Source organism: Antarctobacter jejuensis (assembly GCF_052266595.1).
GTDB classification, from domain to species: Bacteria; Pseudomonadota; Alphaproteobacteria; order Rhodobacterales; family Rhodobacteraceae; genus Antarctobacter; species Antarctobacter jejuensis.
The window spans coordinates 1-56,772 of record NZ_JBQQXJ010000010.1 but is presented as its reverse complement, the minus strand read 5'-3'; the positions used below and the strand labels follow the sequence as shown (position 1 = coordinate 56,772).

Here is a 56,772-nt window from a genome sequence, read left to right as displayed (position 1 = left end):
GAATACATGGAGACGGTTCACAAATCCAACGCCATCCGACGTGCGGCTGCGGATGCGGCGCGCTTCACCGGTGACGGCAACAGCTAAGCAACCAGCGGCTTTCGGACCGAAAGCGACAACTGCCACGTCGATTTCACGACAGAAAAAGGCGCTCTCCCTTGGTCCCATGACCCAAGATAAAGGAGAGCGCCATGGTTGCTGCCAGTGATCTGATCAACCTTGACCGTTATCCCATTGACGGGCCGGGGCGTGAGGCGCTTCTTGCGCAGGTGCGTACGGATCTGGCCCGGGACGGATGCGCGGTTCTCAAGGGGTTTCTGACACCTCTGGGCGTGCAGGCCGTTGCCGCCGAAGCGGATGCCGTGTCGGACAAGGGGCATCGCAGCTTTTCCCGCACCAACGCCTATTTCACGCAAGACGACCCTAGCCTGCCGGATACGGATCCAAGACGGCAATTCTATGAACGGTCCAACGCCTTTATTCCCGCTGACAATTTCGCGCGTGATGGGGCCCTGCGACAAATCCACGATTTCCCCGCTTTCGATCCCTTTATCCGCGACTGCCTGCAACAGGACCGGTTTTTCCGCTACGCCGATCCGCTGGCGGATGTGATCGTGAACATGGCAGTCGAGGGCAATGGATTCCCCTGGCATTTCGACACCAACAATTTCACCGTCACTCTTGCGATCCAGAATGCCGAGGGAGGCGGTTCCTTTGAATATGCGCCGATGATTCGATCCTCGGAGGACGAGCATTTCGCGGATGTCGCCGACGTGCTGAATGGGAATTCGGACAAGGTGGTCAGCCTGACACTGGAGCCCGGTGACCTGCAGTTGTTCAAGGGCCGCCACAGTCTGCACCGCGTGACGCCCCTGACCGGGCCGACACCGCGCTATGTTGCGATCTTTTCTTATGTCGAGGAGCCGGACATGGTCGGATCGCCGGAACGCACGCGGCAACTGTATGGGCGGGTCCTGCCCATCCATCTGGAGCGCGCCGGCCTGCGCGCGGATGCCTTGATCGACTAGTGTCAGCCGCCAGAGGATCGGATCCGCTCGATCATGGCACGCAAACCGTTGGAGCGCTGTGCCGACAGATGTTCGTGCAGGCCCAACCGGCCAAGCTCGGCCCGGGCGTCGACCTTGGCCACCTCGGACATCGGCAGCCCGTCATAAAGCCGATGCAACAGCGCAATCAGCCCCTTGACGATGAGCGCATCACTTTCACCCTGGAAATGGAAGACGCCATTTTCGGGGGCGATGTGCAGCCAGACCTGACTGGCGCAGCCTTCGACCTTTGTTGCGGGCACCTTCAGGGCATCCGGCAGTGGCGCCATCGCCTTGCCCATCTCGATCACCATGCGATAGCGGTCTTCCCAGTCCTCAAGGAACTCGAAATCTTCGACCACTTCTTCGAATGCTGCCTGCGCCATGGGACCCTCCGTTTTGCGGCAGACCTAGGCAGCTAAGGCGCAAAGGTCCAGAGCAAGAGCGCTTTTCAACCGCCGCGATCTGCGATAACCCTCTGGAAACTCCGGCAAGGGGCGTGGATCATGTTCAAACCGATTTCGGTTCTACTTCTTTCGGCATTCGTGCTGTCCAGCTGTGGCTCTGTGGCTGAAAGCCGCCTGAACCCGCTGAACTGGTTTGGCCGCAGCGAGTCGCGCCCCGTTCAGGTTGCCGAAGATGGGACAAACCCGCTGATTCCCTCACGGCGCTCCTCAATCTTTCGGGCCGAACAGGGGGCCGATTATCTCGGCTGGCCTTTGGGAGAGATCTCTGACCTCGTCGTGGAGCGGCGTCCCGGTGGCGCGATCATCAGGGCCACAGCCGTGGCCGATTATCAGGGCGCCTATGATCTGAAACTGGTGAAGGTTCCCGAGGAAAGCACCGGCGGTATGCTGACCTACGCCTTCAAGGGCGTACAGCCGCAACGGGCCCGGGGAACGGTGGCGTCGCGCACACATACCGCCGCCGTCTGGCTGACAGACAACCAGTTGCTGGGCATTCGGACCGTTCAGGTCAGGGGAGCACGCAACGTGCGCAGCGTCCGGCGCTGAAGCGTCAGAGCTCGATCACCGCGACATTCTTGCCCTTGGCCGCCAGTGCGATCTGACCGTCGCATAGTCTCAGCGCATCCTCGCCAAAAACCTCACGACGCCAGCCGTTGAGCGCGGGCACGTTCCTCTGACCCGCGGCAATCGCATCCAGATCCGCCGCCGGGGCGATCAATTTGGACGCCACGCCCGAGCTTTCGGTCTTGGCCTTCAGCAGCACGCGCAGCAGATCGGCCAGCGCGGGGTTCACCTGCAGTTTGTCGCGGTCGTTGTCGACCTTAGGCAGGTCATCCTTGTCACATTCCAGCCCGGCCTTCACCGCCGCCAGAATACCTTCGGCAATCGCCCCCTTGCGCGCCTCGCGCAGCACCAGCCGTGAACGTCCGAGATCGTTCATGTTCTGCGGCTTGGTCGAGGCAAGCTCGACCAGTGCATCGTCCTTGAACACACGGTTGCGCGGGATGTTACGCTCTTGCGCATAGTTTTCCCGGAAGGCGGCCAGTTCGCGCACGATGGCGAGGAATCGGGGCGAATTCGACCGCGTCTTTACCCGCATCCACGCGTTTTCCGGATGGGTTACATAAGTGTCCGGCGCGCTCAACGTGGCGAGTTCCTCTGCCACCCAACGGGCGCGCCCGGTCTGTTCCAGCTTGCGGGCAAGGAATTCGTAGATCTGCCGGAGGTGGGTCACATCCGCCAGTGCATAGGTCTTTTGCGCGTCGGTCAGCGGACGGCGCGACCAGTCGGTAAAGCGCGAGCTTTTGTCCAGCGATTGCTTGGCGATCTTCTTGACCAGCGTCTCATAGCCCACCTGCTCACCAAAGCCGCAGACCATGGCGGCCACCTGCGTGTCAAAGAGCGGTGACGGGATCACGCCGTGATCGATGTGGAATATCTCAAGATCCTGGCGCGCGGCGTGGAACACCTTGACCACGTTTTCGTTGCGGAACAGGTCCATCAGCGGATCCAGCGACAGCCCCTCGACCAGCGGATCGACGATCACCGCATCCGCATCATCCTTGCCCGGCATCGCCAGTTGGACAAGGCAGAGTTTCGAATAATAGGTGCGTTCGCGAAGGAATTCGGTATCGACGGTGACATAAGGCTGCTCTGCGGCGCGTTCGCAAAACTCGCGCAGGGCCTCGGTCGTTGTAAGTGTCTGCATAAGCCGTTGTTCTTCTGTTCTTTTGTTCATCGCTTCCGGCGCTGGGCCGCACTCTAGCGCAATTGCGGACCGAATGGAAATGGCCTGCCTCAGCCCAGCAAAACCGGGGTTCGGTCGCCGGATGCAAAGCGCCGCAGCACCTGCGGATACAGTTGATGTTCCATCTTCAAGACGCGCGCCGCAAGGCTTTCGGGCGTGTCGTCAGGCAGGATCGGCACCCGCGCCTGCCCGAGGATCGGGCCATCGTCCAGTTCCGGCGTCACCTCGTGCACCGTACAGCCCGCTTCTGTGTCGCCAGCCTCCAGCGCGCGGGCGTGGGTGTGCAGGCCGCGGTATTTCGGCAGCAGAGAGGGGTGAATGTTCAGCATCCGCCCTTCCCACGGGGTCACGAAACCAGCGGTCAGCACGCGCATGAAACCGGCCAGACACAGGATGTCCGGGGCATAGGGCGCAAGCGCCTCTTGCAGCGCCTCTTCGAATCCGGCGCGGTCGCCTTTGAACGGGCGATGATCCACCACCGCCGTCGGGACCCCAAATTCCGCCGCCTTCTTCAGGCCACCGGCGTCGGCGTTGTTCGACAGGACGAGGCAAGGCCGCGCCGGGTGTTCGGCGCCGGCCATATCCTCGACCAGACGCACCATGTTCGACCCGCCGCCGGAAATGAAGATGGCGACCTTCTTCAACCCAGCGATCCGCGATAGGTAACGCCCGCGCCTTGTGTGACCGTGCCAAGGCGATAAACGGTTTCCCCGGCCTCTGTCAGGTGGTTGCTGATGGCAAATTCGCTTTCGGCATCTACCGCCAGCACCATGCCCACACCGCAGTTGAAGGTCTTGAGCATTTCGGCCTCGGCGATATCGCCGATGCTGCGCATCCATTTGAACAGGTCCGGCAGGTCCCAGGCATCAAGGTCGATCTCCGCCCCCAGCCCTTCGGGCAGGACGCGCGGCAGGTTTTCTGTCAGGCCGCCACCAGTGATATGGGCCGCCGCATGCAGCCCGCCGGTTTCCAGCGCTTCCAGCACCGGTTTCACATAAAGGCGCGTCGGCGCCAGCAGCGCCTCACCCAGCGTTTTCCCGCCCCAGGGACAGGGCGCGTCCCAGCCAAGCCCGGACAGGTCCACCAGACGCCGGACAAGGCTGTAGCCGTTGGAATGCACCCCGTCCGAGGCCAGCCCCAGCAGGATGTCGCCTTCGGTCACCTCGGCGGGCAGAGCCCCTCCGCGTTCCATCGCACCCACGGCGAATCCCGCAAGGTCGAAATCGCCCGCCGGATACATGCCGGGCATCTCGGCGGTTTCGCCGCCGATCAGCGCGCAACCGGAGCGCACGCAGCCTTCGGCGATGCCTTCGACAACGCGCGCGGCAATGTCGGTTTCCAGCTTGCCGGTGGCGAAATAGTCCAAGAAGAACAGCGGCTCCGCCCCCTGACACACAAGGTCATTGACGCACATGGCCACAAGGTCGATGCCGACCCCGTCCACATGGCCGGTGTCGATGGCGATGCGCAGCTTCGTCCCTACGCCATCGGTGGCCGCGACCAGAACCGGGTCATTGTAGCCCGCCGCCTTGAGATCAAACAGCGCGCCGAACCCGCCCAGCCCGCTCATCACGCCAGAGCGATTGGTGCGCTTTGCCGCAGGCTTGATCCGTTCCACCAATGCGTTGCCCGCATCGATATCCACCCCTGCCTGGGCATAGGTCAGCCCGTTCTTGCCATCGCTCATTGGGATCTCCTTCGGGCCCGCGCCCCCGTTTGCGCCCGCGATTACCCCATCCCGCGCGCCCCTGCAACGTGTGCGCTTGACGCGGAAAGCGAAGCTGGTACGTAGAGCGACACGGTGGGCCTGTAGCTCAACTGGTTAGAGCAGGGCGCTCATAACGCCTTGGTTGCGGGTTCAAGTCCTGCCGGGCCTACCAATCCCCATCAACGCGCCTTGAACAATCCACCCAGAACGCCGCGCACGATGCGGCGGCCCGTGGTGCCGGTAAGTTCCTTGATCACCATATCGCCCATGGCGCGACCGAAACTCTTGCCCTTGCGCACCGGTTTCGAGGTCGAGCGGCTGACCCGCGAACCGGAATAGCGCCGCGCCGCGCGGTACTCCCGTGCCTCGGCCTCCAGCGCCTCTTCGGCGCGTTCGGCCTCTTCGGCGGCCTTTGCGGCCTCAGCGGCACGGGCGCGCAGGATTTCATGAGCGGATTTGCGATCCACGCTCTGGTCATATTTTTCGCCAAGATCCGAGGCCGTCATGACACCGCGCCGTTCCGTTTTCGTGATCGGCCCCAGTTGCGAGGACGGCGGACGGATCAGCGTGCGCTGCGCCACACCCGGCACGCCCTTTTTTTCCAGAAAGGAGGTCACCGCCTCCCCTACCCCGACCGTGCGGATCGCCTCTTCGATGTCGAAGGTCGGGTTTTCGCGATAGGTCTCGGACGCCAGTTTCAGCGCCTTGCGGTCGCGCGCGGTAAAGGCGCGCAGCGCGTGCTGCACGCGGTTGCCCAATTGGCCCAGAATATCCTCCGGGATGTCATCGGGGGACTGGGTGATGAAATAGACCCCGACCCCCTTGGAGCGAATCAGCCGCGCCACCTGTTCGACTTTCTCGATCAGCGCGCGCGGGGCGTCGTCGAACAGCAGGTGTGCCTCGTCGAAGAAGAAGATCAGCTTGGGTTTTTCCGGATCTCCGACCTCTGGCAGATCCTCGAAAAGCTGTGACAGCAGCCACAACAGGAAGGTCGCATAGAGCCGGGGACTGCCCATCAGCTTGTCCGCCGCCAGAATGTTGACCTGCCCGCGGCCGTCTTCCGTGACCCGGATCAGGTCCTGCAGGTCCAGCGCCGGTTCCCCGAAAAAGCTTTCACCGCCCTCGTTTTCCAGCACCAGAAGACGCCGCTGAATCGCCCCGACGGAGGCGATGGAGATATTGCCGTAGCGCAGTGACAGGTCCTTGCGGTTCTCCCCCATCCAGACCAGCATCGCGCGCAGGTCTTCGAGGTCGAGCAGAGGCAGGCCTTCCTCATCGCTGAGGCGGAAGGCGATGTTCAGGATACCTTCCTGCGCCTCGGTCAGTTCTAGCAGACGGGACAGCAGCAAGGGGCCCATCTCGGCCACGGTGGCGCGCACGGGATGGCCCTGATCGCCCAACAGGTCCCAGAAACAGACCGGAAAGCTGGCATAACCGAAATCGTCGAAGCCGATCCGCGCGCAGCGTTCCATGAATGCGCCGTGCAGCTTGTGATCATCACTACCGGCCTGCGCCAAACCCGACAGATCACCTTTGACATCGGCCATGAAGACCGGGACACCGGCGGCGGAAAAGCCCTCGGCGAGGATCTGCAGGGTCACGGTTTTGCCGGTCCCGGTGGCGCCCGCGATCAGCCCGTGGCGGTTGGCATAGCCCAGATCAAGATGCTGCTTTTCGGCATAGCCATCGCCCGCACCGCCAACGAAAATCCCTGAGTTCATGTTTCATCCTCTCCTGTCACCGCCCGAACATACATCCTTAACCATTTGATGCCAGTATGCTTCTGGTTCGGGGCGACATGTCCTCTCCTGTCCCGGACAGACTTCCTCCCTGTCAGACTGGCCGCGCCCACGGGCGCGGCTTTTTTGTTTTTGGGCGATCCAAATGTATAGGGCAAAAAAGTTGATGAAATCCCTGTTGACCGGAGGCCCGGCTTCTCGTAGCGTCGCGATCAATGACAAAGTCGGCCGGTCCGACAGGGAGTGAAATGAAAAGGGGCCCACGGGCCCCTTTTCTTTGTTTTCAGATGCTTTGACCCCGCGGAACCTGCAGCAATTCGCCTATGGCGCACGCGGTGGTGACAATTTCTTCCCTGACAGTCCCTCCGCCCCATGTTAAGCGAAGCCAAAGCAACGACTGGATTCAGAGGCTCCAATGAAGAAACCGATTATCCTTCTGTCCTTGATCGCCGCACTGGCCGGCGGAACGGCCTTTGCACAGGACGCCGAACAGCCGGAACTGCCCTCGCCGCCCGAAGGCACGCTTGATCTGGGCGAGCCGGTCGCCGGAGCCGATCCTCGCGCGCCCTATGTCAAGGAAGTCCACACCGACTGGACCGTTCGCTGCCTTGAGGTCAGCGAAGGCAATGAAATCTGCCAGATGTACCAGCTCCTCAAGGACGAAAACGGTGCAAGCGTCGCCGAGGTCAATATCTTCCGTCTGCAAGGCGGCGGACAGGCCGTGGCCGGTGGGGCCTTTACCGTTCCGCTGGAAACGCTTCTGACGCAAAAGCTGACCATCGCGATCGATGGCCGTGAGGCCAAACGGTATGACTACACCTTCTGCACCGTGCAGGGCTGCATCGCCCGCATCGGCTTTACCGCAGAGGACATCACCCGTCTGAAAGCGGGCAATGAGGCGGTCGTGACCCTGGTACCGGTTGTGGCCCCGGATCAGCGCGTATCGGTTTCGATGTCGCTGTCGGGCTTTACCGCGGCCTATGAACAGACCTCGGAACTGCAGCCCTGATCGGACCTGCATCCTGAATGACAAGGCGGCGCGCCCACCGGGGCACGCCGCCTTTTTCTTTGCTTAATGAAAATGGATGGCGTCAGTGCGCCTCTGCCTCTTCGCCGCCAAAGAGACGTGCCCAGATCGGCGCGACAAGCTTTGTCCCGACCGGAATCAGAATCAGGCCGATGACAAAGCCGATCACGAAATCGATGCCGGCGGTCACCCCCCATTCGATCAGTGCGTCGCCCTGCCCGATGGAATGCGCGATGTCATGCACGGTCTGATAAGGCGTCTTCCATCCCATTTCCTTCAACGAACTGGTGATGATGTGGCCACCGACCCAGAGCATCGCCGCCGTGCCGATGATGGCCAGCGCCTTTAGCAGCCAGGGCATGAACTTCACGATGAAGCGGCCGATACCCCGCGTGATGGCCAGACGCCCGACGCGGCTGAGCCAAAGGCCGACGTCATCCATTTTCACGATGATCGCCACAGCGCCGTAGACGACGAAGGTGATCAGAACGGCGACCACCGCCAGTGTCGCCGCCTGCATCCAGAAGTTCGGCGCATCAATCGCGGACAGCGAGATCACCATGATCTCTGCGGACAGGATGAAATCGGTCTTGATCGCGCCCTTGATCTTGGCTTCCTCCAGATGCGTGGGATCGCCCACATCGTGACTGCCATCCGGGCCGCCGGAATGCTCGTCATGCGGCATCAGCACATGCACGATTTTCTCGGCCCCTTCGAAACAGAGGTAACATCCCCCAAGGATCAGCAGCGGCCAGACCAGCCAAGGCGCAAAGGCCGCCATCAGCAGCGCCGCCGGCATGAGGAAGACCAGCTTGTTGATCAGAGACCCGCGCGAAATTCGCCAGATGATCGGCAGTTCGCGGGCGGGTTCGAACCCCTGAATGTACTTGGGCGTCACCGCGGCGTCGTCGATCAGAACGCCCGCGGTCTTGGACCCGGCTTTCATCGCCGCAGCACCGATGTCATCGACGGAGGCCGCCGCAACCTTTGCGATCGCCGAAACGTCGTCCAGAAGTGCCAGAAGACCACTCATGCCAGATACCCTCTATCGCGTTCATGGCAACCTAGGGTCACGGGTTTGGGCGATCAAGCTTGACTTGGCGCCGGGCGCGCCCTGTTGCCGCCAAGCCCCCATACCCCGCCGTGCCGCCCGGGGCTCGTAGCCCCCGCACGGGATCGGCCGCCTGTACCGCTCCGCCAAGGTAGAGTGCAGCGATCAGAACGCACCGCAGAATGCAGGAGAGATTCGGCCGGAAGGTCGTGATATGGCGCTTCCGCATCTTGCCTGACAGACGTTACCGCAAACGGTGGCAGAGCGTTAGCGCCACCAAGTCACAGATGGTCACGTTTAACGCTAACACACTGTTCTAAAATGCTTATCGGACTTTGCAGTCGCAGCATACCTCCGTATACGAAACGCCAACAGGTGTTTTCAGGAGATCAAGATGACTGTCACGATCGGGATCAACGGGTTTGGCCGCATCGGCCGCTGTACGCTGGCACATATCGCGGAATCCGCGCGCAACGACGTTCAGGTCGTCAAGATCAATGCCCCGGGACCGATCGATACCCATGCGCACCTCTTGCGGTACGACAGCGTGCATGGGCGTTTCCCCGGTGAGGTCAAGGTCCGCGACAATGCCATCGACCTGGGCCGCGGCCCGATCGATGTCATGTCCTCCTACGAATTGACTGATCTGGACTGGGGCGGTTGCGACGTGGTTCTGGAATGCACCGGACAGTTCAACGACGGCAACAAGGCCAACGCACACATGGCGCGCGGCGCGAAATCGGTGCTGATCTCGGCCCCCGCCAAGAACGTGCAGAAAACCATCGTCTACGGCGTGAACCACCGCGATCTGGTCAAGGGTGACACGATGATCTCGAACGGGTCCTGCACCACCAACTGCCTTGCCCCGCTGGCCAAGGTGCTGGATGAGGCCATCGGCATCGACAGCGGCATCATGACCACGATCCACAGCTATACCGGCGACCAGCCGACGATGGACCGGCGCCACAAGGATCTGTACCGTGCCCGCGCCGCCGCCATGGCGATGATCCCCACGTCGACCGGGGCCGCCAAGGCGCTGGGGGAAGTGCTGCCGAACCTCAAGGGCAAGCTGGACGGCTCCGCCGTGCGTGTGCCGACGCCGAATGTCTCTGCCGTCGACCTGACCTTCTACGCCAAGAAGGACGTGACCGTCGCCGATGTGAACGAGGTTGTGGCCGAAGCGGCAGGCGGACGCATGGGCGCCGTCCTGTCCTTCGATCCGGAGCCCAAGGTCTCGATCGACTTCAACCACACCACGCATTCCTCGATCTTTGCGCCGGACCAGACCAAGGTCGTCGGCAGCCGGTTGGTGCGGGTCATGGCGTGGTATGACAATGAATGGGGCTTTTCGGCGCGCATGGCCGACGTGGCCGGCGCGATGGGCCGACTGCTGCATTGAGCCTGTCCACGCGTGGACACGACGACGCCTCTGTAAGATCAAGGACTTACAGAGGCGTTTTTACGTCTGCTTAAGGTTTCGCCGTCTGCGACACCCGCATTTCAGCGGTCATGCATCCCCTTGCCCTGCAAAATCCGGGGGGCATGTTTTTCGATCCGGTTGACACGTGTCCCGGACTGTTTCGCCCCGGAAAAGAACAACGTGTAGCCGCGCCTGCGCCCGGGGGTCAGCGCCTCCCAAGCCACCCGGAACGGCTCATCCCTGTCCAGCCTGTCGGCCAGTTCATCCGGGAGATCCAGATCGTCCTTGGCGAAATCCACCTTGGCGCCGGATTTCTCGACCGCGATGGCGCGGGCGACGTAATCGCGGATCTGCTCGGATCGCGCCTGCACCTCTTGCGCAGTCTGAAAGCTGAAATATTTCGAGGCGCGCGAATTCTCTCCGGTCAGGATCAGCGCGCCTTCGGGATCGGGGATCAGCGTTCCCTTGAAGAACGCAAGGCGACAACCGTCGGAATAGCCACCGATGATCGCCACGTTCGATCCTTCAAAGCCATAACAGGCGGCGCCCCATTTCAAGGCCTCGGTCAGCGCCGTCTGTGCCAGTACCGTGCGCAGGGCCCGTTTCTCCGGGCCCCATTTCGGATCGGCAAAAAAGCTGTCCAGATCCTGCGCGCGCGGCATCAGAGATAGTCGGCGCGCGCCAGACCGTATTTGGCCATTTTTTCGTTCAGGGTTCGGCGCGGCAGGCAAAGCTCATCCATCACCGCCGAGATAGACCCCTTGTGACGGCGCATGGTGTTGTCGATCAGCATCCGTTCGAACGCCTCGACGTATTCCTTGAGAGGTTTGCCTTCGGTGGTCATGACCGGCTGCATGTCGTCGTGATCGTTCATCAGGAGCGAGGCAATGGTCCCCTGCCCCCGCCTCGATTGCAGCACGGCGCGTTCCGCGAGGTTGATCAGCTGACGTACGTTGCCGGGCCACGGGGCCTGCAACAGTTGCGCCGCCTCCTGCGCCGAGACCTTGGGCGCATCACAGCCGTATTCCTCGGCATAGCTTTCGCTGAGGCGGGTGAACAGCGTCAGGATATCCTCGCCGCGCGACCGCAGCGGCGGCACCGTGATCTTTAGCGCCGCAAGGCGGTAATAGAGATCCGGCCGCAGCGCCTGTTCGCAGGTGCGGCCCTCTTCCTGCAGGTTGGAAATGGCCACGATCCGGGTTTCCGGCGGGTTGCCCTGATCGTTGATCGCGTTAAGCAGACGGGCCTGCGCGGCATCGGACAGAACCTCAATGTCTTCCAGAACCAGCGTGCCCCCCCGTGCCTCTTCCATTGCAGGCAGGCGGGTGTCTTCTGGCAGCATCGGCCCGAACAGGCGGCGCGTCAGCGCGTCCTCATCCATCGCGCCACAGCTGACCAGCGTGAATTTCTTGCCCGCCCGGGTGCCGACGGCATGCATGGCATGCGCCACCAGCGTCTTGCCGGTGCCGGTCTCCCCTTCGATCAACACATGGCCGTCCGCCTGACCCAGATCGAGGATATCCTCGCGCAGACGTTCCATCGAGGGAGAGGCACCGATCAGCTTGGACATGATCTGGCTGCCGTCCGCCAGTTCCCGGCGCAGCGCACGAGTGTCCAGCGTCAGGCGGCGTGCATTGGTCGCTTTCTTGGCCAGTTCGGACATGCGGTCCGGGTTGAACGGCTTTTCAAGGAAATCGAAAGCCCCGATGCGCATGGCCTCGACCGCGATCGGCACGTCGCCGTGGCCGGTGATCATGATGACCGGCAGTGCGCTGTCCGCCCCCATCAGCTTCTTGAGAAACTGGATCCCGTCCATGCCGGGCATCTTGATGTCGGAAATGACGATGCCCGGGTAATCGGCATTGAGCGCGCCAAGCGCTTCTTCGGCGCTGGCAAAGGTTTCGGTATCGTAGCCGGACAGGGCCAGCCATTGGCTGATGGACTGGCGCATGTCCTGTTCGTCATCCACGATGGCGATTTTCATTGCATTGGCCATGGGCAGTTTACTCCGCTGCTTCTGTGGATTCGTTGAGGACGGGCAATTGCATCTCAAAGACGGCACCGCCGTCTTCTCCGTTGCGGGCGGTCAGACGACCACCCAATTCAGAGACAATCCCCGAGGAGATGGCAAGGCCGAGGCCGACACCATCGCCCGGTTGTTTCGTCGTGTAGAAGGGCTCAAAGAGCGCATCGAGGTCCTCGATCCCGGTTCCGTTGTCGCGCACGGTCAGCGTGGCGGTTTCGCCCGCAGCAAGGATGATTTCCACCTGCGGGTCGTCAACGGATTTGGTGGCGTCCAGCGCGTTGCGCAAGAGGTTGACCAGAACCTGTTCAATCCGCATGCGGTCGCCCATGACGCGCACGGGGCCTTCTGGCAGGATCTTGGTGATCTTCACGCGGCGCGATTTCAGCTGCGGTTCCATCATCGACAGCGAAGAGGCCAGCGCCTCTGCCATGTCCACGGGGCTGAGTTCATCCTGCCCCTTGCGGGCAAACCCCTTCAGCTGCCGGGTGATGGCGCCCATACGTTCAATCAGGTCGTCGATGCGGTGAAAGGCGCTCAGCGCCTCATCCGGGCGGTTGCGGCGCAACAGCAGGCGTGCGCCCGCGAGATAGGTCTTCATCGCGGCCAACGGCTGATTGAGTTCGTGACTGACGGCGGCGGACATTTCGCCCAAGGCGGCAAGCTTGGACGATTGCGCCAGCGACTGTTCCGCCACGGCAAGGTTCTTTTGTACCCGTTCCCGTTCCGCGATTTCGCGGCTGAGCCGGGCGTTCAGCGCGCGCAGTTCGGTGGCGTCACGTTGGAACAGCGCCATGCGGATCGCGGTCTTCCGTGACAGCGCGTAAAAGACCAGCGCCGCGAGAATGGCGAATCCCATGATCTCCAACGCCAGAACAGCATTCACCCGTTCGCGCACGCTGGAATAGGTGGTGAAGGTAATCAACGTCCATCCACGGAAGGGAATCCGCCCGTCGATCCGCATGACCGCCTCGCCGCGCAAGTAGGCGTCGGCCTGCGTCGCTGTCCAGTCGGCGGTGGCCCGGATGGCACGTTCGATGGCACCGTCGGCGGGCTGACGTTGCAGCGCCTCTTCGGGTGTCAACCCGCGCCAGCGCGGTTCTGTGGACAGGATGATGACGCCTTCGGCATTGGTGACCATCAGCGCATCGGTGATGCCCACCCAGGCGCGCTCGAACCGGGCCAGATCGACCTCGACCACGATGACACCCACCGTGCCGCCGCCGCTTTCCATCCGCCGGGCATAGGTGAACCCGTAATTGCCCGTCTCCAGCGGCTGCGCCGTGAAGACAGTGGTGTTGGAGCGCAGGGCCTCTACGAAATAGGCGGCCTCACGGTGCAGTTCGCCCAGCCGGTTGCGGTCACTGGCGGCCACGGTGCGCCCGTCGATGTCCAGCAGGATCAGAGAGGCGACGCCGATCTCATCCACGAAAGAAATCAGACGTTGCGAGCTTTGGCTGTAGTCCTGCGAGTTCAGAGCCGCAATCAGCGCCGGGTCCCGTGCCAGCAGTTGCGGAACGATGGCGTTGCGGCGCAGTTCGGAAATCAGGTTGCCCGAATACAGCGCCAGACGCAGTTCGGCGCGGTTGCGCGTGGTTTCGGTAAAGCGCTCCGTCAGCAGCCAGTTGGTTACCCAGACCGTCGCCACCGCCGCCAGCAGCAGCAGCACAAGCGCAAGCCTTGCCCGCCCCGAAAAGGGGCCGGTGCGCCGGTTGCCGGGTCTGGTAGGTTGCGTGGCCATGCCGCCCAGAGTACGCGCGGCGCGGCTTCGCCTCAAGTCAGGCTGTGGTCAGGCTATTGGCAAGTTGCGCAAAAAGGCGCGCACCGTCTTCGTTTCCATGCGCGGCTTCGCTCGCACGCTCCGGGTGCGGCATCATGCCCAGCACGCGGCGGTTGGCCGAAAGAATGCCCGCGATGTCCCGCGCGGACCCATTGGGATTGTCCGTATAGCGAAAGGCCACGCGGTCTTCCTGCTCCAGCATGTCCAGCGTCGCATCATCGGCAAAGTAGTTGCCGTCGTGGTGCGCGATGGGCAGCGCGATTTCCGTGCCCCGGCCATACCCTTCGGTGTAGACGCTGTCGCCCTCGGCGCGCAGGCCGATGGTACGGCAGATGTATTTCAGACCGGCATTGCGCAGCAGAGCCCCGGGCAGCAGGCCGGTTTCGGTCAGCACCTGGAACCCGTTGCAGATCCCCAGAACATAGCCGCCGCGATCTGCATGCGCCTTGACCGCGCCGACGATGGGAGCATTGGCCGCAATCGCACCGCACCGCAGGTAATCGCCAAAGGAAAAGCCGCCGGGAACGCCGACAATGTCCACGCCCTCGGGCAGCGCCGTGTCCTTGTGCCAGACCATCTGCACCTGCAAACCCGCCGCCTCGAAGGCGCGGGCCATGTCACGGTCACAGTTGGAGCCGGGGAAGACGATGACGGCGGCTTTCATGGGCATATCCTCAGAGACTGATTGCAGGTCGGCGAAAACGCGACACTGGAGTTTTAGCAAGGGACCGCGACGGAAAACAGGCGGTCCGCTAGACGAGGGACATGATGTCCCCGGTCGTTACAACACTTCGATGCGGTAGCTTTCGATCACGGTGTTGGCGAGCAGCTTTTCGCACATCTCGCCGATGGCCGCCTCGGTGGTGCCGTCTGCCAGTTCCAGTTCGATCACCTTGCCCTGACGAACCGAGCCGACGCCCTCGAACCCCAGCGCGCCAAGTGCATGACGCACCGCTTCGCCCTGCGGATCCAGAACCCCGTCCTTGAGCATCACATGCACACGCGCTTTCATGGCTGTCCCCTTGTCAAATCCTGCCGCGCAGGAACCGCATCGCGGACAAAAATGCAAGCGCAAAGAAAAACCGCGCGGGTTGCCCCGCGCGGTTCGTTGTCCTGTCGGTCGAGGGGCCAGGCGGCCCCGCACCTTATTCCTTGTTGCCGCGGCGGATGACGTTGCCGGCGTCGGCTTCGATCCGGAAGGTGCCTGCGGTGTTCCCGGTCAGGTCGTTGTTTTCGTAGGTGCCGCCGCCGCCTTCGCGGACACGGATCGCCTCGTAGATGTTGTCCGAGATGGTGTTGGCGCGGACAATCGGGTTCGAAGCACCCTTGACCGAAACCCCGTAGAAGCCGTTGCGGAAAATCTGGTTGCCCTCGATCACACCACGGCCACCGTCATGGACGTAGATGCCGGACTGCAGGCCGTCACGCAGGGTGTTGTTGATCACCTGCGGGTTGGCGTTGGTCTTGATCTCGATCCCGGCGTAGGCGTTGCCGTAGATCTCGTTGGCCTCGATCGTCACGGTCGAACCGTCCGAGGCCATGATCCCGCCCTGCTGGCCATCGCGAACCACGTTACCGACAACCACGGCGTCATCTGCGGCCTTGGCTTCGATCCCGGAAAGCGCGTTGTTGAAGATCTCGTTGTTCTCGAACAGACCCTTACCGCCTTCGTTGATGAAGATGCCCGAACCACCGCCATCACGCATGATGTTGTCGATGACATGGGGATCGGCGCCTTCCTTGACCTCGAGCCCGGCCAGCGAGTGACCATAGATCTCGTTGGCCTCGATCAGAGCCTGACCACCCTCGAACATGAAGATACCACCCTGTGCACCGTCACGGATCACGTTCCGGCGGATGATCGCATCCTCGTTGTCGCGGATCGCCAGCACGGCGAGGCCCTTGGAGCTGAGAACGCTGTCCTCGATGGTCACCGAACCGGCAGCGATGTGCACATTGAAGTACTTGCCACCATCCTGCAGGATCGTCATCCGGGCAATCCGGCCCGAGTCCGCAGTCCAGCGGATCGCATTGTCGTCCGCCACCTTGAGCACGATATTCTCCACCGGGCCCACACCGACGATTTCCAGTGGCTTCGAGATATCCAGACCGCGAGTATAGGTGCCCGGGTAGACCTCGATGCGGGTATCGGGATCGGCCGATGCCACGGCGTCCGCCAGATCGCGGTAGTCGCCGCCGCCGCCGGACTTGACCGACACGACCTTGACGTTGGTCGACGGCTTGGGCGTGACAGCGGTCTGGCCCGGGCCTTCGATGTTGCCGATGCGGATCACGTTGCCGGCGTCGGGTTCGATGCGGAAGGTGCCCGCGGTGTTGCCCGACAGATCGTTGCGCTCATAGGTGCCGCCGCCGCCTTCGCGGACGCGGATGGCCTCGTAGATATTGGCAAAGATCTTGTTGTCCCGGACGATCGGGTTCGATGCCCCCTTGACCGAGATCCCGTAGAAACCGTTGCGGAAGATCTCGTTGTTCTCGATCACGCCGCGGCCGCCGTCATGCACGTAGATGCCGGACTGCTGACCGTCGCGCAGGGTGTTGTTGTACACCTGCGGGTTGGCCCCCGACTTGATCTCGATGCTGGCGTAGGCGTTGCCGTAGATCTCGTTCTTTTCGATGCGCACCGTGGCCGCGTCAGAGGTCATGATACCGCCCTGCTGACCGTCACGGATGGTGTTGCCGATGATCAGCGGGTTGTCGGCCGCCTTGGCCTCGATACCGGACAGGGCATTGCCGAAGATGGTGTTGCCTTCGTACCGGCCCTTGCCGCCTTCGTTGATGAAGATGCCGGATCCGCCGCCGTCACGCAGGGTGTTGCCCTTGACGATGGGATCGGCGCCTTCCTTGACTTCCAGCGCGGCAAGCGTGTTGCCGAAGAAGGTGTTGTTCTCGATCAGCGCCTTGCCGGCCTCGAACATGAAGATACCGCCCTGCGCGCCGTCACGGATCGTGCTGCGGCGGATGGTGGCCCCGTCGTTGTTGCGGATGGCAAGAACGGCCAGCCCCTTGGAGGTCAGTTCGCTGTCTTCGATGATGACAGAACCCGCCGCGATATGGACGTTGAAGAATTTGCCGCCGTCCTGGGCGATGGTCATGTTGGCGATGCGGCCCGACTCGGCGGTCCAGCGGATCGCGTTGTCCTCGGCCACCTTCAGCACGATATCGCGCTTGTTGCCGACGCCGACGATCTCCAGCGGCTTCGCTACATCAAAGCCACGGGTGTAGGTGCCCGGGTAGACCTCGATGCGGGTGCCCGGCTCTGCAGCCGAAACAGCCGACGCCAGATCCGAGTAGTCACCGCCCGAGGGACGCACGGTCAGGACCGGCCCGCCGGTTTCCTTGGGCTTGTTGGTGGTCACGGTCTGCGGCGGGACCGAGCATTCACGTTCGAGAATGCGCGCCGCCATGGACGCAAAGGTGTGATCGCCGCATTCGGCCTGGTAGGCCTCGTAGCCCGCGCAACCGATGATCTTGGCCTCGGCCCAGAGTGCCGAACAGGCGTTGGCCTGCGGCGTCGGGGTCGGGGTGGGTGTCGGCGTCGGGGTGGGCGTCGGTGTCGGGGTCGGCCCGACAGATGCCTTCAAGACGCGGCTTTGCGGCAGGATCCGGGTCATCGGGATCGCCATGTTGAAACCGGTGCGGCTGTCGCCCGCGTGGTGCAGACCGACAACGCCGTTGTCGCTGAGGCGGATAACCGGCGAGCCGGAGTTGCCGCCCAGAGTGTCACAGCTGTGCATCAGCTTGCCCTCGGACGAGATCGCCGGGATCGCGGCGGCACAGCCTTCGCGACTGATGTGCATCGCTTGCCCCTGCGGGTGTCCGATGATCCAGAGGAATTCGCTGTCCTGTGGGTCCGCCTCGACAAGCTTCATCTTGCCGTACTTGGTCGACGGGTTCCCGAAGACGCGCAGAACCGTGTAGTCCAGCTCGCGGCTGGTCTCGATGATCTGCGGGCTGACGGTGTAGCGGTCCACCCCTTCAGAGCTGCCTTCGGTGATGAATCCGGCCACGAATTGTGCCGCCTGAACGCCACTGTCCTTGCCGGTCGGATCGCCGTCCATGCCCGGAATGCAGTGGTGATTGGTCAGGATGTGCGTGTCATCGACGATGAAGGCGGTGCAATACCCGGACTTTCCGTTGGAAAACAGCATGTCCAGACGGCCGATGGGCCGGCCGAGCTTTACGATCGGGCTGTTCGCACCATACTTGATGATCGGTTCGTTCTGGTAGTCACCGAAGGCCTGTTCAAAGACCAGGCCGTTGTGGCCGCCCGATGCTGCCTGACGTGGCTGAATGACGATTTTGCCGAAGTCCGACGGATCGAATTCGGCGGGACCGCTTTGAGCAACGAGCTGGCCTCCGGTGACCGCTCCTGCGCAAAGCGCGATTGCAGAGATAAGTTGACGCATGACAATGTCCCCGTTGGCAAGAATATGCTTAAGAACGTACAGTGATCGCCCGCATGCCGCCAAGTAAAGAATTCCTTGCCTTTGCCCGGTCACAGACGCAAAAACCGAGGGTTTTTTGCCACGTCGCCATTGTTTCCAAAAGAAAAACCAGATTTACGCGCAAGCTGACCAGCAGCGCGTGGCGCTGCCGGTTCACGGTTTCGGCATTGGAAATATTACCGGTGGTTCCGCCCTATTGGGACCCCTGCCCCAACAGACGGTTCAGCGCGGATCGGGTTGTCGGCCCGAATGCCCCGTCTACGTCGCGCGAGGTCAGCAAACCGCGCTGCACGAGGTTCAGTTGGATTTCCCGGATGGTGGCGTTCGGCAGCTTTCCCAACTGGGTGATGGTATGAGCATAACCGTCGGCGACGGACTCGACCAGCAGTTCACCGGCGCGGGCGTGATCGGCGCGCGTGCCCCGGCCAAGGCTGAAGTAGACGCCCAGTGAGAACTTGCCCTGCGGAAAGCCTTTTGCCGCCGTTTCTTCAAAGATGGCGAAGGCGCGGTCGTCGTCCTTGCGCACCCCGCGCCCGGAGTTGAAAGCGACCCCCAAATGGTATTGCGCGGGGACAAAGCCCAGGGCGGCCAAATCGCGGAATGTTGCCGTAGCGGTCTGGCGATCCCCCAGCTCGTACTGGGCACGGGCCAGCGCATAGCGCACCGCCGGTTCATCGCTTTGCTTGACTGCTTCGCTGCACAGGTTGAAGGCGGTCCGCTCGTCAAAGTCCAGTGTCGGCACCCCGGCGATGCCTTCGACGCTGAATTGCGGCGCGCCAACCTCCAGACAGCGCAGGACCGTTGCGGTCCGCTGGGGCGTGGCGTTTTCCATCAGCAGGGACGCCTTTTGCGCGGCATCCGCCAGTTGGGTTTCCGCCGAGGTGTAGCGGGCATTGATCTGACGCAGCCAGTCGTTCGAGGTGGTCAGCGCGCGGGCGACCCGGGCGGCGGCGTCGTTGACATCCTCCTCACGGCGGGCGCTGCGCAGTTGGGCCACCGCCTTGTCGACCTCATCGCCGAAATCCTTCATCCCGGCAGCCCGCGTGCGGATACGACGCGCCTCACCGGCTAGGCCACGGGCCACGCTCTGCCAGTGATCCGCCGCCTGATCGCTGCCGGGGGCGCTGGACTGCTGTTCGCGCGCCCCATTGGCATAGGCCTTGGCGATGATCTGTTCATAAGCAGTCAGCAAACGCTGGGCGCTGACCGCATTGGTTTCGATCTGGACGCGCGCCTCGGCGGCCTGTGCCAGCGCCTCTTCGATCCGCACCTCCAGTGTCGGCGTGTCCGGCCCGGCGCCGCCTGCAGCCCCCTGCAGGATCAGCGCGGCCTGCACGGTGGTATCTGGATAGACCATGTCCATCAGCTTGCGCCGGGCGGCAATGGCGGTCAGCCAGTCGCGCGCGCCCTTGGCGGCTGTATCGACATCCTCCATCGCAACGGCCAGTTCGGCCTCGGTCTGGGCCCGGTCGATGGCCCCGCGCGCGCTATCGATCTGGCTGAGGAAACGCGGCATCGAGCCCACGCGGCTCTTGATCCAGTCACCGTCGCGGCGGGTGTCCCGCAGCGTCTCTTCCCACAGGGCAACGATCTCTGCGGCCCCCGGATCGCGCAAGGTCTCGGCGGCCGACTTCTCACGCTCCATCTGGGAGAGGATATTGGTCACGATCTGCTGGTGAACGCGGGCGGCATCCAGATCCAGCTCAACATTGCGGCGGCGGCGGTCCGTGCTTTCCTGCGCCTCGGCGATCGCCGCTGTCAGATCGGTCTTGGGTGTCTCCGTGCCCGGCGCCTTGCCGGGATCCTTGTCGACGCCGGCCTGCGTGCAGGACCGCTCTGCCAGCCCCCGCGCAAGCGCGGCAAGAGGGTGATCACCGCATTGCTGAACAAAGGTCTGGTAGCCGAGGCAGCCATGCTCCTGCGCCGCGCCCCATAGAACCTCGCAAGCGCCTTGCGGACCTTGCGAACCGACTGGCCCGGCGGGAACAGCGGCCTTCAAGACTTTGGAATTCTTCAGAATCCGCGTCATAGGGATGGCAAAGTTGAAACCGGTCCGATTGTCGCCAGCATGGTGCAGCGCCACGACCATCCGGTCAGAGATCCGGAACACCGGAGAGCCTGAGTTGCCGCCAAGTGTATCGCAGGTGTGCACCACCTTGCCTTCGGTCGACACCGGCGGATCACCGGCGGCGCAGCCCTCGCGGCTGATATGCTGGGACTGGCCCTGCGGATGGCCGATGATCCAGAGGAATTCCGAAGGTTCGGGATCGGCATCGGCCAGCATGACCTCGCCATAACGCGCGGACGGATCGCCAAAGACGCGCAAGACGGAATAATCCAGCGCGGCATTGCTTTCGACCGGTTCCAGTGCGACCTGAAACTTTTCGGCGTCGGCCGGGTTGGCCGGATCGATGTAACCTGCCACGAATTGCGCAGCCTGCGCCCCCACGCCGCCCACGCCCGGGATGCAATGATGGTTGGTCACAAGGTGCTGGGTGTCGACGATGAAGGCCGTGCAATAGCCGGTCTTACCGTTTTTGTAGAGCACGTCCAGACGCCCGACCGGATGGCCCAGACGGCGCGCGATGCTCTTTTCCCCGTAGGTGATCACCGGTTCGTTCTGGTAGTCGCCAAAGGCCTGTTCCAGCACGATCCCCGTGCCCGCAGACTGACGCGCCGCCACGACGATCTTGCCGAAATCCGCCGGATCGAACTCGACCGGTTGCGCCGCTAGCGGCGTGGCGACCAACAGGCCAAGGGAAAAAACACTAAAGAAACGGCGCATGGCGGGCCTCGCGGGCATAATCGGTTGGCAAAGCCTACGCCCTGCCAGGCCTTTCCGCCAAGTCCGGAATCTCTGCCCCGGGGAGGACGTTACGCCCCTTTTCGCCCTATGGCACGCGACACGCGCGCCCAAGGCCGTGGACGGGACACCGCCTGTTTGGTGCCCCTGCCCGCCAAAGCAGCCGTCAGTTGATAAGCTTTGGCTTTGTCAAATGGGTCGCCTGCTTCGGCATCACGCCCAGACGGCGCGCAACCTCTGTATAGGCATCGGCAAGGTTGCCCAGATCGTGACGGAACACGTCCTTGTCCAGCTTCTGACCGGTTTCGATATCCCACAAGCGGCAGCTGTCGGGCGAGATTTCGTCGGCGACGATCAGGCGCTGGTAGTCGCCGTCATAGACACGGCCCACCTCGATCTTGAAGTCGACCAGACGAATGCCCACGCCGTACATCAGGCCGGACAGATAGTCATTCACCCGCAGCGCCAGCGCCACGATGTCATCCATGTCCTGCTGCGAGGCCCAGCCAAAGGCGGCGATATGCTCTTCGGTGACCAGCGGATCGCCCAGCTTGTCGTCCTTGTAGCAATATTCCACGATCGGGCGCGGCAATGCGGTGCCTTCCTCGATGCCCAGACGTTTGGACATGGAACCGGCGGCAAAGTTGCGCACGATGATTTCCAGCGGCACGATCTCGCAGGCGCGGACCAGCTGCTCGCGCATGTTCAGGCGCTTGATGAAATGGGTCGGCACGCCGATGCCGTTCAGACCGGTCATGAAGAATTCGCTCAGGCGGTTGTTCAGCACGCCCTTGCCTTCGATCACGTCCTTCTTTTCGGCGTTGAAGGCGGTCGCGTCATCCTTGAAATACTGCACGATGGTGCCCGGTTCGGGGCCTTCGTAGAGGATCTTGGCCTTGCCTTCGTAGATTTTTTTGCGCCGTGCCATTCCGGACCTTTCCAAACGGGAAAACCGCGCCCGAAGCGCGGTGTCGCGTTCTCATACGGTACAGACGGGGCTACCGCAAGGGTAGCCACCCTCCCGGCCGGACACGGGTGACAAAACAACCGGCGCCACCCGCATTCCGTGTCACAACCTGTGTCAAACCCCGGCCAAACCGCAAAACTCCCTGCTTTCAATGCCGCAGGCGGCGCGTGCAGCCTTGCGTAACGGGCTTTGCGTCGGCATATCGGTCTGGAACCACACTTCCCGAGGGAGCGAGACCCATGACCACCTTCGATGACCGCGAAAACGCGTTCGAAAACAAATACGCCCATGACGAAGAAATGAAGTTCAAGGCCGAAGCCCGCGCCAACAAGTTGCTGGGCCTCTGGGCTGCAGAGCTGATGGGCAAGACCGGCTCTGACGCCGATGCCTATGCCGTCGAGGTGATCAAGGCCGACTTCGAAGAAGCGGGCCACGAGGACGTTGTGCGCAAAGTCGCGGGCGATCTGGGCGACAAGGCGACCGCGGATGAGATCCGCTCCAAGCGCGCCGGGCTGCTGATCCTCGCCAAAGATCAGATCATGAAAGAAGTCTGAGGACTGCTTTCGACGTTTGAGAAATGGCCGGCCCGGTGAGGCTGGCCATTTTTTTTGAACCACGGTCATGCTTGGAAGGAAATCCGACGTGAAACGCCTGTTTGGATTGTTTGGAAGACGGATTTCGTCCCCTCATGCCACGTTTTCGTCCCCTCATGTAAAAATGCCCGGCAACCATGAGGAAAACCTTGCGGCCCATCCGCAAGTCGATGTCTCTGAACTCCACATGGCCGAAGGGTTGAACGTGCCCGTCTGGGTCGATGTGGATCCGGCGGCCCCTTCATCCGTGACCTATGTTGACATCCTGTGGGAGGTGGAGCCCACGGGCGAATACCTCTACCACCTCGCCGGAAATTTCCCGAAGAACGATAAAGGCCTGCTGCGTTTCGCCTCTGCCACCCTCAGCGCAGAGGTGCATGTAAGTTTCGAGACAGATTCGATCGCGGTCGCCCGGCAGGATGAGCCCCACTATGCGGCCCAAGCCCAGGCCGCAGCCCGTGACGATCAAGACATTTCCGGCATGACGGTTCGAGACGCCGAAGACCTTCTGACCCAAGGCAACGGGTTTGCCCTGCTCCGCGATGCGCCGGGCTTCAGCCATATCGTTGGGCGCGCCTTTACCTTGCCGCGAGACGACGTCCAGAGGCAATCAATCGTCCTGACAACCTGCCTGATAACACGGATCGGACAGCGCGACCGAATGACGAAGATCAAAACGGCCTCCTCGGACCCGGATCAGCCCGTTGCGCCGATGCTCACCTATCATCGCGGCCTGATTGCCCGGTTCGCAGACATCGCCAGCCATCCCCTGACAGGCGCGATCCGCATGTGATCCGACCCTGCCGGTCCGCGCGGTTTCGCGCGTCTGGACAATCTTGCAGCACTCTGCACAGATGCCCGGCAGAAGGAACGACCCCCATGCATGATACCCTGCGCGGCTGCCTCTGGATGACAGGCGCCATAGCCTCCTTTACCGTCATGGCCATCGCCGGCCGCGCTGTCAGCCTTGATCTCGATACCTTCGAGATCATGCTGTACCGCTCTTTGATCGGGATCGTGATCGTTCTGGCGGTGGCCGGTGGCGCGGGAACGCTGGGTCATATCACTCGCCGCCGCATGGGCACTCACGCGCTGCGCAACGTCTTTCATTTCGCCGGTCAGAACCTGTGGTTCTACTCCATCACCGCGATCCCGCTGGCGCAGGTCTTTGCGCTGGAGTTCACGTCGCCCTTCTGGGTCATGCTGCTGAGTGCGCTGATCCTGTCGGAACGGCTGACGCCCAACCGGGTCGGCGCGGCGATCCTTGGCTTCATCGGTATCCTGATCGTCACCCGCCCGTCGCCGGAAACGGTCCATATCGGCCAGCTGACCGCTGCTCTCGCCGCCATCGGCTTCGCCGGATCCGCCGTTTTCACCCGCCTGCTGACGCGCACCGAAAAGATCACCTGCATCCTGTTCTGGCTGACCGTGATGCAGGCCGTCTTTGGCCTGATCTGCGCGGGGATCGACGGGGACATTGCCATTCCGGCCATGGACAGTCTCCCCTGGGTTGTGCTGATCGCCTGCGCGGGACTGGTCGCGCATTTCTGTCTGACCACCGCCCTGTCGCTGGCCCCCGCCACTGTCGTCATGCCGATCGACTTTGCGCGCCTGCCTGTCATCGCGCTTGTGGGTATGGTCCTGTACGCGGAAAAGGTCGATCCGCTGGTGATCCTTGGCGCTCTGGTGATCTTTGGTGCGAATTACGCCAATATCTGGTTCGAAACCCGCCGTCGCACCTGAAGACCGCACAACCTATGCGAAGGCATGTTACATAAACGTGACGCAACGTACCGGTACGTTAGAGTGACGCCCCGTCACAAATTGACGGTTACCCGACATGTTTTCTAACGTTCCCGGCAGGAGACTTCCCGTTCAGGGACGAGGGATAAAAACATGAAAAAACTTCTTGCCGGGGCCAGCCTGCTGGCCCTCACATCGGTGAACGCGCAGGCTGGTGGCATTGACCGTTCGGGCCAATCGATCGGCGTCATCTTCGAACAGGGCAGCTATGCCGAACTCAGCTTCGGTACGGTTTCGCCGGATGTTTCAGGTGTGCAGGTTGTGACCTTTCCGGCCGCGCTGGGTGGTTCTGTCGCGGGCAGCCGCTCGGGCAACATGACCAACAGCTACATTCAGGCCGGCGCGGCGATCAAACACGACTACGGCGACAAGCTGTCGGTCGCGCTGATCTTTGACCAGCCCTATGGCGCCGATGTCGAATATGACGCGGGCACCGGCTACTTTGCCGCGGGCGCCTTTGCCAAACTGCAGTCCGAGGCCATCACCGGCGTCGCGCGCTACAAGTTCAACGAAAACTTCAGTGTGCACGGCGGTGTTCGTTACCAGCGCCTGAAGGCTGAGGCCCTGATCCCTTACATCACCTTGCCGGCGGGTCCGCTGGCCGGAACGGCCTACAGTGTCAACGGCGAGCGCGACGATGGTTGGGGCTACCTTCTGGGGGTCGCCTATGAACGCCCCGAGATCGCGATGCGCGTGGCGCTGACCTACAATTCGTCGATCCGACATAGCCTCGACACCACCGAAAGCTCGGCCATCGGCCTCGCCAACACGTCGGCCACGACCATCGACACGCCGCAGTCGGTGAACCTCGAATTCCAGACCGGCATCGCCAAGGATACACTGGTGTTCGGCTCGGTGCGTTGGGTGAACTGGAGCGATTTCGAAATGCGGCCCGCTGATTACGACTCGCTGACCGGCACTCTGGCGGGCGGCGCAGGCGTGGCGCTGGTGTCTTATGAGGATGATACCATCAGCTACAACCTCGGCGTCGGCCGTCGCTTCAACGAAAGCTGGGCCGGATCCGTGTCGGTCGGGTATGAGCCCGCGAACAACAATTTCGCCTCCAACCTCGGTCCCACCGATGGCAATTGGAGCGTTGGCCTGGGCGCGTCCTACACCTATGAAAACTATGAGATTTCCGGTGGCGTCCGGTACATCCAGATCGGTGAGGCCGAAACCCGGGTCGGGCCGTTTGCGCCCGCCACCTCGTTCGAGGACAACCATGCAATTGGTGTAGGCTTCAAGGTCGCAGTCAACTTCTGACGGCTTGGCCTGTCCTACTTATCTACCCCACAGGCGCCCTCGCAGATCTCTGCGGGGGCGTTTCTACGTCAAATGAACGCTAAACGGACGATTCCGACCTCCGGTGGTTATCTTGGGATGCAATACCGTTCGCGTGGACTCGCAGCGCAGCGCCTCCACGGCGGTGCAAAACGCTGAAACGGAGGCGTATTCAACTCCGAAGACACGCAAACAGTCATGCAAATCTGACGGGAAGTCGAAATTGTCCTCAGACAGACCCTTTGCCTTGGCCGTCAACCCGTCCTCATCCAGATGCGGCATTTCAGATTTGGTATCTTTGTGATCGAGGATCGCCACGAACCCCACTGCGCGGGGCAGATCCGTAACACGGCCGCCTTTTCTTTTTCGCGTCTTCACTCCGAAAAACCGCATTTTCCGGGTCGCGTCCCGGACCGGCTTGGCGCTAAGGCTGGGACATGACACAGACCTCAATTTCACCGCGCGCATGGGCCGAACTGATCCTGCTCGGCCTCATCTGGGGCGGTTCCTTTCTGGCCATCCGCACCGCGCTGGATGAGATTGGCCCGCTGACCTCGGTCCTGTTCCGGACCGGCATCGCGGCGCTGGTGCTCTGGCCCATCGTGCTGCTGCGCGGGACCGCCATTCCCCGGACGGTGCGCATCTGGGGGGCACTGCTGGGCATGGGCCTGCTGAACAACGTCATCCCCTTCACGCTGATGGCCTGGGGACAGTTGCACATCCCCAGCGGCTTGACCTCGATCCTGAACGCCACCACCGCGATCTTTGGCGTGCTGGTGGCGGCGGCGGTCTTTGCAGACGAACGTCTGACACGGCGCAAGGCGCTGGGTGTGGCGCTGGGGTTTGCGGGGGTGGTGACGGCCATCGGTCCTGCCGCGCTTCTCAGCCTTGACATCACATCCACCGCACAACTAGCTGTCATTGCAGGAACTTTTTCATACGCTTGCGCCGGTGCATGGGCGCGCAAGACGCTCCGCGGGCTGCCCCCGATCACCGCTGCCGCCGGGATGCTGACCACATCGACCCTTGTGATGCTGCCGCTGACGCTGATCACGGAAGGCGTGCCGACGCTGGCCCTGCAACCGGCCACATGGGCAGGCATCCTGTATTACGCGCTGATCGCCACCGCCTGCGCTTACCTGTTGTATTACCGCGTGCTGGCCATGGCGGGTGCCGGCAATCTGATGCTGGTCACGCTGATCATCCCGCCCGTGGCCATCGTGCTGGGCGCATGGGTCCGGGCCGAGGATCTACACGCAGGCGCCTTTGCCGGGTTGTGCCTGTTGGCGGTTGGACTCGTGGTTCTGGATGGCCGTCTGGCACGCGCGCTGAAAGCCCCGAAACGCAGCGGGGTTTGACGCGCCCCGCCGTCGCGCGTAAGCCATCGCAAACCTACAGGAAACAGGTGTGTGATGCTCTACCCCTCTGCCCAGGCCTGGCGCGACGCGCCACAGAAACGCGTGGTGCTTTTTGCCATGTCCGGGCTGGGCAAGACCCATGTTTCGAACCTCCTGCGTGAGGGCGGCGATTGGTTCCATTACTCGATCGATTACCGCATCGGCACCCGTTACATGGGCGAATACATTGCCGACAACGCCAAGCGTCACGCCATGCAGGTTCCCTTTCTGCGCGATCTCCTGCTGAGCGATTCGATCTACATCGGCTCCAATATCTCGTTCAACAATCTCACGCCGGTCTCCACCTACCTCGGCAAGCCGGGCAATCCGGAAATTGGCGGGTTGCCGATGCAGGAATACCGCCGCCGCCAGACGCAGTTCGAACGCGCTGAACGGCAGGCGCTGTTGGATACCGAGTATTTCATCACCCGCGCGCAGGACCTGTACGGGTATCCGCATTTCATCTGCGATACAGGCGGCAGCATCTGTGAATGGGTAAATCCGAACGACCGGCAGGACCCGATCCTGACGGCCCTGTCCGGACAGGCGCTGATGGTCTGGATCCGCGGGTCCGAAGCCCACACAGCCGAATTGATCCGCCGCTTTGACCGCGCGCCAAAACCGATGGCCTATCGCGCGGACTTCCTGGCCGACGCCTGGGCGCGCTACCTGTCCGAGACCGGCAAATCAGAGGCGCAGGTCGATCCCGACGCCTTCATCCGCTGGACCTATGCGCAGGCTTTGGCGCACCGCCAGCCGATCTACGAGGAGATGGCGCAGAACTGGGGCGTAACCGTCGACGCCTCCGACATGGCGCAGGTACAAAGCGAGGCCGATTTCACCGACCTGATCGCAGGTGCCCTGCCCGCCTGACCTACTGCAAGCACGTGCCTTTCAGTGTTCCCTCTGTTTGCCACGTGATCACCCGCCGCCTGCTGAATGAAAGCGTGCCAACGCGCTCATCCGGGTCACCGTTTATGTGCCTGGATTTGCCCCTCCTGGTCCGTCGCAGGATGCAGATCAGGCAACTCACCGGACACCCGACCTTGCTCCCATCCGGTCATTCGCCTATCTGATTGCTTCGCCGAAACAGGAAGCCTGTCATGCCCATCAAACTGCCCTCCGACCTTCCCGCCTTCGACGTGCTCACGCGCGAAGGTGTCATGGTCATGGCCGAGGAACATGCGGCGCGGCAGGACATCCGACCGTTGCGCATCGGCCTGCTCAACCTGATGCCGAAAAAGATCCAGACCGAGAACCAGTTCGCCCGGTTGATCGGCGCGACACCGCTGCAGATCGAGCTTTCGCTGATCCGGATGACCGAGCACCAGACCAAGAACACCGCCGCCGAGCACATGGAAACCTTCTATCGCCCCTTTGCCGAAGTGGCGGAGACGGGCGAAAAATTCGACGGCCTGATCATTACCGGCGCGCCCATCGAACACCTGCCCTTCGAAGAGGTGACCTATTGGGATGAACTCACCCAGGTCTTCGACTGGACGCAAAGCAACGTGCATTCCACATTTGGCGTCTGCTGGGGCGGCATGGCGATGATCCACCATTTTCACGGCGTGCAGAAACACATGCTGGCGGCCAAGGCCTTTGGCGCGGTCCGGCACAGCAACCTTGCACCCGCCTCGCCTTACCTGCGGGGGTTCTCGGACGACATGGTGATCCCGGTCTCTCGCTGGACAGAGCTGGAACGGGATGAAATCAAGGACGCTGGCCTGAATATCCTGATCGATTCCGCTGAAACCGGCCCCTGTCTGGTCGAGGATCCGGAGCACCGGGCGCTCTATATCTTCAACCATCTGGAATACGACAGCGGCACCCTCAAGGAGGAGTACGACCGCGACATCGAGGCCGGAAAGCCCATCAATGTCCCGGCCAACTACTACCCAGACGACAATCCTGCACTGTCGCCGCAGAACCGCTGGCGCAGCCATGCGCACCTTCTCTACGGTAATTGGATCAACCAGATCTACCAGTCGACGCCCTTTGACCTATCCTTGATCGGAGAGGCCCGTCCCGAGGGCTGACCTAAGGTGGGGTAATCGGTCTTGCGACTACTTGGCGTCGTCCTTCTTCTGCTTCTTCTCAGCGGCTGCGCCGTCACCCAGATCAGGGCCGACCGGGCGGAGCGCCGCGCCGAAGAGCTCTGGCCACCGGTGGGGCGTTTTGTCGAGGTCGACGGCGTCCGCGTGCATTACGTTCAGAAAGGCGCGGGCCCGGACGTGGTCCTGCTGCACGGGGCCAGCGGCAACCTGCGCGATTTCACCTTTCAGTTGGTCGATCTTCTGGCCCGCGACTACCGCGTGACCGCATTTGACCGGCCCGGCCTTGGCTATACCGCGCGGCAGGACCGCTTTGCCGGTCCGTTCAACAGCCGTGCCGAAACCCCGCAGGATCAGGCCGCCGTGCTGGCGGCAGCTGCCGCGGAACTGGGTATCCGCCGGCCCGTGGTGGTCGGCCATTCCTTTGGCGGCGCGGTTGCCATGGCTTGGGGGCTGGATCAGGACGCCGCCGCGGTTGTGTCACTCGGCGGGGCAATCATGCCCTGGCCCGGCGCGCTCGACAGCCAGTACCAGGTGCTGGGCGACCCGCTGGGCGGTGCGGTGGTGCCGCAGTTCGTCACCGCCTATTTCACCGAAGACCGCGCGCGCAAGGCCGTGGCGGGCATCTTTGCCCCGCAGGCCGTTCCCGAAGGTTATCTGGATCACATCGGCCCCGGCCTCAGCCTGAGACGAGAGACGATCCGCGCCAATGGTCGACAGGTCGCCGCCCTGCGCCCGGCGCTGGTACGGATGTCGAAACGCTATCCAAACCTGCGGATCCCCGTCGAGCTGGTCCATGGCACCGCCGACACCACGGTCGGCTATGACATTCACACCGTTGCCGGCGCCAGGCTGCTGCCCGATGCCCGGGTCACGCCGCTGGAAGGTGTTGGCCACATGCCGCAGCACGCCCGACCCGGCGCGGTGGTCGAGGCGGTGCGCCGCGCCGCCGTCCGTGCCGGGCTAAGACCCTGACGCCGCGAACCATTTGCGTTAATTGCCTTAACATCCCATAGTGCCGCTCACTTCGATGCGACGAGGCCCCCATGCTCCCATTCGACGGCGCAATCAGCCGCTTCTATGAAACCGAGGCTCCGAAATCCGTGCGCGAGGCGATCACCCGCGCCGAAAAGGATGACGTGCTCGACACCGGCTATCCCTATTCCGAAGAGATGAAGCGCAAGGCCTACGAAAAGGACATGGAGCGCCTGCAGATCGAATTGGTTAAGATGCAGGCCTGGGCCAAAGAGACGGGCGAACGCATCGCCATGGTCTTCGAAGGCCGCGACGCCGCCGGCAAGGGCGGCACGATCAAGCGTTTTCGCATGAACCTGAACCCGCGTGGCGCCCGTGTCGTGGCGCTGGGGAAACCGTCCGACCGGGAAGCGACGCAATGGTATTTCCAACGCTATATCGACCACTTGCCCGCGGCCGGTGAGATCGTCTTTTTCGACCGGTCGTGGTACAACCGGGGCGTGGTCGAGCACGTCTTTGACTTCTGCGACAACGCGCAGCGCGAACATTTCTTCAACCAGGTGCCCGATTTTGAAAAGATGCTGGTGAACGAGGGCATTCACGTCTTCAAGTTCTGGCTGAACGTGGGCCGTGCCGAACAGTTGCGCCGCTTTCTCAAACGCGAAAACGACCCGCTGAAACAGTGGAAACTCAGCTGGATCGACGTTGAGGGGCTGGCCAAGTGGGATGAATATTCCGTGGCGATTCAGGAAACCCTGAACCGCTCGCACACTGCTGCTGCGCCCTGGACGGTCATCCGCTCTGACGACAAGAAGCGCGCCCGTCTTGCCGCGATCCGCCATGTGCTGACCCATCTGGACTACGCCCGCAAGAACGCCAAGGCCATCGGGTCATTGGACCCCCGCATCCTTGGCGGTCCCGAGATCTGGGGCGGCTGATTGACCGGCAAATGGCCAAGAAACGTGGATATCATCACGGCAACCTGCGCCAGGCACTGGTCGAAGCGGCCTTGCAACTGATCGAGGCCAAAGGCCCTACCGGCTTTACCCTTTCAGAGGCCGCCAAGCAGGCTGGCGTGACACCCGCGGCGGTCTACCGCCATTTCGCGGGTCGCGAAGACCTGATCGCCGAGGCTGCGCGCCAAGGCTATGAGATCTTCGCCGATGTCATGCAATACGCCTATGACAAGGGTCAGCCCTCGGCGCTGGCCGCTTTCGAAGCTACCGGCCGCGCCTACCTTGCCTTTGCCCGTCGGTATCCCGGCCATTACATCGCCATGTTCGAATCCGGCATCTCGGTGAACCATTCGCCAGAACTGGCCGCCGTGTCCGCACGGGCGCGTGGAGTGCTGGAAAAGGCCGCGGAGGAACTGTCACAACACATCCCGCCGGAGAAACGACCGCCCCCGGCGATGTTCTCGGCCCATATCTGGGCGCTGTCTCACGGGGTCGTCGAACTCTTTGCCCGCAACTCACCGGGCACCCAGGCGCCCTTTCCGCCCGAAGATCTGCTGGAAACCGGCATCGGGGTATATCTGCGCGGCCTCGGATTGCTGCCTGCCGACAAATGACGAGGGTCGAACGGGGGCGCTGCCCTCGTCTCCCTGCGGTCGACTCCCCCGAGGGTATTTGGAAGCCCAAAGAAACGGCGGGCGCGCGCCCTTGGCATCGGTGCGGTGCCGGTCCGGGCGCGGGTGAATGTCAATTGCCGCGCGACCTCGGGGCATCTTTGGTTTAAAAACGCCTTGGGCGAGTCGATGCTTGGGTCGCGGTTCGGCATATGCGGCCGGACATGGCTCCGGTTTCACGCCAGCAGGTCCCGCCGGGAGATCCAGATGACCAAAACCTTTTTCCTCGGCCTCGGCGGCCAGAAATGCGGCTCGACCTGGATCCAGGCGTATCTCGCCCGGCAGGAGGGATCGGATTTCGGGCGTTTGGGCGAATACCAAGTTTGGGAACATCACCTTGGAGGCGTTTTCGAACGGTATCGCGCGCCGGAACCGTCCTTTCTGGGCAAACTGCGTTCCCGTGTCAAAACCGCCCTCGGCGCACCAGAACCCGCACGCCATCTTCGCTGGCGCCTGCAGCAGGATGAGGCGGCCTATTTCGATTATTTCGCCCAGCTTCTCGACGGACCGGGGATCACCCGCACTGGGGACATCACGCCTTCTTATGCCGCCCTCCCGGCTGACATGTTGGCGCGCATCAAGTCCGGCCTTGAAGTCCATGGAATCACTTTGAAACTTATATTCTCTGTGCGCGATCCGGTGGATCGCATTCGCTCACAAATGCGCATGGAGATGGAAAAGGGGCGCCTGCCTGTCAGTGCCGAAAACGAGGCCCCGTTGCGCGCCTTCTACGCCACGGCAGAGGCCGAGGCCCGCACGCGGTATGATACCACTCTGGATGCCATCGAAGCGATCTTTGCGCCCGAGGACTGTTTCATCACCTGTTTCGAAACCCTGTTCACCGCGCACGGGATCACCGATCTGTCGCGCTTTGCCGGGGTTCCCGTCGATCCGCAGGCCGGGATGCGGGCGGTCAACAGCCGCGGCAAGGGATCCGGTGTCTCTGACGAATTGACCGCCGAAATCGCCCGCCACTACGCACCGGTCTATGAGGCCGTCGCCCGCCGCTTGCCACAGATCGCCGAAGTCTGGCCATCGGCCGAACATGTGTTCACAACCGCTTGAATACTTTGGCAGCGCTCTTCATGAATTCCATTTCGGTGCTGCTTGCCCTTTTCGATGGTGTCTAAACGCTTCAAAGGGCCGCGCACCTGCCGCGCGGGCACTGGAATGCTGCGTTAACACGTGGCAGTGTCCGAACATCACCGACGGACGCCCGTTCCAACTATCTGCCACCGCCAAGCACTTGGGTAAACATGATCATAAGCTATCGCCACCGCTACATTTTCCTGCACTGCCGCAAGACTGCAGGAAGTTCGATCTGCGTGTCGCTGGCGCGCGATCTCGGACCCGAGGACCTGCAACTCTCGGCACTGTCAGAAACTCAGGCTGCCGGCATCCCGCTGACAAAGCGGGTGCTCCACGACGCAGCCGCGCAGGGCCGCGCGAACCGGCGCCTGAGTTCTTCGATCACTCTGCTGGGCTTGCGTGGCCGCAAAGCCCGCGACCACGCCATCAAGAAGCTCGTGCTCCAGAAGTATCGCTCGGCCTGGAACGAACCGCAACCTCAGCACGCCTATGCCGAAACCATCGCCCGAGCCTTCCCCGAGGAATGGAAGACCTTCCGCAAGTTCTGCGTGGTGCGCAATCCTTGGACCAAGACGGTCTCTGACTACTTCTGGCGGATCAAGAACCTCTCCGATCCTCCCAGCTTTGCCGAGTTCGTCAGCGCCATCGAACGCGGCGACCCGATGGGGGATATCGTCCGGGTCCGCTACCACGACAATTGGCCGCTCTACACGCTCGACAACAAGATCATCGCCGATGAGGTGGTTCGGTTTGAAAACCTCGTGCCCGGTTTGACAGAGGCCTGCGCCCGCCTTGACATCCCCTTCGACGGCTGGCTGCCCCGCGCCAAGGGAAACCACCGGCCAAAAACCGGTGCCAAGGCCGATCCGCTCAGCTTCTACACGCCCGAATTGCGCGACACGGTGGGCCAGCTCTACGAGAAGGAAATCAACGCCTTCGGCTACAGCTTTGGCACTACCAACGCATGAGCCCCAGAGCGACCAACTGCTCTGGCCCCGTGTAGCGCACGCTGCGATCGTCGAGAAATCCGTTCTTTTGCTCGGCCATGGCTTGCAGCAAGGCGGCATAGCCATGGTACTTGCGCCCGCCATGAGCGTGGGCCCCCACTCGGATCGCGCGCTGGGTTTTCCGGGCCGACTGCGCGGTAAAGACGAAATGCGCCACCGTCATCAACACATCCGATGAGGGCGGTAAACTTCCATTGTGGCTACCGACCTGATAGCTGCCGCCACCGCGCCGGATCAAAGGTGTCTTGTGCCGTGGCGAGGTCTGACTGCGCTGTGCGCGTTTGACCCCGGCAGGCATCCAGAGCCTGTGCCAACCGCGCCGGACCAGCGGTGGCGTAATGCCATAACGCTCAAACAACGTCGCCGTCTTGGATTGGCCGCAGAATTTCGGACGTACCTTCCCCGGCACCAGTTCCACCAGCTTTTCGGCTTGAAAATAAGGATAGGCCTCTACCAATCCACCAAAACTCTGCGGTAAATCCCCGGTCAACCCAGAGGCATCCGCCGGAAAGAACTCTACCACCGATGCCACGGCCGAAGGCGCCCCCTCATCCTCCAGCCGCGCGACCACCTCCTTGATCGATCCGACACCCGGCGGCAGGATCAGGAACTCATCCGCATCGACATACCCAACAAAAGCGCCGTCGAAGAACAGGTGCGGCAAGGCGATCTTCATATAAGTGCCGGCACGTTCTTCACGCTCCGCCCCATCCGGATCGCGGTACTGCAGCGGCGCGCCAAAGGACAGATCGGACTGCATGACCACCACATCGGGCTGATCGCACAGATAGTCGAACGACCCGTCGTCCGACGCATCGTCCCAGATCAGGAACTGCTCGAACCCGATCGCGCGATGATGGGCCAGCCACGCCGGCAGGAACCCCATCTCGTTCTTCATCGTGGAAAACAAGGTCATCCTGCCCGGATCGACCTGCCCCGCCACAACCCGCGCAAGTCGACCTGCATCTTCAATCCCGACCGTTTCCACCAGCGAAGCACCCCTGTTTCTTTGGTTTTCCAAATACCTTGGGGGGCTTGCCTCAGGCAAGCTTGGGGGTGAACCCCCACCCAAAAAAGAAGGGGCCCCGAGGGGCCCCTGCAATCTGCAAATTCGAAGTGATCAGCGCTTCGAGAACTGGAAGGAACGGCGCGCCTTGCGCTTACCGAACTTCTTACGTTCAACGACACGGCTGTCACGGGTCAGGAAACCGGCCGCTTTGAGCGCGCCGCGCAGCGACGGGTCATACAGCTGCAGTGCCTTCGAAATGCCGTGCTTGACCGCACCGGCCTGACCGGTCAGGCCGCCGCCCTTGACGGTGGCGTAGACGTCGAATTCACCTTCGACACCGGCCACCTGCATCGGCTGGCGCAGGATCAGCTGCAGAACCGGACGGGCAAAATACTTGTCCTGGTCCTTGCCGTTGACGGTGACCTTGCCAGAGCCCGGCTTGATCCAGACGCGGGCAACCGCGTCCTTCCGCTTGCCGGTGGCATAGGAACGGCCCAGGTCGTCACGCACCGGCTCACGCGGTGCTTCTTCGACAACGACAGCCTCTTCGACGCCTGCGGCGGCGCCCAGCTCTTCGAGCGAGTTGATCTGATCAGCCATTATTTCGACACCCGGGTGTTCTTGGAGTTCTTCGATTTCACGTCCAGAACCTCGGGGTTCTGGGCCTCGTGCGGGTGCTCGGCGCCTGCGTAGATACGCAGGTTGGTCAGCACCTGACGCGACAGGCGGTTGCCCGGCAGCATGCGCTTGACGGCCTGGAAGACAACGCGCTCGGGGTGTGCGCCCTCGAGGATCTGTGCCTTGGTGCGCGACTTGATCCCGCCCGGGTGGCCAGTGTGCCAGTAGAAGTTTTCTTCGCGCTTCTTGCCGGTCAGCTGGATCTTGTCCGCATTGACGATGATGACATTGTCACCCATGTCCATGTGAGGCGTGAAGGAAGGCTTGTGCTTGCCGCGCAGCCGCATGGCGACAATCGAGGCAAGACGGCCCAGAACGATGCCTTCGGCGTCGATCACGATCCATTTCTTGTCGATGTCTGCCGGAGTTGCAGAGTAGGTTTTCATGTTTTCGGTCCGTTTCGAGAGAGAAAGCCGAGGCAAAGCCCCGGCCCTGAATTCGATTGCGGGGTTATACATCGGCGCACGCGCAGGTCAAGAGCCCAACACTCCAATTAAATACACAAATTCAGCCACTTACAATTACGGTATTCAATTACCCCACAAAATACCCTTGCGCCTGCTCGGTGCAGGCGGATTTCTTCGGACCAAGCCTCGGTCCCACAGGCGTTCCACACCAGATCGCACTCTGACAGAGAGAAATGCGATTGCATTCGGTGCACCCGGATCGCGCCGGTCTCGGTTGGCCCACGCCCGAATTGCCCCCTGCGCCCCCGCCCCTTTATCCGCGCGAGGCAGAAGGTCGTGACGGCCTACTCAACGATCTCGCGTGTCAGGATTGGCGCGGCGCCGCCGAATTGAAAGCGTTCACCGGCCGCCCGTGTTTCCCACAGTCTCGGCAGGTTAACAATCAGCCCCATGTCCCTCCATGTCGGTTCTCGACCTTGGGATCGCAGAGGCCTTCAGGCCATGATCGACCGCCAACCTGCGCGCCCTCTGTGTAGCCATTCCTCCCGGACACTCGAAAAGAATTTCGCAGTTGCAGAAAAAATCCTTGAACGACTCAGGCTCCGCTCTTAGGTCAGCCCCACTTTCGGATCCGATCCCAACCCGGACGCCCAGCCACAGGCTGGGCTTATCTGTCTTCGGGGGGCGCTAAGGAACCGACTGGAACGCACTGCTGGATTGAAGGAGGCACGTCATGAAGGACGTCAACCTCTTCCAACTGGGGTACGGTCTGGAGACAGGCGCCCACGAGGAAGACACCACCCGGGGTCTGACCCCCGCCAATGATTCCGTATCGCCGCGCGATGTTTTCGACGAAAACCGCGACGATCACTTCATCCGCCGCGACGGCAGCGTCTTCGCGGGCACCCACCTGATCATCGAGGTCGTGGACGGCGAAGGCCTCGACGACGAGGCGCGCATCCAACAGGCGTTTCGCGACTGCGTGGACACCTGCGGCGCGACCCTGCTGCACATCCACACGCACAAGTTCAGCCCCCAGGGCGTCAGCGGCGTGGCTGTGCTGGCCGAAAGCCATATCTCGGTCCACACATGGCCGGAAATCGGCTATGGTGCCTTCGACGTGTTCATGTGCGGCGACGCGCAACCGTGGAAGGCCGTCGATGTGCTGGGCCGTGCCTTTGCGACCTCCGACGTGCGCGTCAAGGAGCTGAAGCGCGGCGAAGGCGTGGTGGCCGAGGCCGGCGTCGCGGCTTGAGCCGGTCGCGCCCTGCACGACAAGGGCGGTAACTTGCCGCCCTTTTTCATGTCCAGAGTCGAGAGACCCGTCGCGCCGCTTGCCCCGCGCGGCGACCACCATTGGAGATCCGCATGACCGATCATCCCGAATGGATGCGAGAGCAGTTGCACCCGCACTATGCCCAGAGCTTCACCGTCGACAAGCTGCTCTATGACAGCGAGACCGAGCACCAGCGTCTGCGCGTTTTCGAAAACGACACCTTTGGCCGGATCCTGACGCTGGACGATGTGATCCAGACCACCGAGGGCGACAACTTCATCTACCACGAGATGCTGACCCATGTGCCGATCCTTGCCCATGGCGCCGCTCGGCGCGTGTGCATCGTCGGCGGCGGCGATGGCGGTATGGCGCGCGAAGTGTTGAAACACACCTCTGTCGACCATGTCACCATGGTCGAAATCGACGCCGGCGTCTTGGAATTTTCCAAAGAATACCTGCCAATGCTGTCGCAGGGGGCCTTTGACGATCCGCGCCTCGATCTGGTGATCGCCGATGGCGCCGAGTTCATGAAGACCACCCAAGGCGGCTATGACGTCATTATCGTCGACAGCACGGATCCCATCGGACCGGGTGAGGTGCTGTTTTCCGACACCTTCTACGGACATGCCAAACGCGCGCTGACCCCCGGTGGCATCCTTGTCACGCAAAACGGCGTGCCCTTCATGCAAGGCGAGGAACTGACCAACACCATGCGCGCGTTCAAGGCGCTGTTTGCGGATGCCACCTGTTACATGGCCACCGTCCCGACCTATGCAGGCGGGCCAATGGCCTTTGGCTGGGGCACCGACGGAGAGGCGCGTCAGACCCCGCTGGAGGTGCTGCAAGATCGGTTCCGTGCGGCGAACCTTTCGCCTGACTATTATACGCCAGAGGTTCACCAAGCCGCCTTTGCCCTGCCGGGCTACGTCTTGAAGCGGATGCCCTGAGAGGGGGCTCTGCCCCCGTCGCTGCGCGACTCCCCCGGCGGTATTTGAAAAGAGAAGAAACACGATGGGCTTGCGTTTCTTCTCTTTGAAAATACGCAATTGACCCCGGTGCCGCCACGCAACGTAACGGCTTTCCGAGATAGCATTGCAACTCCTATTGTCCGGTAGAAGACCTAAGGAGTCCCGACTTGTCCGAAACCGTACGCGTCACCCACGATGGCCCCGTCGCCGAGGTCACCCTCAACCGGCCCGAAAAACACAACGCGGTCGATCTTTCGGTCTTTGAAGGGCTTGCGCGGATCGGCGAAGAACTGAAGGCGTCTCCGGGTCTGCGTGCGGTGATCCTGCGCGGCGAAGGGCCGAATTTCTGCTCCGGCATAGATACGGCGCTCTTCACCGCCAACCCGAACCCCAAGGCGCTGATCGACAAGATCCTTGACCTGGCCGAGGGCGAAACCGCGAACATGTTCCAAAAGCCCTCCACCGTCTGGCAGGAACTGGAGGTGCCGGTGATCGCCGCGCTGTCAGGCGTCACCTACGGGGCCGGTTTGCAGATCGCGCTGGGGGCGGACATGCGTTTGGCGTCGCCCGATGTGCGCATGTCGGTGATGGAAATCACCTGGGGTCTGATCCCGGACATGGGGATCAGCACCACCCTGCCCCGCCTGATGCGCGCCGATCAGGCCAAGGAGTTGATCCTGACCGGTCGCGTGGTCGAGGCCGAGGAAGCCGCACGGCTGGGACTTGTCACCCGTCTTTGCGATGATCCCTTGGCCGAGGTGCGGGCCATGGCCCAGACCATCGCCGCCAAGAATCCCGACGCCATCCGGCGCGACAAGAGTCTGGTCGACCAAAGTTGGCAGATGGAGCGCGCCGCCGCGCTGCGGCTGGAGGCCGAACTGCAAGCGCAGGTCATCGGTCAGCCCAACCAGATCGAGGCCGTTATGGCGCGCATTCAGAAGCGCGCGCCAAACTTTCGTTAGGGTTTTGGCGGGATCGAATACGTCAGCGAGGCATGGGCCAGCGGCTTTGTCTCGCCCTCGCTGAACAACAGCACGTCCATCACCGCCAGCGACCGCCCCAGTTTCAGCACCCGCGTTTCCGCCAGCACATCGACGCCGGCCTGCGGCTTGCGCATGAAGTCGATGGAACAATGGGTCGTCACGGTCAGCGCCTCGCGCCCGATGCGCGCCAGCACCGCGACATAGGCCGACACATCCGCGAGGCTGAACATCGCCGGGCCGGACACCGTCCCCCCGGGTCGCAGGTGCCGGTCATCGTTCATCAGGCGCATGACCAGCAGGTCTTCGGTCAGGCTGTCGATTGCGAACATGCCTTCGACCTGCGGAAAGACCTCGCCGAGAAAGGCTTCGATCTCCGCCGCGTTCAGTTTCAGATCCACCGGCTTTCCTCCCGTATTTTCCGCAGCTAAGCTGCCCCAAACACGGAGGACAAGATGGAAATCCTGGAACGTCGCGACACTGGCGGGATTGCCTTTCTGCACATGAACGCGCCCGAACGGCTGAATGCGCTGTCGGACGAGATGCTGGCCGCGCTGCAAGCGCAGATCGAAGCGCTGCGCGAAGATCGCGAAACCCGGGTTGTGGTGATCTCCGGCGCGGGCAAGGCCTTTTGCGCGGGCCACGACCTGAAGCAGATCCAGGCCGGACGGCAGGCCGAAGATGGCGGCAAATCCTATTTCGCGGATCTTTTTTCGCGCTGTGCCAGCGTCATGACTGGCCTCACCCGCCTGCCCCAGCCCGTTATCGCACAGGTGCACGGCATCGCCACAGCTGCCGGGTGCCAGATGGTCGCCTCTTGCGATCTGGCGGTTGCGGCCGAGGGCACCCGGTTCGGCGTCAACGGTGTCAATATCGGCTTGTTCTGTTCGACGCCCATGGTCGCCCTATCGCGCAATATCCCCCGCAAGAAGGCCTTCGAGATGCTGACAACCGGGCGTTTCCTATCGGCGCAAGAGGCCGAGGCCGTGGGATTGGTCAACACGGTGGTCCCGCCCGAGGATCTGGCCGCCGCGACGCGGGATCTGGCCGACACCCTGTCGACCAAGCTGACCGCGGCGGTTAAGATCGGCAAGAGCGCCTTTTACGATCAGATCAGCATGGGGCTGGACGAGGCCTATGCCTTTACCGGCGATGTGATGGTCGAGAACATGCTGTGGCGTGACACCGATGAGGGCATCTCTGCCTTTCTGGAAAAACGCCCTCCCGATTGGCAGCAAACCTAAGCCTTACCCGCAGGTTTGCACCGAGCCCCGCGACTGCGGTAGGATTATCGTGGGCTGAACAATTGATCAGGGGGCCTTGGCAGCGCGCTTGCCATGCCCTAGATGCGCGCCATGACAGAGAATTTGCATATCGTCGGCGGCGGCATGGCCGGGTCCGAAGCGGCCTGGCAGGCCGCCAACATGGGTGTTCAGGTGGTCCTGCACGAGATGCGACCGAAGGTGAAGACCTTTGCGCATCAGACTGGAAACCTTGGGGAAATGGTCTGCTCCAACTCGTTCCGGTCGGATGATTCCGAACAGAACGCCGTTGGCTTGCTTCATTGGGAGATGTTGCAGGCGGGTGGGTTGATCATGTCCACCGCCTATGAAAAGCGCCTGCCTGCCGGTGGCGCGCTGGCGGTAGATCGCGAAGGTTTTGCCGAGGCTGTAACCGCCGCCTTGCAGGCACACCCGAATATCACGGTTTTCCACGAAGAAATCACGGAGCTGCCCGACGACGGACAGTGGATTTTCGCCACCGGCCCGCTGACCAGTGCCGGACTGGGTGAGGCGATTCAGCGTGAAACAGGTGCGGACCGGCTGGCCTTTTTCGACGCCATCGCACCGATCGTCTACGCGGAAAGCATCGATATGTCCGTGGCTTGGCGGCAGTCGCGCTATGACAAAGGCGAAACCGAGGAAGAGCAGAAGGCCTACCTCAACTGCCCGATGACCAAGCCCCAGTACGAGGCCTTTATCGACGCGCTTCTGGCGGCAGAGAAAACCGAGTTTCATGAGGGCGAAACAGCCGGGTATTTCGACGGCTGCCTGCCGATCGAGGTCATGGCCGAACGTGGCCGCGAAACCCTGCGCCATGGGCCGATGAAACCCGTGGGCCTGACCAACCCGCACCAGCCGGACGTCAAGGCCTACGCCGTGGTGCAACTGCGGCGCGACAACGCCCTGGGGACGCTCTACAACATCGTCGGCTTTCAGACAAAGATGAAGTATGGCGCGCAAACCTCTGTTTTCAAAATGATCCCCGGACTGGAAAACGCGAGTTTTGCCCGATTGGGCGGCATTCACCGCAACACGTTCCTCAACAGCCCCACGCTGCTGGACGCGCAGATGCGCCTGCGGTCCAAACCCAACATCCGCTTCGCGGGTCAGGTAACCGGGGTCGAGGGTTACGTGGAATCCGCGGCGATGGGCCTGCTGGCCGGGCGCATGGCAGCGGCGGAAATCCTCGGCGCCCCCATGCCCACCGTTCCGCAGGACAGCGCCCACGGCGCCCTGATCCACCACATCACCGGCGGCGCCGAGGCCAAGACCTTTCAACCGATGAACGTCAACTTCGGCCTGTTCCGCCCTCTGGAAGGACTGCGCGGCGGCCGCAAAGGACGCCGCGAGCGTTACAAGGGCTATACGGACCGCGCAAAAGAGGTCTGGAGCGCATGGCTTGCCGAACAGGGGGTTGACGGGCGCGCCGCGGAATAGAACGCTGTTGGCATGAGCGATGATCCTTTTGAGAAGGTCTATCGGGCGCGGAACGAAGAAGAGACCCGCGTCCTGTATGACGACTGGGCGGCGACCTACGAAAATTCGGTTGCCGCAGAGGGCTATGCCACCCCCGGACGATGCGCGGCAGCCTTGCATGCGGTGATGGCGGACACGGAACAGCCCATTCTGGATTTTGGCTGTGGAACGGGTCTTTCGGGCCTTGCGCTACGGCTCGCCGGGTTCACGACAATCGACGGCGTCGACCTGTCGCCCGGCATGCTCGAACGCGCGCGGGAAAAGGGCCTGTATCGCAAGCTGACGCAGATCGAACCGGAGTCCTCCGTGCCACAGGGATATGCCGCCATCGCCGCCATCGGCGTGATCGGCGCGGGTGCCGCGCCGCTGGCCGCTCTGGACCGCATTTTTGACGCGATGGAGGCTGGCGCCAAATGCGTGTTTTCCTTCAACGATCACACCTTGGAGGATCCGTCCTTTGCCGGGCGCGTGGACAGCGTAATCGCCGAAGGCCGGTTTCGGGAACTGTTCCGTGAACATGGCGACCACCTGCCCGGAAAGAACATGAAGTCCACCGTCTATATTCTTGAAAAAACGTGATCTTCACCACTCGGTTCGCACCATCTCCAACCGGCCCCTTGCACCTTGGGCATGCCTATTCCGCGTTGCTCGCGCATGATCTCGCGCGCGCTGAAAACGGCCGATTCCTCTTGCGGATCGAGGACATAGACCACACACGGTCCCGCCCCGAATGGGAACGCCAGATCTATGACGATCTGACATGGCTTGGCATCACTTGGGACGCGCCACCAATGCGGCAATCGGATCGTTCTGAGGCGTACCAAGACGCGATCCAACACCTCTGGACACGCGGCCTGCTCTATCCCTGCACCTGCACGCGGCGCGACATTGCCGAGGCCGTCTCCGCCCCGCAGGAGGGCGCCGAGCCTGCACATGGCCCGGACGGGTTGATCTATCCGGGCACCTGTCGGGACCGGCACCCAAGGGACACGCCAGAGCCGCCCTCGGGCGCGGCGCTTCGGCTGGATATGCGGGCAGCACTTGACCGGATCGACGAAACGGCGATCACCTTCACCGAAACCGGCCCCTTGGGTCTGGCCCCGGGACGCCGGGTGACAGCCAAGGACCTGACATCAACTGTGGGTGATATCGCGCTTTCCAGAAAAGATTTTCTGGGGTCTTACCACCTGTCAGTCGTGTTGGACGACACCGCGCAAGAGATCTCCCATGTCATTCGTGGCGAGGATCTCTTCGACGCCACTCAAATCCATGTCCTGCTGCAGCGGCTCATGGGCCTGCCAACGCCGATCTATCTGCACCATAGCCTGGTCCGGGACGAAGCCGGTCGCCGATTGGCCAAACGCGACGAGGCGCGCGCCATCTCGACCTACAGGAACGAGGGGCTAGCCCCAAAAGACATCCGCATGAAGGTCGGACTGCAACGCCCTGTTTCTTCTCTTTGAAAATACGCCAGCGCGGTTTCCTAACGCGCCTCAGCCCGCCATGGGCGCCATCAGTTCCACTTCCTCGCCGTCCCGCACCGCCGTGTAAAAACACGACCGCCGGTTGGTATGACAGGCCGGTCCAGTCTGGCGCACCAGTGCCAGCAGGCAATCCCGGTCACAGTCCACCCGCAGATCAACCAGTTCCTGCACGTGGCCGGAAGTTTCGCCCTTGATCCAAAAGGCCTGTCGGGAGCGTGACCAATACGTCACCCGCCCGCTCTCCAGCGTCTTGGCGACGGCTTCGGCATTCATCCAGGCCATCATCAGCACCTCGCCGCCTTCGGCGTCCTGCGCGATGCAGGGGATCAGGCCCTGCGCATCATACTTTAGACTCGAGGCGTCAAAAGCCATGGGAAAAACCTTTTGCATCCGTTCAACCACCGCCTATGTAAGGGGAACGCGACGCGGGAGAAAGCCAATGAGTGGCGAGACCGACCTGATAAAGCTGTATTCCGGCAAGATCCTTGAACTGGCAGCGGATATCCCCCTGAACCGGCGGCTGGAAGACCCGCAGGTGACGGTGAAAAAGCGTTCTCCGCTCTGCGGGTCCACGGTCACGGTCGATCTGACCATGCAGGACGGCAAGGTGGCCGAATACGGGCAGGACGTGAAGGCCTGCGCATTGGGTCAGGCAGCGGCCTCTGTCGTTGGCAGCGCGATTCTGGGCCGGACCCGCGAAGAGATCATCGCGGCCCGCGATGCCCTGCGCGCCATGCTCAAGGAAGACGGCCCCACGCCTGCAGCCCCGTTCGACGGGCTTGAGGTGTTGCGCCCGGCGGTCGCCTACAAGAACCGCCACGCCTCGATTCTGCTGGCACTCGACGCGGCCAGTGAAGCCGTCGAAGAGGCGCGCGCCACGCATTCGGCTTAAATTTTCGGTTTAATCCTCTGTTCGTATTCCGCCGCTACTCAAGGCGAAGAACCAGAGGCAGGCCATGCAACATACCCCCGATCTCTCGACACCAGATGCCGGCCGGGAACTAGCGCAGTTGACCGATGCGGCCACCGGGCTTGGCCGCGAAACCGTTGATATCTCGGGTTTCCTTCAGGATTTGGACAATCGCTGCGCGGCGCAGTTGCAGGAATTGGACGAAGTCGGCGAACAAACCCACGGCCTGTCAGAGGCCAGCGACCGCATGATGGATGCGGTTCAGCGCATGGTCGGCACCGCCGAGAACGCGCTACAGCGTGTCAACGCCTCGTCCAGCCTGATCGGCGAAACCGCACGGAATTCGCAGGGGCTGGCGGAATGGGTGCGCTCCGTCCACAACGGCAGTTCCGAGGTCGAGCACATGCTGACCGACGTCCAATCCTCCAACACGATGATCTCTGACATCGCGTGGCAGGTGCATATCCTTGCCGTCAACGCCAAGATCGAGGCCGCGCGCGCCGGTCAGGCGGGCAAGGGTTTTGCCATCGTGGCCGAATCCGTCAAGGACCTCAGCAAAAAGACCGCCGATGCGGCGCAGACCATCACCACAACCGTTGCACGGCTGTCCGAATGGATGTCCCGCCTGCATCTGGAGGCGCAGGCGACGGCGCAGCAGGCAGATGAGGTCATCGCCCGCAGCGGTGAGACGGAGCATGCCCTCAGCGAGATTGAAAAGGGTATTGAGACGCTGCGCCGCGACTCTCATGACCTGTCAGAGGAAACCACGCGGGCGAAGACCGCCGTGGACCGGACCGGGGCGGCGGTGGGCCGGATTTCCAGCTCTGTCACAGAGGTCGCCGCTGGCGTGGATGAGGCCACCAAGAGGTGTCTGAAGCTCATCGATACCTCCGAAGGGATCCTGCAACACGCGGTCGCGCTTGGCGGCAACGGGGCTGACGGCGCGATTATCACCATGGTGCAGGATCTGGCCGGTCAGGTCAGTCACGCCTTCGAGGCCGCCCTGTCGTCGGGTCGCATTGCCGAAGCCGACCTGTTCACGCGCCGCTACTCCCCCGTTCAGGGCAGCGATCCGGCACAGGTCCTGGCGCCATTCACAAGGTTGACTGACCAAATCCTGCCGCCGATCCAGGAGCCGGTCCTGACCATGAACGACCGAATTGTTTTTTGCGCTGCGGTGGATGACAACGGCTATCTTCCGACCCACAACCGGAAATTCTCACATCCGCAGGGACAAGACCCGGTGTGGAACGCGGCGCATTGCCGAAATCGCCGCATCTTCGACGACCGTGTCGGACTGAAAGCCGGGCGCAGCAAGCGGCCCTTCCTGCTGCAGGTCTACCGGCGGGATATGGGCGGCGGCAATTTCGTGATGATGAAGGATCTTTCTGCCCCGATCACCGTGCGCGGACGGCATTGGGGCGGTCTGCGGCTGGCTTGCAAACTGTAGATGAAAAAAGCCGCCGCACTCTGGGACAAGAGGCGGCGGCAAGGGGCGTGTCAATCTGTGGGCGTCGGGCCATTGAATCGGTCACAGGCAGGCGAACCGATGGGGACAGGCGGCACATCGGGACAGAGATGCGCCTATTTGGACCCGTTCACAGACACGCAGGCAGAAACTGAAATTCAGACCAGGGACGGAAGGTGCAGCGCGCCGACAAGGATCACCACCAAGGCTAGCGCACCAATGGCATCCTGCCACAGTGTACCGTTCTGACGCTCCAGCGCGGATTTGAAGGTGTCGATCATTGTGCTGCTCCAATGTTCCGTTTGTTGACCCTTTGTTCTCACACTCTTAACGCTATGTAAAGAACTTAGTGAGAACATTTGAGAACAAATTGCGATACAATGCGGAACACTATCTTCGCATCAGGTCTCGCTATGCAGCTTGGCCCGGCCTGTGCGACCGGGTCAGGTGCCTCAGCCCACCCCGATCAGGCGGATCGCCTCGTCCTGCCGCATCAGCCACAGCAACATGCGCGCGGCCTGTCCGCGTGGCCCGGTCAGTTCCGGATCCTCGGCCAGAAGCCGGCGCGCATCCGACTGAGCAACCGCCATCAGCCCCGCCTGCCGTTCAAGGTCCGCGATGCGGAACCTCGGCAGGCCGGATTGGGCCAGCCCGATCAGATCCCCGGCGCCGCGCATCTCCAGGTCCACCTCGGCGATGCGAAATCCATCCTCGGTTTCCCGCAGTGTCGTCAGGCGCTTCATCCCGCCCTCTGACAGCGGTGGCTGATACATCAGCAAACAGGTCGACGCCGCCTCTCCACGGCCGACACGTCCGCGCAGCTGGTGCAACTGGGCAAGGCCGAAACTCTCGGCCCGTTCGACCACCATGATCGTGGCATTGGGCACGTTCACGCCCACCTCGATCACCGTGGTCGCCACCAGAACAGAGGTCTCTCCCCGGACGAACCCGGCCATGGCGGCGTCCTTATCGGCGGGCGGCATCTGTCCGTGAACCAGCCCGACGACCCCCTCGCCCAAGGCCGCGCGCAGATGCTGAAACCGCGCTTCAGCCGCGACAAGGTCCGAGCTTTCGCTCTCTTCGACCAAAGGGCAGACCCAATAGGCCTGCCGCCCCTCGGCGACGGCCTTGCGCAGATGATCGACGACCTCTTCCATCCGCTCATTCGACACCAGAGCGGTGCGGATCGGTTTGCGGCCCGGCGGTTTTTCGTCCAGTACGGACACGTCCAAATCGCCATATTGCGCCAGTGCGAGGCTCCGCGGGATCGGTGTGGCCGTCATCACCAGCACATCCGCTGCCGCCCCCTTTTTGCCCAGTTCCATCCGCTGGCGCACACCAAAGCGGTGCTGTTCGTCAACGATGGCCAGCCGCAGGTCGGCGAAATGTACGTCCGCCTGGAACACGGCATGGGTTCCCACAAGGATCTGGATGTCGCCGCGCTCCAGCGCCTGCAGCTTGGCCTTGCGCTCCGCCCCCTTGTCACGCCCGGTCAGCAGTTCGAGGACCACGCCCGCGCTTTCGGCCAAGGGTTGCAGCCCTTTCAGGTGCTGACGGGCAAGGATTTCCGTCGGGGCCATCATGACCCCCTGCCCGCCCGCCTCTACCGCGCAGAGCAAGGCCATGAAGGCGACCAGCGTCTTGCCCGCGCCCACGTCGCCCTGCAACAACCGGTTCATGCGCTGCGGGCGCGCCATGTCCTCGGCGATTTCCTCGATCGCCAGCTTCTGCGCGCCTGTGGGCCGATAAGGCAGCGCTGCCAGCACCTTGTCCCGCAGTCGCCCATCCCCCCGCGATTCGATCCCCGGCGAGCGCCGCTGCCGCGCGCGCGCCAGCGCAAGGGTCAGCTGATGCGCCATGAACTCATCATAGGCCAGACGTGCCCGGACCTTGGCTGTCGGCGCCAGATCCTGCGCAGACGCGGGCGCATGCGCCGCGCGCAGCGCCTCTGCCCAGTCCGGCCACCCCTCAGAGGCTTTTTGCGGCCCGTCGATCCATTCGGCCAGATCCGGCACCCGGGTCAGGGCATCCGTCACTGCCCGCACCATGAGCTTTTGCGTCACGTTCCCGGTCAGCGGATAGACAGGCTCATACCCCGGCAGGGCATCCGCCTCTTCCGGACGCAGCATGTGGTCGGGGTGCACCATCTGCGGCACCCCATCGAACAGTTCGACCCGGCCCGACAGGATCCGCCTCTGGCCCGTGGGCAGCATCTTCTGGATGTAATCTCCGCCGCCGTGAAAGAACACGACCTGAAACCGCGTCTTGGAATCATCGGCCTCGACCCGGTAGGCCCCGCCCTTGCGGGATGGCGGCCTGTGCCGACCGATCAGCGCCTCTACGGTTGCAACGCCCGGCAATTCCGCCTCGATCACCGTGGATTTCAGGTGCCGGTCAATTCCCGAATAAGGCAGCGTGAACAGCAGGTCACGCGGCGTCTCGATGCCCGCGCCTTCCAGCGCCTGCGCGGTCTTCGGGCCGATGCCGTCCAGTGTGGTCAGCTTGGCAAAGAGCGGCCAGAGCGGTTCGGGCCGTCCGCTCATCCGCCGATCAGCTCCAGCCAGCCGTCTTCGTCCAGCACCGTCAGTCCCAGGTCGCGCGCCTTGGTTTCCTTGCTGCCCGCGCCTGGCCCGGCCACCACGATATCGGTCTTCTTCGACACCGAACCCGACACCTTGGCGCCCAGCGATTCCGCCCGCGCCTTGGCTTCGGCGCGGGTCATGCGTTCCAGCGTTCCGGTAAAGACAACGGTCTTGCCCGCCACGGGTGAACCTTCGGTCTCTGGCCGCTCGGGTGCTTCCACGGTCAGATGCGCGGCCAGCCGGTCGATGGAGGCGCGTTCAGAGGCCTGCGCAAAACTGGTGACAAGAGCCACTGCAACGGTGGCGCCGATCCCGTCGATGCCGGTGATCTCATCCCATGCCGCACGCGCTTCGGGCGGCACATCGGTCCAGGCGGCGTCGCGGCTTTCCTTGATCCGGGCTCGGCGGCCGTCTTCGGTTGCGGCGCGGCGCTCGGCCTCTTCGGCGACATCGGCCTGCCGCTGGGCCTTGGCGGCGGGACCGGCGGCGTCGATGGCGGCGACCAGCGCCTCCCATGTGCCGAAATGGTGCGCCAGATCATTGGCCGCCACCTCACCTACATGGCGTATGCCAAGACCAAAGAGCAGGCGGCCCAGCCCGATGGTCCGCCGTTCTTCGATCGCCGCAAAGAGGTTGTTGGCGGATTTTTCGCCCCACCCCTCGCGGTTCTTCAACTGCTGCATGCCCTCGCCAAAGCGTTCCCGCAGCGTGAAGATCTCTGCCGGTTCCTTGATCCAGCCATCGGCGTAGAACTGTTCTGCCTGTTTCGCACCCAGCCCCTCGATGTCGAAGGCCGCGCGCGAGACGAAATGTTTCAGCTTTTCCACCGCCTGCGCCGGGCAGATCAGGCCGCCGGTGCAACGGCGCACCGCGTCCCCCTCCTCGCGGATCGCGTCAGAGCCACACTCCGGACAAAGGGTCGGAAATTCAAAGGGCTGCGCACCGTCAGGACGTTTGGACAGATCCACATCCGCGACCTTGGGGATCACGTCCCCGGCACGATAGACCTGCACCCAGTCGCCCACGCGAATGTCCTTGCCGCCACGGATCTCGTGCCCGCTGCTGTCACGTCCGGCGATGTAATCCTCATTGTGCAGCGTCGCGTTCGACACGACGACGCCGCCCACCGTCACCGGGGTCAGCCGCGCCACCGGGCTAAGCGCACCGGTGCGACCGACCTGGATATCGATGGCTTCCAGCCGGGTCCAGGCAAGTTCTGCCGGGAACTTGTGCGCGATGGCCCAACGCGGCGTGGTCGACCGGAACCCCAGCCGCCCTTGCAGCGCCAGATCGTTTACCTTGTAGACCACGCCGTCGATGTCATAGCCCAGCGTCGCGCGGCGTTCCTCGATCCGCGCGTAATGGGCCAGCATCTCCGCCGGACCGTCGCACAGTTCCGTCAGCGGGTTGGTCGGAAATCCCAGCGCCTTCAGCCGTTCGATCGCCTGCATCTGCGTCTCGGCCAGCGGCTCTGACAGCGATCCCCAGGAATAGGCGAAGAATTTCAGCGGGCGGCTGCGGGTGATCTGCGAATCCAGCTGCCGCAGCGAACCGGCAGCGGCATTGCGCGGGTTGGCAAACAGCTTGCCGCCCTGTTCCGCCTGCCGGGCGTTGAGCGCTTCGAAATCGGCATGGCTCATGTAGACTTCGCCCCGCACCTCCAGCAACGACGGCGCGCCGCTCAGCCGTTCGGGGATATCCGCGATGGTGCGCGCGTTATCGGTGACGTTCTCGCCCACGGCCCCGTCCCCCCGCGTGGCCGCCTGCACCAGAACACCATCCTCGTACCGCAGCGCCAGTGACAGACCGTCGATCTTGGGCTCTGCCGTGTAGGCCAGCGCCTCATCGGGGCCAAGCCCCAGGTAACGCCGGATCGCGGCGTCGAAATCGGAGATATCGCCGTCCTCGAAGGCATTCGACAGGGACAGCATCCGGATGCTGTGCCGCACCTTGGCAAAGCCTTCGGAGGGGACCGCGCCGACCTGCTCAGACGGGCTGTCCGGCCGTTTCAGGTGCGGAAACCGCGCCTCGATCTCTTCGTTCCGCCGCTTGAGCCGATCATATTCGGCGTCCGAAATCTCGGGCGCATCCTCGGCATGATAGGCCGCATTGGCCTGCGCCAGAAAAACCGAAAGAGACGCCAGCTCCTGCTGCGCCTCTTCTTCGGTCAGTTCCCCGACCCCGGTCAGATTTTCGAGCGATTTCTCAACCATCCCCGCCCCCGTCAACGGCACCTGTCAGAGTGATAGGCGCGCGACGGGGTAAGGTCCAGTATCAGCCGGCGGCAACCGCCTTCGGCTCTTCCTGCGAGGGTTCCGGATCGCGCAGGACATACCCACGGCCCCAGACCGTTTCGATGTAGTTGTCGTCGCCGGTGGCTTCGGACAGTTTCTTGCGAAGCTTGCAGATGAAGACATCGATGATCTTCAGTTCCGGCTCATCCATGCCGCCATAGAGATGGTTGAGGAACATCTCCTTGGTCAGGGTCGTCCCCTTGCGCAGAGACAGCAGTTCCAGCATCTGGTATTCCTTGCCGGTCAGGTGGACCGGCTTGCCCGCAACCTCGACCGTTTTGGCGTCAAGGTTGACCGAAATCTTGCCCGTGCGGATGATCGACTGCGAATGCCCCTTGGAGCGGCGGATGATCGCATGGATACGCGCCACCAATTCGTCCCGGTGGAACGGTTTGGTCATATAGTCGTCGGCGCCGAACCCGAAACCCTTGATCTTGGACTGGGTATCATCCTCACCGGTCAGGATCAGGATCGGGGTGTCGATGCGCGCGACACGCAACTGGCGGAGAACCTCATGCCCGTTCATGTCCGGCAGGTTCAGGTCCAGTAGGATGAGGTCGTAATCGTAAAGTTTGGCAAGATCGATCCCCTCTTCGCCCATATCCGTGGAATAGACGTTGAGGTTGGCATGACTCAGCATCAATTCGATGCTTTTGGATGTCGTGGGATCGTCTTCTACCAGCAAGATACGCATGTGCTGTCTCCGGGCAATGTCATCGGTCTGATCACAACCTCGACCAAAAAGGTTAACGCCCTCTTACCGTACATCACAGAAGCGATAATTCAACTCAAGGTTGACGATATTTTTGCACCCGGGTGACTTTCAGCGCATCTTCGCCGTGCCGTGTAGCCGCTTTGACCCACTCCATCAATTCTTCATCGCTCAAACCGTAATTTTCCTTGGCCTGTTCTTGCGTGATCAGGCCAAAGGTCACCGCCCTGACCACCGCCGCCTTGCGCGAGGCGACCCAGCGGCGCGTTTCGCTCGGCGGAAGATCGGCACGGGTCATTGTGCTGCCATCGGGGAGCTTGACCGCCCGCGGTCCTTCGATCCTTTTGAGATACATCCTTCGAACTCCGACACTTCGTTTGGAGGCATAAAGCCATGCGCCGCTTAACGCCGGCTAAAACGCCCCCTTGAGAGTAGTTCGGATTTTCCTATATTCCGCGCATTCCAAGGAGAGTCGTCATGCCCCTCGACACGCGCCCGCTGAACTCGCTGGGCCTGCCCAAGCCGCCGTCCGAAACCCGCGTCGTCGTCGCCATGTCCGGTGGCGTCGACAGTTCCGTCGTGGCCGCGATGCTGAAGGAAGAAGGCTACGACGTGGTCGGCGTCACCCTGCAGCTCTATGACCACGGCGCGGCGCTGGCCAAAAAGGGCGCATGCTGCGCCGGGATCGACATCCACGATGCGCGCCGCGTGGCGGAATCCATGGGCTTTCCGCATTACGTGCTGGATTATGAAAACATCTTCCGCGAGGCGGTGATCGAAGAATTCGCCGACAGCTACCTGGGCGGCGCCACACCGGTCCCCTGCATCCGCTGCAATGAGCGGGTCAAATTCAAGGATCTGCTGGAAACGGCCAAGGATCTGGATGCGGACTGTATGGCTACCGGTCATTACATCCAGCGCCAGATGGGCGCTGCCGGGCCGGAACTGCATTCGGCCGCGGACGCCTCGCGCGATCAGAGCTATTTCCTGTTTTCGACCACGCCCGAACAGCTGGACTTTCTGCGCTTCCCGCTGGGCCATCTGCCCTCCAAGGATGAAACCCGCGCGCTGGCGTCGAAATACGGGCTCAGCGTGGCGATGAAGCCCGACAGCCAGGACATCTGCTTCGTGCCCGATGGCAACTATGCCGCCGTGATCGAAAAACTGCGCCCGGGTGCTGCGGAGCCGGGCCAGATCGTTCATGTGGACGGGCGCGTTCTGGGCGAGCATACCGGTGTGATCCACTACACCATCGGCCAGCGCCGCGGCCTTGGCATCGGCGGCCTGTCAGAGCCGCTCTACGTGGTGAAACTGGACGTGGAAAACCGCCAGGTGATCGTCGGCCCCAAGGACCTGCTCGCCACCCGCAAGATCCCGGTGCGAGAGATCAACTGGCTGGGCGATGAGCCTTTCACCAGCCGTGACGAATGGGAGCTGCTGGTCAAGGTCCGCTCCACCCGCCCCCCGCGTGAGGCAATCGTTCGCCCGATCTCAAAGACAGAGGCAGAGGTGGAACTGGTGGTCGCCGAAGAAGGCGTCAGCCCCGGACAGGCCGTGGAGCACCACCGCATGGGGGCCCTCAGGCCCGCCCGCGCGAACCTCTGCCGCGAGAGGGAAAGCCGCCCCCCCCAGGAAGGGGGCCCCAAAAAAGCCCCCCCCAGACAAACCGGGGCGGGCGTCTCACATCCAGAGCAGAATTTATTCGGCCGCCGCGGCGTTGACCCCGCCTTGGGCGATGCCTGAGAACCGGCGATCTCCGGAGTAGGCCGCATCCAGCATTCCACCCAGCGTTCCGGCCTCATCCGTCAGACCCAACCGGTTGGCAAAGGCCGCAGCACAGCCGTATCCGGCAATCGCATAGTGGGCCATCCGCTGGTACTGAGTGATGATCATCGCGTCCCGCGCGTCGTCATCGCCAAACTCTTCGTCCAGACCATGCGCTCGCGCTTCGGCGACAAGGCCTTCCATCCCCTTGCAGTGTTCGCCTTCGGGATCGGCATCATGAGAGGTGATCAGCTTTTCCAGACGGGTCTTGCCGTCGGCGATGCCCTCCTTGCCACTGCGCAGCGCGGCTTTCAGTTCCTCGCTTTTCGCGGCGGCAATCAGGTCATCCATGATGTCAAAAGACTGCGCGCAGGCGCTGCGCAGATCCTGCAACTGGTCGACATAAACATCTTTCAGGGAATTGAGCGACATTGTGGCGTCCTCCTTGCTGTTTCCATTTGCAAGGACAGCGTTCAGACAGGGTGAGTTGTTCCATCACCACCACCGACAATATTTTCACATCACGCGGGAACCGAACCCGCATCGGACAAACGCCTTGGCCCTCGCCACAAGCCGGACACAGCCGCGCCTGCCCGTTTCCTTGGCCTGCTGCTTTGGTTTTCAAATACCTCGGGGCGTCGCAGCCTGGCTGCGACGGGGCAGCGCCCCGCCCGAGGCGCAGGCCAAAGGCCGAAGCCGAGATACCCAGAGCGCCGAAAGGCGCGCCTTTGGATCAAGCCGCGATCAGACCCGCCCCAACGCCAACACCGCGTTCAGCCCGCCGAAGGCAAAGGCGTTGGACAATACAACGTCCACCTCGGCCTCGCGCGCCTCGTTCGGCACCACGTCCAGCGCGCATTCCGGGTCCGGCTCTTCATAGCCGATCGTGGGCGCGATCACCCCGTCCTTCAGCGCCATCAGGCAGGCCAGCAGTTCCACCGCCCCGGTGCCGCCGATCAGATGGCCATGCATCGACTTGGTCGATGAGATCATAAGGTCGTCCGCATGGGTGCCAAAGACATCCGACACCGCCGCGCATTCGGTCTTGTCATTGGCCGCCGTGCCGGTGCCATGGGCATTGATATAGCCTACACGCTCTTTCGCCACGCGGGCATCGGCCAGCGCGCCGGATATCGCCCGCGCTGCCCCCTGCTTGGACGGCATCACGATGTCCGAGGCGTCCGAGGTCATGGCGAACCCAAGCACCTCGCCAAGAATTTCGGCGCCGCGTGCCCGTGCGTGTTCATATTCCTCAAAGACGAAGACCCCCGCGCCCTCGCCCTGCACCATGCCGTTGCGCGTCGCCGAAAACGGCCGGCAGGCGTCCTTGGACATGACCCGCAGTCCTTCCCAGGCCTTGATCCCGCCGAAACACAGCATCGATTCCGACCCACCGGTGATCATCGTCGTACACATGCCCGCGCGGATCATCTGGAAGGCCTGCCCCATCGCGTGGTTGGAACTGGAACAGGCGGTGGCGACCGTAAAGCTCGGCCCCTTGACGTTGAATTCCATGCTGACGTGGCTGGTGGCCGCATTGTTCATCAGCTTGGGCACGACAAAGGGATGAACCCGGTTCTTGCCCTCTTCATAGACCGCCCGGTAATTGTCGTCCTGGGTGTTCAGCCCGCCGCCCGACGTGCCCAGCACAACACCAGAGCGGTTGGCAAGCTCACCGGACAGGTCCAGCCCGGACTGCGCCATCGCCTGCCGCGCCGCGATCAGGGTGAACTGCGTGAACCGGTCATAAAGCGCCAGCTGCTGACGGTTGAAAACCGTTTCCGGGTCGAAATTCTTGACCTGCCCGCCGATCCGGATCGCCAGCCTGTCCACATCGCGAAAATCCAGTTCACTGATGCCGCAGCGCGCCTCGCGCATCGCCTCAAAGGTGCTGGCCACATCCTGCCCGAGCGGGTTGATCGTTCCCGCACCGGTTATGACGACACGCTTCACGATTTTTGCTCGGCAAGCAGCTTTTCGATGCCCTCGACAATCTTCGCCACCGATGAAATGTCGAAATCCGATTCCTTGGGATCATTGGCGTTGAACGGCACCGAAATGTCGAACGCCTCCTCGATCGCAAAGATCGACTCGACCAGTCCCAGAGAGTCGATCCCGAGTTCCTCGGGCGTGCTCTCCATGGTCACGTCCGAGACCTCGAGCATTGCCTGATCCGCAATGATCTGGATCACCTTGTCCTTGACGTTCATGCCCCTGCCCCTGCACTTGCCGGAATTGCCGGGTATCTAGTCATTTCCGCGCAGCAAGGAAACCGCTTTCTTGAGGTCTGCGACGTCGCGAAACAGGCGCGGCAAACGGCGCAGACCCTTGTAGGCCTCCACATGGCTTTCCATCTTCATCGCCGGATAGCCCAGCATCACCCGCCCCTCGGGCACATTGGTCAGAACAACCGTCGCCCCGCCAAGGATCGCACGGCTGCCGATGCGCAGGTTGTCGGACACCCCCACCTTGCCGGCCATGACCACGTTGTCGCCGACAACCGTGGATCCGGCGATGCCCACCTGAGAGCACAAAAGGCAATCGCGGCCGACCACCACGTTGTGGCCAATCTGCACAAGGTTGTCGATCTTGGTGCCCGGACCGATGGCAGTATCGCGGATGGTCCCGCGGTCGATGGTCGACCCCGCGCCAACCTCGACATCGTCGCCGATAAGCACCGATCCAAGGCTGGCGATCCGCGCCCAACTCTGCGCCGAGACGCTGCCCTCTTCGCCAAGGGTCGCGCGCGCGCGTTCCACACCGGACACCTCCGGAGTTACAAAGGAAAACCCGTCGCCGCCGATGATCACGCCCGGCTGCGCCACGAACCTGTCACCGATCACCACCCGCGCCATGATCCGCACGCCTGCGTGCAGCACGGCCTGCGCGCCAAGGCGCACGTCCCAGCCGACATAACACTGCGGCCCGATCACCGCGCCATCGCCGATCACGGCACCGGCCTCGATCACTGCCAAAGGCCCGACCGAAACCCCATCGCCCAATTGCGCCGAAGGATCGATCACAGCGCTTGGATGGATGCCGGCGGCGTATCCCTGCCCCGGATCCATCATTCCTGTCAGCCCGGACATGGCGAACCTTGGCCGCCCGGGCAACAACGCCGCCTGCAGCCCCATGGCGCGCCAATCCGCCCCTTCCCACAGCATGGCCGCCCGCGCGGCGCCTGCGGTCAGGACCTCGGCGTACTCCGGCTTGGTCGCCATGGCCAAATGGCCTGGCCCGGCGTCCTGCGGCTCGGCCAAGCCACTGACCTCGATAGAAAGATCGCCCCCCCGGGGGGAGGCCGGGGGGGGTTGGGGTTTGTGGGGGCTCAAAAGAATTGGGGGTCCCCGGGGGGGCGGGGGTTGTTGGGGGGGATTCGGGGGCGGGGGGGGCGGGACCCCTGCGCCCGTT

General features: G+C 62.6%; 54 protein-coding genes, 1 tRNA gene and 1 pseudogene (1 of these 56 only partly in view). 28 read left to right on the top strand and 28 right to left on the bottom strand.

What is annotated here, in order from left to right; genetic code table 11:
• Nucleotides 1-87, top strand: partial view of an anthranilate synthase component I gene (gene trpE / locus ACTXGA_RS15320; RefSeq protein WP_443395111.1) — the 3' end only. Its footprint begins 1,428 nt before the window's first position; only the last 87 of its 1,515 coding nucleotides appear in the window; its start codon lies beyond the left edge, outside the window; the stop codon is at nt 85-87.
• Between the two features lie 104 nt (nt 88-191).
• Nucleotides 192-1,028, top strand: a complete 837-nt coding sequence (locus ACTXGA_RS15315; RefSeq protein ID WP_443395109.1) for a HalD/BesD family halogenase — start codon at nt 192-194, stop codon at nt 1,026-1,028.
• A 2-nt stretch (nt 1,029-1,030) separates the two neighbouring features.
• On the opposite strand, the gene ACTXGA_RS15310 is transcribed toward ACTXGA_RS15315, so the two are convergent.
• A complete protein-coding gene (locus tag ACTXGA_RS15310) occupies nt 1,031-1,432 on the bottom strand; it encodes a SufE family protein (RefSeq protein WP_443395107.1) in 402 nt (133 codons plus the stop codon).
• Between the two features lie 120 nt (nt 1,433-1,552).
• Between ACTXGA_RS15310 and ACTXGA_RS15305 the strand changes: the two genes are divergently transcribed.
• The gene (locus ACTXGA_RS15305) at nt 1,553-2,059 is read left to right on the top strand and encodes a hypothetical protein (protein WP_443395106.1); all 507 of its coding nucleotides are present in this window, start codon (nt 1,553-1,555) and stop codon (nt 2,057-2,059) included.
• 4 nt (nt 2,060-2,063) lie between these two features.
• Here the strand turns inward: ACTXGA_RS15305 and rnd are convergent, their stop codons facing one another.
• The 3 genes from rnd to purM form a co-directional block, all read right to left on the bottom strand.
• A complete protein-coding gene (gene rnd, locus ACTXGA_RS15300) occupies nt 2,064-3,221 on the bottom strand; it encodes a ribonuclease D (RefSeq protein WP_443395104.1) in 1,158 nt (385 codons plus the stop codon).
• An 89-nt stretch (nt 3,222-3,310) separates the two neighbouring features.
• Nucleotides 3,311-3,904 (bottom strand): phosphoribosylglycinamide formyltransferase, encoded by a 594-nt coding sequence (gene purN / locus ACTXGA_RS15295; RefSeq protein WP_443395103.1) that lies wholly within the window; start codon nt 3,902-3,904, stop codon nt 3,311-3,313.
• Nucleotides 3,901-4,947 (bottom strand): phosphoribosylformylglycinamidine cyclo-ligase, encoded by a 1,047-nt coding sequence (purM, locus tag ACTXGA_RS15290; RefSeq protein WP_443395101.1) that lies wholly within the window; start codon nt 4,945-4,947, stop codon nt 3,901-3,903. Before purM ends, purN begins: the two co-directional genes overlap by 4 nt.
• A 116-nt stretch (nt 4,948-5,063) precedes the next feature.
• Between purM and ACTXGA_RS15285 the strand changes: the two genes are divergently transcribed.
• Nucleotides 5,064-5,140, top strand: a tRNA-Ile gene (locus ACTXGA_RS15285).
• A 7-nt stretch (nt 5,141-5,147) separates the two neighbouring features.
• Here ACTXGA_RS15285 and ACTXGA_RS15280 read toward each other — a convergent pair.
• A complete protein-coding gene (locus ACTXGA_RS15280; RefSeq protein ID WP_443395099.1) occupies nt 5,148-6,689 on the bottom strand; it encodes a helicase HerA-like domain-containing protein in 1,542 nt (513 codons plus the stop codon).
• 433 nt (nt 6,690-7,122) lie between these two features.
• On the opposite strand from ACTXGA_RS15280, the gene ACTXGA_RS15275 reads away from it, so the two are divergent.
• Nucleotides 7,123-7,716, top strand: coding sequence for an invasion associated locus B family protein (locus ACTXGA_RS15275; protein ID WP_443395097.1), 594 nt, complete (start codon nt 7,123-7,125; stop codon nt 7,714-7,716).
• A gap of 82 nt (nt 7,717-7,798) precedes the next feature.
• On the opposite strand, the gene ACTXGA_RS15270 is transcribed toward ACTXGA_RS15275, so the two are convergent.
• Entirely contained in the window at nt 7,799-8,767 is a 969-nt protein-coding gene (locus tag ACTXGA_RS15270; protein ID WP_443395095.1) for a DUF808 domain-containing protein, read from the bottom strand.
• 412 nt (nt 8,768-9,179) lie between these two features.
• On the opposite strand from ACTXGA_RS15270, the gene gap reads away from it, so the two are divergent.
• On the top strand, nt 9,180-10,184 hold the full coding sequence (gap, locus tag ACTXGA_RS15265) for a type I glyceraldehyde-3-phosphate dehydrogenase (protein WP_443395093.1): 1,005 nt from the start codon (nt 9,180-9,182) through the stop codon (nt 10,182-10,184).
• A gap of 101 nt (nt 10,185-10,285) precedes the next feature.
• Here gap and ACTXGA_RS15260 read toward each other — a convergent pair whose 3' ends face one another.
• The 8 genes from ACTXGA_RS15260 to purC form a co-directional block, all read right to left on the bottom strand.
• Nucleotides 10,286-10,867 (bottom strand): YdeI/OmpD-associated family protein, encoded by a 582-nt coding sequence (locus ACTXGA_RS15260; protein WP_443395091.1) that lies wholly within the window; start codon nt 10,865-10,867, stop codon nt 10,286-10,288.
• On the bottom strand, nt 10,867-12,201 hold the full coding sequence (locus tag ACTXGA_RS15255) for a sigma-54-dependent transcriptional regulator (protein WP_443395089.1): 1,335 nt from the start codon (nt 12,199-12,201) through the stop codon (nt 10,867-10,869). The genes ACTXGA_RS15260 and ACTXGA_RS15255 overlap by 1 nt, the downstream gene beginning before the upstream one ends.
• A 7-nt stretch (nt 12,202-12,208) precedes the next feature.
• Nucleotides 12,209-13,969, bottom strand: coding sequence for a sensor histidine kinase (locus tag ACTXGA_RS15250; RefSeq protein WP_443395087.1), 1,761 nt, complete (start codon nt 13,967-13,969; stop codon nt 12,209-12,211).
• A 37-nt stretch (nt 13,970-14,006) separates the two neighbouring features.
• Nucleotides 14,007-14,672, bottom strand: coding sequence for a phosphoribosylformylglycinamidine synthase subunit PurQ (gene purQ / locus ACTXGA_RS15245; RefSeq protein WP_443395085.1), 666 nt, complete (start codon nt 14,670-14,672; stop codon nt 14,007-14,009).
• Nucleotides 14,673-14,789: 117 nt separating this feature from the next.
• Nucleotides 14,790-15,020: a phosphoribosylformylglycinamidine synthase subunit PurS gene (gene purS, locus ACTXGA_RS15240; protein ID WP_443395083.1), complete on the bottom strand. Its 231-nt coding sequence runs from the start codon at nt 15,018-15,020 to the stop codon at nt 14,790-14,792.
• A 133-nt stretch (nt 15,021-15,153) separates the two neighbouring features.
• Nucleotides 15,154-18,435: a right-handed parallel beta-helix repeat-containing protein gene (locus ACTXGA_RS15235; RefSeq protein ID WP_443395081.1), complete on the bottom strand. Its 3,282-nt coding sequence runs from the start codon at nt 18,433-18,435 to the stop codon at nt 15,154-15,156.
• Between the two features lie 232 nt (nt 18,436-18,667).
• Nucleotides 18,668-21,259, bottom strand: coding sequence for a trypsin-like peptidase domain-containing protein (locus tag ACTXGA_RS15230; RefSeq protein WP_443395079.1), 2,592 nt, complete (start codon nt 21,257-21,259; stop codon nt 18,668-18,670).
• Nucleotides 21,260-21,443: 184 nt separating this feature from the next.
• The gene (gene purC, locus ACTXGA_RS15225; protein WP_443395077.1) at nt 21,444-22,205 is read right to left on the bottom strand and encodes a phosphoribosylaminoimidazolesuccinocarboxamide synthase; all 762 of its coding nucleotides are present in this window, start codon (nt 22,203-22,205) and stop codon (nt 21,444-21,446) included.
• 278 nt (nt 22,206-22,483) lie between these two features.
• Here purC and ACTXGA_RS15220 point away from each other — a divergent pair, with 278 nt between their 5' ends.
• The 12 genes from ACTXGA_RS15220 to ACTXGA_RS15165 all read left to right on the top strand — a co-directional run bounded on the left by ACTXGA_RS15220 (nt 22,484) and on the right by ACTXGA_RS15165 (nt 34,031).
• The gene (locus ACTXGA_RS15220) at nt 22,484-22,798 is read left to right on the top strand and encodes a DUF1476 domain-containing protein (RefSeq protein ID WP_443395075.1); all 315 of its coding nucleotides are present in this window, start codon (nt 22,484-22,486) and stop codon (nt 22,796-22,798) included.
• 163 nt (nt 22,799-22,961) lie between these two features.
• Nucleotides 22,962-23,630: a hypothetical protein gene (locus ACTXGA_RS15215; protein ID WP_443395073.1), complete on the top strand. Its 669-nt coding sequence runs from the start codon at nt 22,962-22,964 to the stop codon at nt 23,628-23,630.
• An 86-nt stretch (nt 23,631-23,716) separates the two neighbouring features.
• A complete protein-coding gene (locus ACTXGA_RS15210) occupies nt 23,717-24,580 on the top strand; it encodes a DMT family transporter (protein ID WP_443395071.1) in 864 nt (287 codons plus the stop codon).
• A 153-nt stretch (nt 24,581-24,733) separates the two neighbouring features.
• Nucleotides 24,734-25,903, top strand: coding sequence for an OmpP1/FadL family transporter (locus ACTXGA_RS15205; protein ID WP_443395069.1), 1,170 nt, complete (start codon nt 24,734-24,736; stop codon nt 25,901-25,903).
• A 455-nt stretch (nt 25,904-26,358) separates the two neighbouring features.
• Nucleotides 26,359-27,279, top strand: a complete 921-nt coding sequence (locus ACTXGA_RS15200) for a DMT family transporter (protein WP_443395067.1) — start codon at nt 26,359-26,361, stop codon at nt 27,277-27,279.
• Between the two features lie 54 nt (nt 27,280-27,333).
• Nucleotides 27,334-28,191: an ATPase gene (locus tag ACTXGA_RS15195; RefSeq protein WP_443395065.1), complete on the top strand. Its 858-nt coding sequence runs from the start codon at nt 27,334-27,336 to the stop codon at nt 28,189-28,191.
• Between the two features lie 230 nt (nt 28,192-28,421).
• Nucleotides 28,422-29,357, top strand: coding sequence for a homoserine O-succinyltransferase (locus ACTXGA_RS15190; protein WP_443395063.1), 936 nt, complete (start codon nt 28,422-28,424; stop codon nt 29,355-29,357).
• Between the two features lie 21 nt (nt 29,358-29,378).
• Nucleotides 29,379-30,347, top strand: coding sequence for an alpha/beta fold hydrolase (locus ACTXGA_RS15185; RefSeq protein ID WP_443395061.1), 969 nt, complete (start codon nt 29,379-29,381; stop codon nt 30,345-30,347).
• A gap of 71 nt (nt 30,348-30,418) precedes the next feature.
• Nucleotides 30,419-31,285: a polyphosphate kinase 2 gene (gene ppk2 / locus ACTXGA_RS15180; protein WP_443395060.1), complete on the top strand. Its 867-nt coding sequence runs from the start codon at nt 30,419-30,421 to the stop codon at nt 31,283-31,285.
• Between the two features lie 11 nt (nt 31,286-31,296).
• Entirely contained in the window at nt 31,297-31,917 is a 621-nt protein-coding gene (locus ACTXGA_RS15175; RefSeq protein ID WP_443395058.1) for a TetR/AcrR family transcriptional regulator, read from the top strand.
• 264 nt (nt 31,918-32,181) lie between these two features.
• Nucleotides 32,182-33,039, top strand: coding sequence for a hypothetical protein (locus ACTXGA_RS15170; protein ID WP_443395056.1), 858 nt, complete (start codon nt 32,182-32,184; stop codon nt 33,037-33,039).
• A 191-nt stretch (nt 33,040-33,230) separates the two neighbouring features.
• Nucleotides 33,231-34,031, top strand: a complete 801-nt coding sequence (locus ACTXGA_RS15165; protein ID WP_443395054.1) for a hypothetical protein — start codon at nt 33,231-33,233, stop codon at nt 34,029-34,031.
• Here ACTXGA_RS15165 and ACTXGA_RS15160 read toward each other — a convergent pair.
• The 3 genes from ACTXGA_RS15160 to rplM all read right to left on the bottom strand — a co-directional run bounded on the left by ACTXGA_RS15160 (nt 34,018) and on the right by rplM (nt 36,143).
• Entirely contained in the window at nt 34,018-34,986 is a 969-nt protein-coding gene (locus ACTXGA_RS15160; protein ID WP_443395052.1) for a glycosyltransferase family 2 protein, read from the bottom strand. The two genes, ACTXGA_RS15165 and ACTXGA_RS15160, sit on opposite strands and share 14 nt — an antisense overlap.
• Nucleotides 34,987-35,190: 204 nt before the next feature.
• Entirely contained in the window at nt 35,191-35,679 is a 489-nt protein-coding gene (gene rpsI, locus ACTXGA_RS15155; RefSeq protein WP_443395050.1) for a 30S ribosomal protein S9, read from the bottom strand.
• Nucleotides 35,679-36,143, bottom strand: coding sequence for a 50S ribosomal protein L13 (gene rplM / locus ACTXGA_RS15150; protein WP_443395048.1), 465 nt, complete (start codon nt 36,141-36,143; stop codon nt 35,679-35,681). The genes rpsI and rplM overlap by 1 nt, the downstream gene beginning before the upstream one ends.
• A gap of 754 nt (nt 36,144-36,897) precedes the next feature.
• Between rplM and speD the strand changes: the two genes are divergently transcribed.
• From speD to ACTXGA_RS15135, 3 genes are all read left to right on the top strand, one after another.
• Nucleotides 36,898-37,419 (top strand): adenosylmethionine decarboxylase, encoded by a 522-nt coding sequence (gene speD, locus ACTXGA_RS15145; protein ID WP_443395046.1) that lies wholly within the window; start codon nt 36,898-36,900, stop codon nt 37,417-37,419.
• Between the two features lie 113 nt (nt 37,420-37,532).
• A complete protein-coding gene (gene speE, locus ACTXGA_RS15140) occupies nt 37,533-38,387 on the top strand; it encodes a polyamine aminopropyltransferase (RefSeq protein WP_443395044.1) in 855 nt (284 codons plus the stop codon).
• Nucleotides 38,388-38,575: 188 nt separating this feature from the next.
• Nucleotides 38,576-39,370 carry a crotonase/enoyl-CoA hydratase family protein gene (locus ACTXGA_RS15135; protein WP_443395042.1) on the top strand — a complete coding sequence of 265 codons (795 nt, stop codon included), beginning with the start codon at nt 38,576-38,578 and terminating at the stop codon, nt 39,368-39,370.
• Here the strand turns inward: ACTXGA_RS15135 and ACTXGA_RS15130 are convergent.
• The gene (locus tag ACTXGA_RS15130; RefSeq protein ID WP_443395040.1) at nt 39,367-39,789 is read right to left on the bottom strand and encodes a PaaI family thioesterase; all 423 of its coding nucleotides are present in this window, start codon (nt 39,787-39,789) and stop codon (nt 39,367-39,369) included. The two genes, ACTXGA_RS15135 and ACTXGA_RS15130, sit on opposite strands and share 4 nt — an antisense overlap.
• A gap of 45 nt (nt 39,790-39,834) precedes the next feature.
• Between ACTXGA_RS15130 and ACTXGA_RS15125 the strand changes: the two are divergent.
• The 4 genes and pseudogenes from ACTXGA_RS15125 to gluQRS all read left to right on the top strand — a co-directional run.
• A pseudogene (locus tag ACTXGA_RS15125) lies at nt 39,835-40,632 on the top strand (enoyl-CoA hydratase); the annotation flags it as partial.
• A 111-nt stretch (nt 40,633-40,743) separates the two neighbouring features.
• Nucleotides 40,744-42,108, top strand: coding sequence for a methylenetetrahydrofolate--tRNA-(uracil(54)-C(5))-methyltransferase (FADH(2)-oxidizing) TrmFO (gene trmFO / locus ACTXGA_RS15120; protein WP_443395038.1), 1,365 nt, complete (start codon nt 40,744-40,746; stop codon nt 42,106-42,108).
• A gap of 12 nt (nt 42,109-42,120) precedes the next feature.
• The gene (locus ACTXGA_RS15115) at nt 42,121-42,726 is read left to right on the top strand and encodes a class I SAM-dependent DNA methyltransferase (protein WP_443395036.1); all 606 of its coding nucleotides are present in this window, start codon (nt 42,121-42,123) and stop codon (nt 42,724-42,726) included.
• The gene (gene gluQRS, locus ACTXGA_RS15110; protein WP_443395034.1) at nt 42,723-43,610 is read left to right on the top strand and encodes a tRNA glutamyl-Q(34) synthetase GluQRS; all 888 of its coding nucleotides are present in this window, start codon (nt 42,723-42,725) and stop codon (nt 43,608-43,610) included. Before ACTXGA_RS15115 ends, gluQRS begins: the two co-directional genes overlap by 4 nt.
• A 30-nt stretch (nt 43,611-43,640) precedes the next feature.
• On the opposite strand, the gene hisI is transcribed toward gluQRS, so the two are convergent.
• Complete coding sequence (gene hisI / locus ACTXGA_RS15105) at nt 43,641-44,003, bottom strand: phosphoribosyl-AMP cyclohydrolase (RefSeq protein WP_443395032.1); 363 nt, start codon at nt 44,001-44,003, stop codon at nt 43,641-43,643.
• Nucleotides 44,004-44,070: 67 nt separating this feature from the next.
• On the opposite strand from hisI, the gene ACTXGA_RS15100 reads away from it, so the two are divergent.
• Complete coding sequence (locus ACTXGA_RS15100) at nt 44,071-44,523, top strand: iron-sulfur cluster assembly scaffold protein (RefSeq protein WP_443395030.1); 453 nt, start codon at nt 44,071-44,073, stop codon at nt 44,521-44,523.
• A 64-nt stretch (nt 44,524-44,587) separates the two neighbouring features.
• Nucleotides 44,588-45,991: a methyl-accepting chemotaxis protein gene (locus ACTXGA_RS15095; RefSeq protein WP_443395028.1), complete on the top strand. Its 1,404-nt coding sequence runs from the start codon at nt 44,588-44,590 to the stop codon at nt 45,989-45,991.
• Between the two features lie 176 nt (nt 45,992-46,167).
• Here the strand turns inward: ACTXGA_RS15095 and ACTXGA_RS15090 are convergent, their stop codons facing one another.
• The 5 genes from ACTXGA_RS15090 to sciP form a co-directional block, all read right to left on the bottom strand.
• Nucleotides 46,168-46,290 carry a hypothetical protein gene (locus ACTXGA_RS15090; RefSeq protein ID WP_443395026.1) on the bottom strand — a complete coding sequence of 41 codons (123 nt, stop codon included), beginning with the start codon at nt 46,288-46,290 and terminating at the stop codon, nt 46,168-46,170.
• Nucleotides 46,291-46,461: 171 nt separating this feature from the next.
• Nucleotides 46,462-48,552 carry an ATP-dependent DNA helicase RecG gene (gene recG / locus ACTXGA_RS15085; protein ID WP_443395024.1) on the bottom strand — a complete coding sequence of 697 codons (2,091 nt, stop codon included), beginning with the start codon at nt 48,550-48,552 and terminating at the stop codon, nt 46,462-46,464.
• Complete coding sequence (gene ligA / locus ACTXGA_RS15080) at nt 48,549-50,804, bottom strand: NAD-dependent DNA ligase LigA (RefSeq protein ID WP_443395022.1); 2,256 nt, start codon at nt 50,802-50,804, stop codon at nt 48,549-48,551. The genes recG and ligA overlap by 4 nt, the downstream gene beginning before the upstream one ends.
• Before the next feature lie 61 nt (nt 50,805-50,865).
• Complete coding sequence (gene ctrA / locus ACTXGA_RS15075; RefSeq protein WP_443395020.1) at nt 50,866-51,579, bottom strand: response regulator transcription factor CtrA; 714 nt, start codon at nt 51,577-51,579, stop codon at nt 50,866-50,868.
• 94 nt (nt 51,580-51,673) lie between these two features.
• Nucleotides 51,674-51,952 carry a CtrA inhibitor SciP gene (gene sciP / locus ACTXGA_RS15070; RefSeq protein WP_443395018.1) on the bottom strand — a complete coding sequence of 93 codons (279 nt, stop codon included), beginning with the start codon at nt 51,950-51,952 and terminating at the stop codon, nt 51,674-51,676.
• A 122-nt stretch (nt 51,953-52,074) separates the two neighbouring features.
• On the opposite strand from sciP, the gene mnmA reads away from it, so the two are divergent.
• On the top strand, nt 52,075-53,340 hold the full coding sequence (gene mnmA / locus ACTXGA_RS15065; RefSeq protein ID WP_443395016.1) for a tRNA 2-thiouridine(34) synthase MnmA: 1,266 nt from the start codon (nt 52,075-52,077) through the stop codon (nt 53,338-53,340).
• On the opposite strand, the gene ACTXGA_RS15060 is transcribed toward mnmA, so the two are convergent.
• The 4 genes from ACTXGA_RS15060 to lpxD form a co-directional block, all read right to left on the bottom strand.
• Nucleotides 53,296-53,793, bottom strand: coding sequence for a YciE/YciF ferroxidase family protein (locus tag ACTXGA_RS15060; protein WP_443395014.1), 498 nt, complete (start codon nt 53,791-53,793; stop codon nt 53,296-53,298). The genes mnmA and ACTXGA_RS15060 overlap by 45 nt on opposite strands.
• A gap of 312 nt (nt 53,794-54,105) precedes the next feature.
• Nucleotides 54,106-55,314, bottom strand: coding sequence for a beta-ketoacyl-[acyl-carrier-protein] synthase family protein (locus ACTXGA_RS15055; RefSeq protein WP_443395012.1), 1,209 nt, complete (start codon nt 55,312-55,314; stop codon nt 54,106-54,108).
• Complete coding sequence (locus ACTXGA_RS15050; protein WP_443395011.1) at nt 55,311-55,571, bottom strand: acyl carrier protein; 261 nt, start codon at nt 55,569-55,571, stop codon at nt 55,311-55,313. The genes ACTXGA_RS15055 and ACTXGA_RS15050 overlap by 4 nt, the downstream gene beginning before the upstream one ends.
• A 36-nt stretch (nt 55,572-55,607) precedes the next feature.
• Entirely contained in the window at nt 55,608-56,636 is a 1,029-nt protein-coding gene (gene lpxD, locus ACTXGA_RS15045) for a UDP-3-O-(3-hydroxymyristoyl)glucosamine N-acyltransferase (RefSeq protein WP_443395304.1), read from the bottom strand.
• Between the last annotated feature and the right edge of the window lie 136 nt (nt 56,637-56,772).

Coding starts and splice junctions, on each gene's coding strand:
- ACTXGA_RS15315 (WP_443395109.1), top strand. CDS start 192: ATGGTTGCTGCCAGTGATCTGATCAACCTTGACCGTTATCCCATTGAC.
- ACTXGA_RS15310 (WP_443395107.1), bottom strand. CDS start 1,432: ATGGCGCAGGCAGCATTCGAAGAAGTGGTCGAAGATTTCGAGTTCCTT.
- ACTXGA_RS15305 (WP_443395106.1), top strand. CDS start 1,553: ATGTTCAAACCGATTTCGGTTCTACTTCTTTCGGCATTCGTGCTGTCC.
- rnd (WP_443395104.1), bottom strand. CDS start 3,221: ATGCAGACACTTACAACGACCGAGGCCCTGCGCGAGTTTTGCGAACGC.
- purM (WP_443395101.1), bottom strand. CDS start 4,947: ATGAGCGATGGCAAGAACGGGCTGACCTATGCCCAGGCAGGGGTGGAT.
- ACTXGA_RS15280 (WP_443395099.1), bottom strand. CDS start 6,689: ATGAACTCAGGGATTTTCGTTGGCGGTGCGGGCGATGGCTATGCCGAA.
- ACTXGA_RS15275 (WP_443395097.1), top strand. CDS start 7,123: ATGAAGAAACCGATTATCCTTCTGTCCTTGATCGCCGCACTGGCCGGC.
- ACTXGA_RS15270 (WP_443395095.1), bottom strand. CDS start 8,767: ATGAGTGGTCTTCTGGCACTTCTGGACGACGTTTCGGCGATCGCAAAG.
- gap (WP_443395093.1), top strand. CDS start 9,180: ATGACTGTCACGATCGGGATCAACGGGTTTGGCCGCATCGGCCGCTGT.
- ACTXGA_RS15260 (WP_443395091.1), bottom strand. CDS start 10,867: ATGCCGCGCGCGCAGGATCTGGACAGCTTTTTTGCCGATCCGAAATGG.
- ACTXGA_RS15255 (WP_443395089.1), bottom strand. CDS start 12,201: ATGGCCAATGCAATGAAAATCGCCATCGTGGATGACGAACAGGACATG.
- ACTXGA_RS15250 (WP_443395087.1), bottom strand. CDS start 13,969: ATGGCCACGCAACCTACCAGACCCGGCAACCGGCGCACCGGCCCCTTT.
- purQ (WP_443395085.1), bottom strand. CDS start 14,672: ATGAAAGCCGCCGTCATCGTCTTCCCCGGCTCCAACTGTGACCGTGAC.
- purS (WP_443395083.1), bottom strand. CDS start 15,020: ATGAAAGCGCGTGTGCATGTGATGCTCAAGGACGGGGTTCTGGATCCG.
- ACTXGA_RS15235 (WP_443395081.1), bottom strand. CDS start 18,435: ATGCGTCAACTTATCTCTGCAATCGCGCTTTGCGCAGGAGCGGTCACC.
- ACTXGA_RS15230 (WP_443395079.1), bottom strand. CDS start 21,259: ATGCGCCGTTTCTTTAGTGTTTTTTCCCTTGGCCTGTTGGTCGCCACG.
- purC (WP_443395077.1), bottom strand. CDS start 22,205: ATGGCACGGCGCAAAAAAATCTACGAAGGCAAGGCCAAGATCCTCTAC.
- ACTXGA_RS15220 (WP_443395075.1), top strand. CDS start 22,484: ATGACCACCTTCGATGACCGCGAAAACGCGTTCGAAAACAAATACGCC.
- ACTXGA_RS15215 (WP_443395073.1), top strand. CDS start 22,962: ATGCCCGGCAACCATGAGGAAAACCTTGCGGCCCATCCGCAAGTCGAT.
- ACTXGA_RS15210 (WP_443395071.1), top strand. CDS start 23,717: ATGCATGATACCCTGCGCGGCTGCCTCTGGATGACAGGCGCCATAGCC.
- ACTXGA_RS15205 (WP_443395069.1), top strand. CDS start 24,734: ATGAAAAAACTTCTTGCCGGGGCCAGCCTGCTGGCCCTCACATCGGTG.
- ACTXGA_RS15200 (WP_443395067.1), top strand. CDS start 26,359: ATGACACAGACCTCAATTTCACCGCGCGCATGGGCCGAACTGATCCTG.
- ACTXGA_RS15195 (WP_443395065.1), top strand. CDS start 27,334: ATGCTCTACCCCTCTGCCCAGGCCTGGCGCGACGCGCCACAGAAACGC.
- ACTXGA_RS15190 (WP_443395063.1), top strand. CDS start 28,422: ATGCCCATCAAACTGCCCTCCGACCTTCCCGCCTTCGACGTGCTCACG.
- ppk2 (WP_443395060.1), top strand. CDS start 30,419: ATGCTCCCATTCGACGGCGCAATCAGCCGCTTCTATGAAACCGAGGCT.
- ACTXGA_RS15175 (WP_443395058.1), top strand. CDS start 31,297: ATGGCCAAGAAACGTGGATATCATCACGGCAACCTGCGCCAGGCACTG.
- ACTXGA_RS15170 (WP_443395056.1), top strand. CDS start 32,182: ATGACCAAAACCTTTTTCCTCGGCCTCGGCGGCCAGAAATGCGGCTCG.
- ACTXGA_RS15165 (WP_443395054.1), top strand. CDS start 33,231: ATGATCATAAGCTATCGCCACCGCTACATTTTCCTGCACTGCCGCAAG.
- ACTXGA_RS15160 (WP_443395052.1), bottom strand. CDS start 34,986: ATGACCTTGTTTTCCACGATGAAGAACGAGATGGGGTTCCTGCCGGCG.
- rpsI (WP_443395050.1), bottom strand. CDS start 35,679: ATGGCTGATCAGATCAACTCGCTCGAAGAGCTGGGCGCCGCCGCAGGC.
- rplM (WP_443395048.1), bottom strand. CDS start 36,143: ATGAAAACCTACTCTGCAACTCCGGCAGACATCGACAAGAAATGGATC.
- speD (WP_443395046.1), top strand. CDS start 36,898: ATGAAGGACGTCAACCTCTTCCAACTGGGGTACGGTCTGGAGACAGGC.
- speE (WP_443395044.1), top strand. CDS start 37,533: ATGACCGATCATCCCGAATGGATGCGAGAGCAGTTGCACCCGCACTAT.
- trmFO (WP_443395038.1), top strand. CDS start 40,744: ATGACAGAGAATTTGCATATCGTCGGCGGCGGCATGGCCGGGTCCGAA.
- ACTXGA_RS15115 (WP_443395036.1), top strand. CDS start 42,121: ATGAGCGATGATCCTTTTGAGAAGGTCTATCGGGCGCGGAACGAAGAA.
- hisI (WP_443395032.1), bottom strand. CDS start 44,003: ATGGCTTTTGACGCCTCGAGTCTAAAGTATGATGCGCAGGGCCTGATC.
- ACTXGA_RS15100 (WP_443395030.1), top strand. CDS start 44,071: ATGAGTGGCGAGACCGACCTGATAAAGCTGTATTCCGGCAAGATCCTT.
- ACTXGA_RS15095 (WP_443395028.1), top strand. CDS start 44,588: ATGCAACATACCCCCGATCTCTCGACACCAGATGCCGGCCGGGAACTA.
- ACTXGA_RS15090 (WP_443395026.1), bottom strand. CDS start 46,290: ATGATCGACACCTTCAAATCCGCGCTGGAGCGTCAGAACGGTACACTG.
- recG (WP_443395024.1), bottom strand. CDS start 48,552: ATGAGCGGACGGCCCGAACCGCTCTGGCCGCTCTTTGCCAAGCTGACC.
- ligA (WP_443395022.1), bottom strand. CDS start 50,804: ATGGTTGAGAAATCGCTCGAAAATCTGACCGGGGTCGGGGAACTGACC.
- ctrA (WP_443395020.1), bottom strand. CDS start 51,579: ATGCGTATCTTGCTGGTAGAAGACGATCCCACGACATCCAAAAGCATC.
- sciP (WP_443395018.1), bottom strand. CDS start 51,952: ATGTATCTCAAAAGGATCGAAGGACCGCGGGCGGTCAAGCTCCCCGAT.
- mnmA (WP_443395016.1), top strand. CDS start 52,075: ATGCCCCTCGACACGCGCCCGCTGAACTCGCTGGGCCTGCCCAAGCCG.
- ACTXGA_RS15060 (WP_443395014.1), bottom strand. CDS start 53,793: ATGTCGCTCAATTCCCTGAAAGATGTTTATGTCGACCAGTTGCAGGAT.
- ACTXGA_RS15050 (WP_443395011.1), bottom strand. CDS start 55,571: ATGAACGTCAAGGACAAGGTGATCCAGATCATTGCGGATCAGGCAATG.